The following is a 56,710-nucleotide window of genomic DNA, read 5'->3' on the forward strand; positions in this document are numbered from 1 at the left end:
CTATGTAGCCGATCAGCAATTCGCCCACGGTCGATACACTGATGCCGTCCAGCGCATGGCGAGTCAGATGAGACATTCCTTCGGAATGTGAGGCCGCCTCAGTTGGCGGCCTCTTTTCCTTCACGGGTTGCCTTGTCTCGATAGTCTTCTAGTTTCTGGATCGCATTCGCCGCCAGCACGCCGCGGCGCGCAAGGCGGAGGTTCAAATCCTCTCGCTCCGACCATTTCACTCAATACATTCTGTGGCGGACCGGGTCGCGCGGTACAAAGTCGCCCCGTTGCCAATTGTCTGCCAATTTCTTCGTCCGCCGTTCCTGGCGCTCTGCGTCGCTCGATTGTTAGGGTTCATCACCCCGCCGCCTACCATCGGTGATGAGATCGCCCGGTTAGCAGCGCAAATGCAAAGGCGGCGTTGTTTCAAGCAATCACAATCGCTGCAAGATCGTTTGGCTAACGAAGCGATACGTCTGCGTGCGCACGCCGCGGCTCAATGACGCACAGCGCCTCGTCGACGATCCAGCAAAGCGCCTCGGCGATCTCGGGCGGGCCTGCTCGTCACGGCGAGCAGGGTTGCGGCATTCAGCAAATTATCGTGGAAATTGAAGTCGTTGGCGCCAACCGCGTCCGCGTCCTCGCAGGCTTGTGCGAGTTGCGCGGAATCCAGTGGAAGGCCGGTCGCGCGGTGGTCGTCAGGTTGGGGTAGCCCGTGTGGGCATCTCCGTTGGCGCCCTTTCTCAATACTATCAAATCGCATTCCGGCTGGAGCACTCGTCATCGAGGCGACTTTGGCGCTCGCCGCTTAGCCCATTAAGGCGCCAGAGCGTTCCCGATTGCGAGGTTCGCGAAGCCGGAAGCACAACGCCGCCTCGAAGAGAGCCAGTATTCAGGGAAAGTACACATGCCCGCATTCTACGGAGATAGCACCGACAACAGCGTCACCTCTGCAAGCAATTTTGACGCGCTCTATGGCGGCCAGGGCAACGACACACTGGCAAGTAGCATTGCCGGTTACGACTATTGGGACGGCGGCCAGGGCGACGATTTCCTGACGGCGCAATGGAGCAGTCTGGCCTACGGCGAGATGTATGGCGGCGCCGGCAATGACTGGATTCAGGGTGGCAACACCGTCAACACGTCGTTCGAGTATGGCGGCAACGGCGACGACTATATTCAGGATGGCGGCACGCTGACGACGCAGTTCCACTACATCGACGGTGGTGTCGGGCGCGACGCTCTGTTTGGCTCGGCCGGCAGCGATACGATCTATGGCGGCGAGGGCAACGACAGCGGAGCGAACATCCTGGTGGCCTCCGGCACTTCCGTAACGCCGGGCCTCTATGGCAATGGCGGCAACGACATCCTGGTGGGCGGCAACGGCGATGACCTGCTCTTCGGCGGCGACGGCAATGATGTGCTGTTCGGAGGCAGTGGCAACGACACGTCGTACGGCGGCAACGGCAACGACACGCTGGTGGGAGATGACGGCGTCGATCTGCTCGAAGGCGACGCCGGCGACGACTGGATCTATATGAGCGTCGGCGACGGCGGCTCCGCCTACGGCGGAGCAGGCAACGACGTCATCGTCGCCAATGGCCGGGCGGTCGAGATCGGCGACGACGGCAACGATGTCATGTACGGCCAGGCCGGCAACGATTATTTCTATGGCGGCAATGGCGACGACGTCATGTATGGCGGTGACGGCGTCGACGTTCTCATCGGCGGTGCCGGCAACGACTATTTCGACGGCGGCACCGGCGTGAACTACTATTTCGGCGGCGGCGGCAACAATACATTCGTCTCCCGGAGAGCGCCGGGTGTGCAGGTGGTCCAGGACTGGAACACTGCCACGGATACCGTGCAGTTCACTGGCAGCGGCTTCAGTTCGTTCGCCGATGTGCTGGCACACTCCTACCAGAACGGCGCGTACTTCGTTATTCAGGTCGACGGTGCCACCGCGGTCTGGCTGAACGGTGCGACCGCAGGCACGGTCACCGCGGCGGACTTCAGCATTCTGTCGTAGTTGCGTTCGGTCGAACGAAGCGACGCTTTCGGGCGGGCGGTCTGCTGATGAGCACCCGTTCCGCAGACGGTATGCAGGCTTGTTCGCGCGGCCGCATCTTTGTGCAGCCCGTTCAAGCGTCCAGCCCATCGCGTGGCCCGTTTCATGCTTTCCGTCAATCAAATGGAGGGCTGACAGTGATCGCTGAACACTTCCTGGTCTGGGCTGCGCTGCTGGGTGTTGCGGCTTTTCTGGCCTTCCAGTCGACCGGGCGAGGCCATGGATAGGTCACCCCGCTGAGCAGCGAGGCTGTTGCCGGACCCGGTCGGGTGCCTGGAGCGTTTTCGAGCGAAGTGCCTACCGGTTCGCGTAAAGAAAACGCGTCAAAACAGGAATCCAGAGCCCCGTTCCGATTCCATCGGAACGGAAAAGGCTCTGGTCGAATCGTGGGGCCGTGATCCTAGAGCGTTTTCGAGCGAAGTGGGCACCGGTTCGCGTGGAGAAAACGCGTCAAAACAGGGCGCGCCGCGCCGGTCGCTTCAGGTATCTGAATCCATCGCGACGATCAGACACGCCTTTTCCAGGCGGTTGTTGAGCATCGCAAGCTTGGCCGTGAATTCGGCCAGTTCGGGCTCGCTGAACTCCTCGAATACGGTCCTCTTGAACGCCTTGTGCCGGCTGGCGAGGCCCGCCAGATGCTTCCTCGTCTTGTCGGTCAGCGACAGCCGGACCACGCGCGCATCGGCCAGGGAGGGGGTGCGACGCAGCAGCTCCTTTTGCTCGAGCAGCTTGGATTGCGTGGTCACGAACGACGGATCGACGTGCAGCAGCTTCGACACCACGTTGATCGGCACGCCGTCATCCTTGTCGAGATCCGAGATCGCGATCAGAATCATCCATTGCGGACCGCTGACGCCAAGCGCCTTGCCCCAGATCTGGCGGACGCGTTCGAGGTGCGAATTGATCGAGGAAATCTCGAGCGTGAAGCGCTTGATGATGTCGAGATGCTCGACGGCGCGCAGGCGCGTGGTATCCTTCCTGGTCACTGACACAGCTTCCCCTTCCCTGGCGCCGGCTTCAGCTTTGCGCTGATTTGATTCTTCTTTTCCCGCGTCGGCGGGAGGTTTTTTCCAGTAAGTCGCTCAGGAAGGCAAGTGAACGTAAAGTAATTATGAAGCCGGTGTGACGTTGGGAATTTTTCAGGTGCGACAAGTTTTCCCATGTGGGCAAGGGCTTACGGGCAGCGTTGCCGGCGAGACACAGTGTGGCCGCAATCGCATTCCTGACTTTATAAACTATTTTGATTGGCGAACTCGCCAAGGCATATTGAACCCGGCGGTAGGGGAATCTCGATCGTCCCGTTGCGGTGATCGTTCAAGTCCGTCGCACTCCACAGATTGATCTGCGGGTGCGGGGTTTGGGGAAAGCGGTCTTGGACAATGCGGGAGGATCACGGGGCGCTCGCAGCTCCGGACTCTACGCATATGAGCAACTTGGAGGTTTAATATGAATTTGAAGAGCCTTATCCTGGGCTCGACGGCTGCGCTGGTCGCGGTCGGCGGGGCACAGGCGGCCGATCTTCCCGTAAAGGCCAAAGCGGTCGAGTACGTGAAGATCTGCTCTCTTTATGGTCCGGGCTTCTACTACATCCCCGGCACCGACACTTGCATCAAGCTGGGCGGCTACCTGCGCGCTGACGTTGTGGTGAACGGCAACAGCGTCTACGGCCCGAACTACAACGGCGCGAGCGGCTCCAACAACCGCTTCACGAACGGCTACACTTGGCGTTCGCGTGAAGACTTCAACATCGACACGCGCACCGCGACCGAGTACGGCGTGGTCCGCACCTACTTCGACGCGGTGTTCACCTGGACCTCCGACACCTACACCGGCCAGGGCAACGGCTCGACCGTCTACTCGGCGATCGGCTCGGCTTCTGCGCCGAACAACGCTGGTTCGGGCAACGTGGCTGCCGGTGCGGTTGGCGTCTACTACGCCTTCATCCAGTTCGCCGGCTTCACCATGGGTAAGGCGGTCTCGCAGTTCGCTGCTCCCTGGACCGCTTATCCGGGCAACAACTACGACGGTCTCGTCGGTGGCGTGAACACCACCAACGGCATCAACCAGTTCACCTACACCGCTCAGTTCGGCAACGGCGTGCAACTCGCGCTGTCGGCGCAGGACCAGGTGGCGTACAATCAGGCTGGCGTGAACAACCTCGGCGCCGGTGGTGCTTACGGCACCAGCGACTACGCCGGCACGATCGCGCCGGACTTCGTCGCTGCGCTGAAGGTCGATCAGGCTTGGGGTATCTTCCAGGCGTCGGTCGCTGCGCACGACAACCACGCGGCCTACTACGGCGGCACCGAGTTGACCGGTCATCCCGACGACAAGTGGGGTTGGGCTGGTGCCTTGGCCCTGTCGATCAAGAACATCCCGACCGGAGCTGGCGACACCATCAACATCCAGGGCGTCTATACGGACGGTGCGACCCGTTACAACATCCAGGACCTGGCCAGTCAGGCCGGCTCGATCGCCATCTATAGCGGTTCGAGCTTGCCCGGCGTCTACGGCAGCGTTGGCTTCGGGACGGCACCCGACACGGTGTTCGGCCCCGGCGGAGCGCAGCAGTCCATCAAGACTTGGGGCATGCGTGGTGCGTATACCCACAACTGGGATCCGTACTGGAACACCGCCATCTACGGCGCCTATGCCGCTATCTCGTACAACGACACGTCCAAGGCGCTCATCTGCGGCGTTGGCGGCGTGGGCGGCACCTTCCGTGCGGCGTTCGCTGGCGGCGCTGGCGTGACCAACTGCAACCCCGATTACAACATCGCTCAGATCGGTGTGATCACCCGTTGGACCCCGGTCAAGAACCTGACCTTCTCGGCCGACGTGACCTACTCGCACCTCGACCAGAAGTATTCTGGCGTGATCACCACCTCGGCTACCGGCGTCGGCAAGCCGGTCGCGACCTACGAGCTGAAGGATCAGGACACTGTCCAGATGCTCCTCCGCGCTCAGCGCAACTGGTAATACCGGTTGATCTGATCACGATCCAACAGAACCCCGGCAGGCAACTGCCGGGGTTTTTCTTTGGCAAGAATCGATTGCTGATCGATTGCGGAAGCAGAGCTGCGTCATCTCGGTCCACGCGAACGACGAGGACGAGCCATGCGATTCATTGGCCGCAAACTTATTTACTTACCTGATCTACTAAACTATATCTGCAGTGGCCAACAACACATTGAATGATGGCTCTTAGCTCGCTGCTAAGCCTCCCAAACCTCCGGCAATGCCCTGCCGGAGGTTTTTGATTTAAGGCTGGACCGCTGCTGCCCGATCGTGAGGCGCGCTGCCATTGCCGGCTGCCAACCGCACACAGGTTCACATCGTCTCGCCGATTCGACGCCGTCAAGATTTGACGGAATCGATCCGCAGTGCATTCTCGCCATTCATGGGACTCTTCAAGAACAGCCGCCTCGCGCGCATGAGCAGCGGCCACTATTGCTTGATACGGGATCTCGGGCTGGTGAAGGGCGGCAAAGGGTTGCGGCACCATGAGGTGGTCATCGACTTCTCGTGGCGCGGCCTCCTCAAGCTGGTCCTGAGCGCCGGCAGCGCGGTGCTGCGGCGGCGCGCGCCTGTGCACATCGAGACCGCCGAATAGCGCGCTTTTTGATCGATGGATATTGTTCGCAACACGGAATGATTTCGTTGCACGGCGCCGGCCGCCTGGCAGGCGCCGTTGCTGGGCGATAATTCGGTGATGTAGAGTGCCTCAGCCAAAGCGGCTGGGACTGCGATCCGCGCTCCCGCCAAAACGAACAAGAAGCAGGGAAGGAACGGATCTCGCATGAAGGATTTTGCTGGAAAGATTGCCGTCATCACGGGTGGCGGCACGGGCATGGGACGCGAACTCGCGCGGCAGCTCGTTGCCGAGGGATGCAATGTCGCGATGTGCGACGTTTCGGCCGAGGCGATGGCCGAGACCAAGCGGCTTTGCGAGGTCGAGAAGCTGCCGCAGGGCCTGCGCATCACCACCCACATCGCCGACGTGTCGATCGAGGATCACTACAAGCGCTTCCGCGATGAGCTGATCGAGCAGCAGGCCACCGACAAGATCCACCTGCTGTTCAACAACGCCGGCATCGGTGGTGGCGGCAGCCTGTTCACCAATACGCGTGAACAGTGGGAGCGCACCTTCAACATCTGCTGGGGCGGCGTCTACCTCGGCGTCCGCACCTTCCTGCCGCTCTTGGTGAAGGCCGACGAGGCGCACATCGTCAACACCTCGAGTGTCAACGGCTTCTGGGCCTCGGTCGGCCTGGGCGTGTCGCACACCGCCTACAGCGCGGCCAAGTTCGCGGTGAAGGGATTCACCGAGGCGATGATCAACGATCTGCGTCTCAACGCGCCGCATGTGAAGTGCTCGGTGGTGATGCCCGGCCATATCGGCACCTCGATCGTGTCGAACTCGCGCAAGGTGCAGAATGGCTCCGACCAGCTGAACGCCGACGAGCTCAAGCAGGCCCGCCAGCGGCTGCAAGGGCAGGGCATCGACGTCGCCAAAATGTCGGATGCCGACATCCAGCAGATCGCACTCGACCGCGCCCGCATCTTCCACGACGAGGCGCCGACCTCGGCCGCCGCGGCGGCCAAGATCATCCTCGACGGCGTCAAGGCCGAGCGCTGGCGCATCCTGGTCGGCGACGATGCGCATACGCTCGACGAGCGGGTGCGCAACACGCCCGAGCAGGCCTACACGCCGGAGTTCTATCAGAACCTGGTCGCGGCGACCGGCTGGAAGGTCGGCTGATCAACGCATCGCGCGCTGGCGCGATCCGGCCTGATAGGCGAGGCGGTAATGCCCTGAGCAATAGGGCATGCCGCCGAGCGGGGTGTTGCCGCAGAAGCAGAAATCATCGGCGCCCGGCGTGCTGATTGGCCAGCGGCAGCGCTGCTCGCTCAATTCGAACAGCGAGCAGTTGTTGGCGCTGACAACAGGCGCATCGTCGGCTTCCCGTTCGTAGACTGCCTGTAGCAACTGCAACTGCTGCTTCGCCGTCGCCCGTTGCGCGGCATGCGCGCTGGATCTCTTCCGCCGCCGGGCCCGGCGCTCGTCAGGTGTCGTGCGCGTGAGGTTCAGCCGCGACAGCTTGCCGATCACCGCATTGCGGCTGACGCCGATATTGACGGCGATGTCGCGGCAGGAGAGGCCGGCTTCGAAGTAGATCTTGAGTTGGTCGACGCGCTCCGGCGTCCAGGTTGGTTCGATGGCAATCATCTGACGGTTCCACGTTCTGTGTTGAACCGCCGCGCTGGCACACCCCCGCGTCAGGGCGTGCGGCCGTTGTCGCGGATTGCAAGCAACCCGTCCTTGATGGCGAGCCGAATGCCTTCCTCGATCAATGTCCGTGCAACGCCCGGGACGCTCGTGCCGTGGGTGCCCTGTCGCACCAGCTTCTCGAGATAACCAATGGTCGAGAGCGCCAGAGTGACCGGGACGCGGTCGGTTTCGGCCTTTTCTGTAGCCATGAGAAAACGCTTAACCCTGAACGCCTGTACTGAAAAGTATCTATTTAGAGTCTATTTAGGAGTAGGGCAGTTCGTCAAGCCGTCAGCTGCGAGAGCGGCCAGCCGCGCCCACGCACGCAGGAGGCAACTCCGGCGTGATGTTCGGGTCAGAATATTCAGGTAAATGAAGGCGTTAGGATCGCATCTCGACCTTGACCGGGAACTTCTTCAGAAGCCGCTCCGCCGTTTCGGCCTTGTCAGGTGGCGCGTTCACGCTCAGGTACAGCCCGCGGGATGGATCGGTGATGGCGTCGACACTGACCTCGCCAGACAACCCTTCCTGCGCCAGCAGCTCGCGCGCCGCCTCGCCGGCGGCGATCTCGCGCAGCTTCGGCTTGAAGATCTTGCCGACCGGCGTGACCGGCATTTCCGCAATCACCGACACTGCGCGCGGGCGCGCCGGCGGCTCCGGGATGTTGTCCTGCACGAAGGCAGCCAGCGCCAGCGGATCGATATGGACGCCGGGCTGCGCCGAGACGAACAGCATCGGCACTTCGCCGGCATAGCTGTCGGGACGTCCGACCGCGGCCGCCAGCGCCACGCCCGGGAAAGCCAGCGCTGCATCCTCGATCGCGCGCGGGTCGATGTTGTGGCCGCCGCGGATGATGACGTCCTTGGCGCGGCCCAGGATGTAGACGAAGCCGTCGGCATCGATCCGGCAGATGTCGCCGGTGCGCAGCCAGCCGTCGCGGAACGCCTCTTCGGTCTGCTTCTTGTCGACGTAACCGGCAAACACCTGCGGGCCCCTGGTCAGGAGCTCGCCGACCGGTGACGGCCACGGCCCGGTGTGCAGCTTGCCGCCGTCGAGGATCGCAAGCTCGACCAGCGGATTGCGGGTGCCGACGCTTTCGGCGCGCGGCTTCACGCCGTGGACGTCATGCGTGATGGCGCCGGCGAGTTCGGTCATGCCGTAGAGCTGCTGGATGCAGAGACCGCCCCAGGCCTCGAGATAGCGCCGCTCGATCTCCAGCGGTAGGATCGAGGCGCCGACGGCGGTGACGCGCAGGCTCGATATATCGCTGTCGCTGACCGGGATGTCGGCGATCGCGCCGAGCGTTGTCGGCACGCCGCCGGCGATATTGACACGGTAGGTCTCGACGATGCTCCAGAAATTCCTGACCAGTGCCGGATCACGCGCGCCGGCGGGTCCGGGAATGAACATGGTCGTCCCGGCCGCAAGTGCATTGGCCGAGGTGCAGAACAGGCCGCCGACATGGAACAGCGGCATCGTAATCATCGCGCGTTCGCCGCGATGGAAGTCGAGCGCCATGCGCGAGGAGACCACGGAGGCGACCATCGCACGGTTGGTGAGCCGCGCCACCTTGGGATGCCCGGTGGTGCCGCCGGTGGGCAGCATCACAGCAACGCGGTCAGCCTCGCCAATATCCTTCGACTTGCCGTAGTCGTCGCGCCAGGCTGGATCAGGCTGTAAAACCTCGCCGTCGAAGGCGATGCGGCCGTCGAGCGGCACGATCACGACGCGCTGCAACGACGGCACCTCGCGCTGCAGGCCCTCGATCTTCTCATAGAGCCCGCCCGGCGTGCCCGGCGGCGGCGCCAGCAACAGCTTGGCCTTGACGGCATTGAGCTGCGCGACGATCGCCTCGCGCGTGAACAGCAGGTTGAGCGGTTCGGCGATCGCGCAGGCAGCGGCGCCAAAGATTGCGACCATCGTCGCCGGGCAGGCCGGCAGCAGGATCGCAACCGCGTCGTCCTTGCCGATGCCACGGCCGCGGAAGTAGTTTTCAGCCGCTTTCACGCAGCCCATCAGCTGATCGTTCGAGATCACGACCGGATTGGGATCGAGCGGCGAACGCAGATAGATCGCGGCTTCGGCGTCCGGCGCGCCCTGCGGGCCGCGGGCAATGAGGTCCAGGATGCGCGGGCAGGCGGCGAGCGCCTCCTGCATCTCCTTGTCGCGCAGAGCCTCGTCGGCCGGCGAAAGCCTGTCCTTTAGCATGTCCGTCCCCGTCCATTCTTGTTCGTTGGGACGGGGATTGTATCGAGCCGCGCTCGCGGAACAAGTGCGGCCTATCGACCGCCTGTCAGCCGTGGACCACCGATTTGGCGATCATGCAGTGAATGCCCTTGGAGCCGTTGACCGTCTGCGTCACCCGCAGGTCGGCGGCCAGGCTGCACAGCGTATAGGCGTCCTCGCGGGACAGATTGCGCTTCTCGCCGAGCAGCACGATCATGTCGCGCAGCGCCCGCACCACGCACTGGTCGAGGTCGGGATCCATCGCCATGGTCATGTAATGGTCAGCGGTCTCGGCGCGCGGGTAGGCGAGCTTGAGATCCTTGCGCAGGGTCAGGCGGAAGCGGCCGGTGAGCGCGGTCTCGATCGCGGTGACGCAGACCTCGCCGTCGCCCTGCACGCCATGGCCGTCACCGCAGGAGAACAGTGCGCCGGGCACGAACACCGGCAGATAGAGCTTGGCGCCGGCGCCGAGCTCCTTGTTATCGAGATTGCCGCCCATCGCGCGCGGTATCAGCGAGGAGATGCGGCCCCAGGCCGGCGGCGGCGAGACGCCCATCACCCCGAAGAACGGCTTCAGCGGCAGATCGAGCCCCCAGGGCATGCGGCCGACCATGCGCGCGCGATCGAGCGGGATGTTGAGGATGCGCGTCTCGTGGAAATCGTCGGGCAGGGTGCCGGACAGCGGCTTGATCAGATTGTAACCCCAGTCCTGGCGCAGCTGGACGTCGAGAATATCGACCTCGAGCACATCGCCGGGCTCGGCGCCGGCAACCGCGATCGGGCCGGTCAGAATGTGCCCGGGCACCATCCGCTCATTCTTCGCATGGATGTCGTCGAGCTCCGGCGGCACGACAAACTTGCCGCGGTCGGGCACCACGTCGGGGCCGCCGCTGACGGTTTCGATCGTGACTTCGTCGCCGCTCGCGATCGTCAGGACCGGTTTCAGCTTGGCTTCAAAGAAGCCCCAATGGCAGGTTTCGGGACTGGACTTCAGATGATGATGGGTCATGTGACTTCTTTTTATTGCGTTCCCGGCAGCGTATGACGCTGTAGCAGAACTTCGCAGAGGCTTCCCTTGTTTTTTGTGCTCTCCAAGACGCTCGGCATCATGCTGCTGCCGATCAATTTCCTGATAGGTATCGGCGTGATCGGCGCCGTGCTGCTGCTGACGCGGTTTGCGCGTCTCGGCCGCAGGCTGATGGTGGGCGCGCTGCTGCTGCTCGCAATCTGCGGCTTCTCGCCGCTCGGCAATGTCCTGATCGCCACGCTGGAGCAGCGCTTCCCGCCATGGGACGCCTCGCGCGGTGCGCCCGACGGCATCATTGTGCTTGGCGGATCGATCGATGCCGATCTGTCGGTTGCGCATGGCACGCCGGTGGTGCGTAGCGCAGCCGATCGCGTCATCGCGGCGGCAGCGCTCGCGCGCAGATACCCGAATGCGCGCCTCGTGTTCACCGGCGGCAGCGCGAATTTGATCTCGAACGATGCGCGCGAAGCCGACTATGCCGCCGAACTGTTCGAGAGCCTCGGCATTCCCAGATCGCGATTGATCATCGAGCGCCGCTCGCGCAACACGGTGGAGAACGCCGAGTTCTCCAAAGCGCTGGTCGATCCGAAGCCTGGCGAGCGCTGGCTGCTCGTGACATCAGCCTATCACATGCCGCGTTCGGTCGGCCTGTTCCGCAAGGCGGGATTCAGCGTCGAGGCCTATCCGGTCGACTGGCGCGCCGGCAATGTCATGAGCTTCGCAACGTTTGCGATCGACGGCCTGTCGCGCACCGACGTCGCCACGCGGGAGTGGATCGGGCTCGTGGCCTATCATCTGGCGGGCAAGAGCGATGATTGGCTGCCGGGACCGGCGGCGCGTTAGGCCTGTCGTCCATCAGTCAATCCGGCTAACATGGCCACAACAGGCAACGCCAAGCCGCCGATCACGGGAGTTTTCGCCATGCAACAGCAGGCACCGCCGGAACAGTTCGACCTCGGGGCAATCGTCGCCGATCTCAACAACCTGCTGCGGGTGAAGACCACGGTCATCGGCATCAAGATGTTCGCGCGCGTCGAGGAGATGGAGGCTATCCCGAAGATCCGGCGTCCGTCGGCGGTCCACACCACCGACCAGATCGTCAGCATGGCCTCGCGGCTCGGCTGGACGGTCGGCATCACCGGCGACGATCTCGTTGGCGCGCAATGCCGCGCGGTGATCGGGCTCGCGCCACAGGACGAGAAGTGGCTTGCCGGCGAAAGCTATGTCGGCGTCTGGCACGGCACCGCCGAAGACGCGCGCAAGCGCCAGGAGGCGCTCGACGTGGTGCCTTACGGCCAGTACCAGGCGATGGCGGTGAGCCCGCTGACCAGCGGCCGGCTCAATCCGCCCGACATCTGCCTCGTCTATGCGACGCCCGGGCAGATGATCATCCTGATCAACGGGTTGCAGTACACCGGCTACAAGAAGTTCGAATGGGGCGTGGTCGGCGAAACCGCTTGCGCGGATTCGTGGGGCCGGGCGCTGAAGACCGGCGAGCCGAGCCTGTCGCTGCCGTGCTTCGCCGAGCGCCGTTATGGCGGCGTGCCCGACGAGGAGATGCTGATGGCGCTGCCGCCGGCCTATCTGGTCAAGGCGATCGCCGGCATGAAGCAACTCGCCAAGAACGGCCTGCGCTACCCGATCGCGCCCTATGGCATCCAGGCCGACGTGCGCGCCGGCATGGGTGTGTCCTACGCCAAGAAATAGCGGCAAGAAGTAGTCGATTGCGTCGTCGCGCCCGCAATGACAAAAGGGCGCCCAATCGCAGGGAGCCAGATCCATGTCCTCGAAACTCGACATCGTCGTCTATGGCGCAACCGGCTTCACCGGCCAGCTGGTCGCCGAATATCTCGCCGCGCATTATCGCGACGGCAGCCTGAAATGGGCGATGGCCGGGCGCAGCAAGGACAAGCTCGCTTCGGTTCGCGACGCGATCGGCGCGCCTGCCGACACGCCGCTTATCGTGGCCGATGCCAGCGACGCCGCGTCGTTGAAGGCGATGCTGGCGCAAACCAAATCGGTGATTTCGACGGTCGGTCCGTATCAGCTCTACGGCAATGAGCTGATCGCGGCCTGCGTGGAAAGCGGCACCGACTATTTCGATCTGTGCGGCGAGCCGGTCTGGATGCGGCAGATGATCGACAAATACGACGCCGCGGCAAAGGCCAGCGGCGCGCGCATCGTGTTCTCCTGCGGCTTCGATTCGGTGCCGTTCGAGCTCGGCACCTTCTTTGTCCAGGACGAGGCAAGGCGCGTGTTCGGCGCGGCCGCACAGCGCGTCAAGGGCCGGGTGCGCGACATGCGCGGCACGCTGTCCGGCGGCACCGCCGCGAGCGCCAAGGCGACCTTCGATGCGGTCGCCAAGGACCTCAGTTTGGTCGCGATCCTCAACAATCCCTTCGCGCTGACGCCGGGCTTCGAAGGCCCGAAGCAGCCGCGCGGCAGCAAGCCTGCCTATGAGGACGATCTGCACTCATGGACCGCGCCGTTCATGATGGCGCTGATCAACACGCGCAACGTCCACCGCTCCAACATGCTGATGGGCTTTCCCTACGGCCAGGACTTCATCTACGACGAGATGGTCCTGACCGGTCCGGGCGAAAAGGGCGAGGCGAACGCCAAGAAGGTGATGGCGCTGAATTCGGAGAAGACCGGGCCGAGCGCGCCGAAGCCGGGCGAGGGACCGTCAAAGGAAGAGCGCGAGAACGGCCGTTACGATCTGCTCTATCTCGCGGTCGCGCCCGACGGCCGCACGGTCCGCGCCGGCATCAAGGGCGATCGCGATCCCGGCTACGGCTCGACCTCGAAGATGATCTCGGAATGCGCGATCTGCCTGTTGCGCGATACGCCTGATGTCGCCCCCGGCTTCTGGACCCCGGGAGCCGCGATGCAGCACAAGCTCATCAAGCGCCTGGTCGATCGCGCCGGGCTGACGTTTGAGGTCGAGAAGTAGTTCGCGTAGCCTTGTTCAGTGTCATCGCCCGGCTCGACCGGGCGATCCAGGTATTCCAGAGACGATGGTACTCGAACGGATAAGCCGCGGCGTACTGGATGCCCCGCTTTCGCGGGGCATGACAGTTGCGAGCTAAGCCGCGCGTGGATTGTACGCGTACATAAAATCCATGCCTTTGGACGACACCGGCAGGATCAGCTTCAGCATGTGATCGCGCAGCCAGGCGCCGGTCGGGCTGAACTCACGCTTGTTGTTGCCGTTGCGGCGGGCGATCGCCACGATCTTCTCGGCGCGCGGGCGCCGTTCGTGCTCGAAGGCCTGGAAGGTCAGGCCGAGCTCCTGGCCGTCGCGCATCAGCACTGCGAGCCGCAGCGCATCTTCCAGCGCGAGCGACGCACCCTGGCCGGCATGCGGGCTGGTGGCGTGCGCGGCGTCGCCGATCAACAGCGTGCGCTTGCGCGACCAGGTCGGCAGCGTTGCGACGTCGAGCGTGTCGGTCACCGCGATATTCTCCGCAGCCTCGATGATCTCGGGGATCGGTGCGTGCCAGCCGGCGTGGAAATCGCGCAGATGCTGCCTGATGGCATCCTGGTTTTGCAGCCGGTAGGCCGCCGCGGTCATGCCATGCGACGGCTGCGTGCTCCACCACATCGCTCCGGTGTCCGGATCGGGGCTGCACAGCCCGTAGCCGAAGAAGCCGCTTTGCCCGAACGTGCTCGCCACCTTCTGGCCGATCGGCAGGCGCTCGATCATGGCGCGCGGCACGAAGCCGCCGAAGCCGATCAGCCCGGTGTCGAACGGCGTCGGCCCGTCGGGGATCACGTGACGCCGCACCGCCGAATGCACGCCGTCGGCGCCGATTACGAAATCGCCCTCGGCGGTGGTGCCGTCGGCGAAATAGGCGATCACGCGCTGGTCGCCGCGATCCTCGATCTTGACCAGCCGCTTCTCGAAGAACACCGAGACGTTCGAGGCCCAGGCCTTGTCGATCAAGGTCTCGTTCAGGGTCGCGCGACACATGTTCACCGCGGGCTGGCCGAAGCGCTGCTGCATGTTCTGGTTGAGCGAGCCGAGCTTCTTGCCGCCCTGCGAATAGAAGTCGAAGGACTCGGCGATCGAGCCGTTGCGGATCAATTCGTCGGCGAGGCCGAGCTCCGCCAGCACATGCATTCCGTTCGGTGCGATCTGCAGCCCGCCGCCGATCCCGGTGGAGTAGGGCCATGCTTCATAGAGCTCGGCCTCGATGCCGGCGCGGGTCAGGAACATCGCGGTCACCGGGCCTGCGATGCCGGCGCCGATGATGAGTGCCTTGCGGGGACGTCGGGTCATCGTGTCTTGCTCCATGCATCCGTGTCGGCTAGGAAGGGTTAGCAGCTAATCATCTTAGCTGCTAAGATATTTATCGACTAAGGTATGAGGTGAGCCTTGTCAAGCGCGAAATCGCGCGGCGCCTTGCTGCAGGAGCTGGAAGAGGCGCTGCGACGGTCGTCGGCGCAGGGCGTGCTGTACGGTCAAACCGTTGCCAACGTGGCGGGAATTTCCGGTTCCGACCTCGAATGCATCGACATCGTCCTCCTGGAAGGACGCGTGACGGCGGGTCGCCTTGCCGAGGTCACCGGGCTGACCACGGGAGCGATCACCGGCGTGGTCGACCGGCTGGAGAAGGCCGGCTATGTGCGCCGCGAGCGTGACGAGAGCGATCGGCGCAAGGTGTTCATCTCGGTCGTGCCTGAGGCGGTCGAGAAGATCGGGCAGTATTACGTGCCGCTGCAGCAGGCAATGCAGAAGGTCTTCAGCGGCTATAGCGAGGACGAATTGCGCCTGCTGCTGCGCTTCACCAATGATGGTTACAAGGGCGTATTGGGGGCAACCGGCGCACTGAAAGTCGTGATCGATACGCCGCCGGAGCAGCGCGCCAATCTCAAGATGCTGCCGAAGTCTTGCCGGTGACCTGCGCCGCCGTCGCGCGGTAGCGCTCGGCCGCCGCGTACATGCCCCACATCGTGCCCAGCATCATCCAGAAGTGCCGCCAGTGGTCGGTATCGATGATGAAGCTCTCGCCGACGAAGCCGAGAAACCCGGCGAAGATGGCGAGATAGTCCCGCTGCCACGGCACCCGCATGTAGATGTAGCGGAAGCCGATGAACGCGCTGACGAACACCAGCGCCGGATAGCAGATGCCCGAGATCCAGCCGCCCGACATGAAGGCGTTGAGATAGGAATTGTGGGTGTCCTCGGGGAAGTAGGTGTGGAATTGCAGCGGCCCGATGCCGAACGGCAGCTCGAGCGCCATCTGGGCGCCGAGGATGTGACGGCCGAACCGGCCGAAGCGGCCTTCGTCATAGCTCTGGTCGAAGCTCGCGCGCTGCTTGAACATGTCGGCGACCGAGCCGATCGAGAGCAGCACCGCGATCAGCGCCACCGCCAGGACCGCGGCGATCAGGGTCATCACGATGATGCGCGAGCGCTGTGCCTGCGTGCGGCTGGTGAACACCATCATCGCCAGCATGAAGGCCGCGGTGATGACGAGGCCGCCCCAGGCGGCGCGGGAGAACGACAGCAGGATCGCCAGCGAGATGATGCCGAAGGCGATGGCGTTGCGGAACGCCTTGCCGAAGCGGTCGGAGACGACGCTCTGCAGCGTGAACAGCGCCGGCAGGATCAGGAACGCGCCGAGCACGTTCGGATCCTTGAAGGTGCCGCGGGCGCGGTCGTACAGCGTCAGCAGATCGTAGCCGCCGGGCACCAGACGGAAATAGCCGGCGATGCCGGCGAGCGAGGCGATCATCGCGCCGACGATCAATCCCCGGCGCAACATGTCGAGGCGGGCTTCGGTGTCCTCCGACATCACCATCGCGAAGAAGATGACGGTGACGGCCATGTACCAGGAGGTGAGGACCCAGTTCACCACCTCCGGCTTGTCGAGGAACGGCACCGCGCCGATGCTGTAGCCGACATTGAGCACGATCAGTGTGAACAGCAGCGGCATGAACACGAGCCGCATGCGCAGGCCCGTGGCGAAGAACACCACGCAGGCGGTCAGCGTGACGAGTTCATACGGGCTCGGCTCGATGAATACGATGGCACCGGATGCACCGGCCAGCCACACCAGCGCTCGCTGTAGCGCCAGCACGCCCGCTGGCGCCGTGGTCAGCGAATGGGACGTCCCGGCTGTCGCCGCATAGGCCATCGGATACTCACGCAACGCAACAGATACACAAACAAGCGCTCGTCATTGCGAGGAGCGTCAGCGACGAAGCAATCCACCTATCCCCGAGCTGCGATATAGATTGCTTCGCTACGCTCGCAATGACGGCAGTTAGTCTCGATCTCAGTACGCGTTCTCGTTCTTGGTCAGCAACGAGAGCGGCGTCTTGAGCAGGATGTAGAGGTCGAACAGCACCGACCAGTTCTCGATGTAATAGAGATCGTACTCGACGCGCTTCTGGATCTTCTCGTCGGTGTCGACCTCGCCGCGCCAGCCGTTGATCTGCGCCCAGCCGGTGATGCCGGGCTTGACGCGGTGGCGCGCGAAGTAACCGTCGACGGCCTCGTCGAACAGCTGGTTCTGCAGCTTGCTCTGCACGGCGTGCGGGCGCGGACCGACCAGGGAGAGGTTGCCCTTCAGCACCACGTTGAACAGCTGCGGCAATTCGTCGAGCGAGCTCTTGCGGATGAAGCGGCCGACCCGGGTGACGCGCGGATCGTTCTTGGTCACGACCTTGGAGGCGGTCGGATCGGCCTGGTGGTGGTAGAGCGAACGGAATTTGTAGACGTCGATCCGCTCATTGTTGAAGCCGAAGCGCTTCTGGCGGAACAGCACCGGGCCGGGGCTGTCGAGCTTCACCGCGAGCGCCACCAGTCCCAGCACCGGCAGCGCGGCGAGCAAAGCGAGGCCGCCGACCACGCGGTCGAACAGCCATTTCAGCACCAGATCCCAGTCGGTGATCGGCGCCTCGAAGACGTCGAGCGTCGGCACGTTGCCGACATAGGAGTAGGAGCGGGGGCGGAAGCGCAGCTTGTTGGTATGGGCCGACAGCCGGATGTCGACCGGCAGCACCCAGAGCTTCTTCAGCATCTCCAGGATGCGGGTCTCCGCCGAGATCGGCAGCGCGAACAGCACGAGGTCGACGCGGGTGCGGCGGGCGAACTCGACGATGTCGTCGACCTTGCCGAGCTTCGGTGAGCCGGCGCAGGTATCCATGGCACGGGAGTCATTGCGGTCGTCGAACACGCCAAGCACGTGGATGTCGGAATCATCGTCGGCGTTCAGCGCCTCGATCAGGTGCTCGCCGTTCTGGTCGGCGCCGACAATGATGGTGCGGCGGTCGAGCCGCCCGTCATGCGCCCAGGCGCGCACCATCGATCGCAGCAGCACCCGCTCGGCGATCAGCACCACGAGGCCGACGCAGAAGAACGACGACAGCCAGACGCGCGATACCTCGCCGCCGAGCTTGGCCAGGAAGGAGACGCCGATGAACAGCAGGAACACGAAGGCCCATGACGAGATCATCCGCGTCATCTGGCGGAGCTGGCCGCGGAAGATCTGCACCTGGTAGATGTCGGCGGCCTGGAAGCAGACCACGGCCGCGGCTGACATGCCGAGGATCGAGGCGATGTATCCCCAATGGATGCCGCCGGCGAGCGGGCGGACATAGGCGAAATAGAGCCCGACGCCGACCAGGCTGAGCAGCACGAAATCGGCGACGCGGACTACGCCCGCGATCACCACCGGCGAATAGGCGCCGCGAACTTTTTGATTGGTAACGGCGAGTGCGGCCGGCGACAGGCGCCGGCGGCGTTCGACCTGCGGCTTGGCAGCCGTTGCAGACGCAGCGGCATCCAGCATCGAGCGTGCGTTAAACGGTTCCACGAGTCCACGTCCATTCCTGCGCATGCAGATGGGCATCCGCGCGCCGCAGCGAAATTCCCCTGGACGTGACTTAAGGGGACAAATCGGAAGAAACGGTTACGTGTGCAAGAAGTGGTTAACGTTTGGCAAATGCGTCGCGGTAGCCGGCCAGCACGCCCTCGACCATCGCGCTCTGCGAGAAATGTTCGGATATCCGCTCACGCAGTTTTTGCGCGCGCGCCGCGGTCGCCGTGGGATTGTCGAGAGCGGCCTTGATGGCGTCGGCCATCGCGGCGGCATTGCTGGGCGTGAACAGGGCGTCGCTGAGGGTGTCGAAGATCTCCGGGATGCCGCCGACATTGGCGGCGATCATCGGAACACCGGCCGCGCTCGCCTCGATCACCACGTAAGGCATCGAATCGCCGCGTGAGGGAACCACCAGCAGGCTGCCCTTGGAGAAACCGAAGCGCGCCTTGACGTGGCCGATGAAGCGGACGGCATCGCCAAGCGACAGCCGCTTCACCTGCTCCTTGAGCCGCTCGAACTCCTCGCCGTCGCCGCCGAGCGTCAGCGTCACCGGCTTGCCGTCGGCGCGCAGCTTCGCCACCGCGTCGATCAGGAGATCGGCGCCCTTGATGCGCCGGAACTCGCCGACATAGGCCACATCGGTGGCGTCGTCGGCCCTGGGCACCGGCTCGAATTCCTCTGATGTGACGCCGTTGAAGACGCAGCGCACGAGGCCCGCCGGCTTGCCTACGGTCCGCTGATAGGTGTCGCGGGCGAACGCGCTCTCGAACAGGAACAGGTCGGTGCTGTTCATCAGTGTGCGCTCGAGCTGGCTGTAGAAGCGGCCTTTCCAGGTGTCGAGCGGGTAATGCAGTGAGCCGCCATGCGGCGTGTAGACCCGGATCACCTTGTCCGACCGCCGCCGCAGCCGGACATAGGCGCCGGCCTTGGCGCCATGGCCGTGCACGACATCGGGCTTCAGCTTGCGGATCAGGCCGGCGATGTGCGCCCAGACCATGAAATCGGCGAAGCGCGGTTCGCGGCGTATCGCCACCCGGTGGACGCCGAGCTTGAGGCGTGGCTCGATCTCGGCCAGCACCGCGTCGGCACGCGCGCCGCCGGTCAGACTGTCGGCGACGATGCCGACATGATGGCCGCGTTCGATCTGGCCGTTGGCGACATCGAGGATGTGACGAATGATGCCGCCGACCGGGGCGCGGACGACATGCAGGATGCGCAGCGGCTGTTCCTGATTCTGTGCCATCGATCAGAACCAGCGTTCGCCGACGAACACGGTGTCACCGGGGCCGAGCGGCGTGCCCAGCGGCACGACGAAACGGCCCGCGCCCGATGCATCGGTGTGGGTGAGGGTGACCTGGTCGCGCCTGGCGCGCGGCGAGAAGCCGCCGGCGATCGCGACCGCGCTCTCCACCGTCATGTTGGGCACATAGGGATATTGGCCGGGGGCTGCGACTTCACCGAGGATGAAGAACGGCCGATAGGACTCGATCTCGACCGCCACCGAAGGCTCGCGGATGAAGCCGTTGCGCAGCCGCGCGGTGATCTCGGCGGCGAGCCCCGCAGGCGTCCGGCCGCGCGCCGGCACCGAACCGATCAGCGGCATGGTGATCGCGCCAGCCGCGCCGATCGCATAGGAGTTGGTCAGGCCTTCCTGGCCATAGACCACGACGCGGAGCTTGTCGCCGGGGCCGAGATTATAGCCGCCTTGCGGCGGCGCGGGCTCGGCATAGGCCACGGGAGTAGCGAAGGGCGGCTGGGCATAGGCCATCGAATCGAGGCCGGGGTCGCCGGCGACCGGCGACGTCCGGCCCATGCAGCCCGACAGCGCGAGCGCAGCAATCAGACAAACAAGGGGAGCGCGCAAATCGCGCATGTCAGGAATCCCGAGAAAATACCGGCCCCCGATTAACGGCACGCATGGTTAACAAAGAATGACGGTGTGGTGGCGGCGGCCATATCCGTCAACCGCGCCGATTAACCCAGCAGCAACCTTAATGGACTGTAATCGCGGCCATTGAGGTGGAATCGCGGCGTCCGCGGGAGTTCGTTATGCGTTTTGCATTCTGGCGTAGAGGCAAGGAAAAGGCCGTCGTGCAACGGGCGTTGCCGAAGTCCGCGCCCGTTGCCGACGAGGTCGGCGTCAAGCCGGCCCCGCCGAAACCTGCTCCCGACAAGCCGGCGGCTCCGTCCGAGGCCGCCGATCTCGATCTGCATGTGCTCGGCCGCGCGCTGGCGCGCAAGCGCGGCTGGATCATCGTGCCGACCATCCTCGCGTTCGCGCTGTCGCTTGCCGCCGTCAATATCGTGACTCCGCGCTACAAGTCGGAAGCGCGAATCCTGATCGACAATCGCGAGAACGCCTTCCTGCGCCCGAACGGCGAGCGCGACCTGGAGCGCAGCTCGCTCGACGCCGAGGCCGTGACGAGCCAGGTGCAGCTGCTGCTGTCGCGCGATCTCGCGCGCGACATCATCAAGAAGAACAAGCTCGCCGAGCGTCCGGAGTTCGATCCGGTGCTGCGGGGCTTTTCCCCGCTGAAATCGCTGCTGGCGCTGTTCGGCATCGGCCGTGACCCGTTCAGCCTGACGCCGGAAGAGCGGGTGCTCGATTCCTATTACGAGCGCTTCCAGGCCTACGCGGTCGACAAGTCGCGCGTCATGGTGATCGAATTCCAGTCGGAGGATCCCGAGCTTGCGGCGCGCGTCGCCAACTCGATCGCGGACGGCTATCTCGTGCTGCAGCAGGCAGCGCGGCAGGACCAGGCCAAGTCCGCCAGCACCTGGCTGCTTGGCGAGATCGACAAGCTGCGCAGCAAGGTCGCGGAAGCGGATTCGCGGGTCGAGGAATTCCGCTCCAAGTCGAGCCTGTTCGTCGGCACCAACAACATCCCGCTGTCGAACCAGCAGATGGGTGAATTGAACACGCAGCTCAACAATGCCCGCGCGCTGAAGGCCGATGCCGAGACCAAGGCGCGGTTGATTCGCGAGATGCTGCAGGGCGGCAAGCCGATCGAGGCTTCGGAAGTGCTCAATTCCGAGCTGATCCGCCGGCTGGCCGAACAGCGCGGCACGCTGCGCGCACAACTCGCCGAGCAGTCGTCGACGCTGCTCGACAACCATCCGCGCATCAAGGAATTGAAGGCGCAGATCGCCGACCTCGACCGGCAATTACGCGAGGAGGCCGGCAAGATATCGCGCTCGCTGGACAACGATGCCCGCGTCGCCGATGCCCGCGTCCAGGCGCAGCAGGCGGGCCTGGACCAGTCGAAGAAGCAGGCGTCGTCGAGCAACAGCCAGGACGTGCAGCTGCGCGGGCTGGAACGTGAAGCCAAGGCGCAGCGTGACCTGCTGGAAGCCTATCTCGCCAAATATCGCGAGGCGACCTCACGCGAGAATATCGAGGCCGCGCCGACCGACGGCCGCATCATCTCGCGCGCCACGGTCTCGAACACGCCGGCCTATCCGAAGAAGCTGCCGATCGTGCTGATCGCGACGCTGGCGACGCTGTTGCTGTCATCAGGCATCATCATCACCGGCGAGCTGCTGCGCATCTCGGCGCCCGGTGCGGTTGGCCGTGCCTTCGCGCCGGCAGCCGCGGTAATCAGGCGCCGCGAGCCGATCATGGAGACCGTGACCGCGGACGAGCCGGCACTGACGCTGCCGGCTGAACCCGAGTTCGAATCGCCGCTCGCACCCCAGCTGCCACAGGAGCCTGAACTGCCTCTGGCACCCACGGCCGCTTACGAACCTGCCCTCAGCGCGCCGCAGCCTGCGCCCGCAGAGATCGTCGACGAGATCGACGAACTGGCCGAACGCCTTGTCGCGGCCGGTCCCGCCGCCCACAAGGTCACGGTGCTCGGCCCGGCCGCCGGCGAGAGCGTCACGATGACCGCGCTGACGCTGGCGCGTCTGATGGCGCGTCAGGCCAAGGTCGTGGTGGTCGATCTGGTCGCATCCTCGCCGGTGCTGACGGCGGCGACCGTCGACCCCACAGCACCCGGCCTTGCCGAACTGATGCAGGGCGAGGCGACGTTTGCGCAGATAATCACCAAGGACCGGCAGTCGCGGGTTCAGATCGTCAGCGCCGGACGTCCGGGCTTCGATCGCAGCCATCTGCAGTCGCCGCGGCTGGGGCTTGCGATCGACGCGCTGCTGCGGGTCTATGACCACGTGCTGCTCGACGCCGGCACGGCCGTCGACCTGCCGGCCGAACTGCTGACCGCGAAAGCGCAGGCGGTCGTCGTGCCCGACGCCGCCATGGCGCAGGATGCGCGCCGGTCCATGGTCGCTCAGCTCAAGGCCGTCGGCTTCTCCGAAGTGACGATGCTGAGCAAGCCCTGCGCGCCGTCGGAAGCGGTCGTTGCTGGCCCGCGGGTGGTGGCGGCCTGACCGCCACCGTCAGTGTGCCATCATCGGCTCGCGCATCGAACGTTCGAGCACCGGATCGATCCGCAGCCGGATCGTCACCAGCGCGCCGATCAGTCCGACGACCGCGAGCAGCAGCAGGCCTGCGGTAAACCCGCCGGTCAGGTCCTTCAGATAGCCCATGGCGAACGGGCCGGCGAAGCCTGAGAGATTGCCGAGCGAGTTGATCGCGGCAATGCCCGCCGCCGCCGAGGCGCCATTCAGGATGCTGGCCGGCATCGGCCAGAACATCGGCGGCACCGACGAAACGCCGATCTGCGCGATGCAGAGCAGGCCGATGATCAGCACCGGACTAGAGACCAGTCCGGCGAGGCCGATGCCGACGGCGGCGAGCGTCAATGCGCCGGCGACATGGTATCGCCGCTCGCCGGTCTTGTCGGAATGGCGGCCGAGCAGCACCATGCCGATCGCGCCGAACACGAAGGGCAGGGCGGCGATCAGGCCGGTTTGGGTGTCGGTGACGCCGAACGCCTTGATGATAGTCGGCAGGAAGAACGCGACGCCGTAGCTTGCGGCGTTGAGGCAGAAATACACCAGCGCGCAGGCCAGCACCCGCGAATCGGTGAGCGACTGCAGCACCGAGATGTGCTCCACCGCCTCCTTCTTCTGCCGTTCCATCTCGAGCGTGTTCTGGACCCACTTGATCTCGTCGGGCTGCAGCCAAGTCGCCTGGCGCGGGAAGTCGGGCAGCATGACCAGAACGGCGAAGCCGACCAGCACCGACGGCAGCGCTTCCAGGATGAACAGCCACTGCCACCCGCCCAGACCGGCACCCGACACATTGAGCAGCAGACCCGAGATCGGTGCGCCGATGATGCTCGAGATCGGGATCGCCAGCATGAACAGGCTGATGACGCGCGCCCGATAGACCGTCGGGAACCAGAGCGTCAGATAGAAGATGATGCCGGGGAAGAAGCCGGCCTCGCAGGCGCCGAGCAGCAGGCGCAGGAAGTAGAAGATCCACTCGCTCGACAGGCCGCTCGCCGCGGACATCTGTGGGATGAAGGCGAATGCCGCCGAGACGATGCCCCAGCTGATCATGATGCGGGCGATCCAGCGCCGCGCGCCGAACCGCTCCAGAAGGATGTTCGAGGGTACCTCGAAGAAGAAGTAGCCGATGAAGAACAGTCCCGCGCCGAGCCCGTAGGCGGCCTCGCTCAGCCCGAGCGCGGTGTTCATGTGCAGCTTGGCGAAGCCGACATTGACGCGATCGAGGTAGGCCACGAAGTAACACAGGATGAGGAACGGAATCAGCCGCCGCATCATTTTCCCGATCGCGCGCTTCTCGACATCGTCGGTCATCGTTCCCATCCCTTCTGGTTTTTCGATACGGCGCACGGTGGCCGCGCTGTCCGGGCGGCACCTTGTGCGGCCGCAGCGGTCCGTCGCCTTGCTCTTGTAAGTCTTCTTGCAAGTATTGCATTCATTGTTGTGTAATCGACCGCCGCGTGACTAATGGCATTTGGGAATGGAGCCACGGCGAAACTGTCATGATGCACCGCGGTATGAACGCGGGAACTCTGGAGCGTTTTCCAGCGAAAGGCTGTCCCGGACTTGATCCGGGATGGACACCGGTTCGCGTCAGGAAAACGCGTCAAAATAGGATCTAGAGCCCTGTCCGTCCCGATTTGATCGGAACGGACAAGGCTCTGGCCGGGCAGGATGGTGGCGAGCGGTGATCAATAATCTGAAATTGCGCCAGTTGCGCCTGCTGGTGGCGCTCGACAGCGAGCGCAAGCTGCAGCTGGCCGCCGAGCGCCTCAACATCACCCAGTCGGCGGCATCCAAGATGCTGGCCGAGATCGAGGCGGTGGCGCGGGTTCCCTTGTTCGAGCGGACCGCGCGCGGCGTCGAGCCCACGGCCTACGGCTCGATCCTGATCCGCGGCGGCCGGAGCGTGCTGGCCGACCTTGACCGGGTCACCGATGAGTTTGCCGGTTACAGGTCGGGCGAGCTCGGTACGGTCTCGGTCGGAACGGTCGCCAAGCCCAGCATCGACCTCGTCGTCGACGTCATGCAGTATCTCGGCGAGAAATTGCACCGGGTGAACATTTCGCTCGATGTCAGCACCAGCCCGCCGCTGGTTGCGCGGCTTCTCGCGCTAGAGTTGGATTTCGTCGTTGCGCGCATTCCCGCGGGCGTCGATTCCGGGCAGTTCGACTATCACGAGATCGGCGCCGAACAGGCCGGCCTGCTGGTTCGCGCCGAGCATCCGCTGGCCGCGCTCGACAGCGTCAATCTGGAAGATACGGTCGACCTGCAATGGATCTCCCAGCCCCGGGAATCCTTCATGCGTCAGGCGCTCGAGCGGCTGTTCAATAGCCGGGGCATTGCGCCGCCGCAGCGCATGATCAACACGGAATCCTTCTCGGCATCGATCGGAATTGCTGCAGGGATCGATGCGATCGTGCCGTTGCCGTTGCTGATCTTCGATTTGCTCGATCCGCAGCGCTTCAAGATGCTGCGCATCCGCGACCAGCTGATGCTGGAGAGCTACGGGCTGATCAAGCTGCGCAGGCGCGCGCTGTCACCGGCCGCGATGCTGGTGTTCGATGCGATGATGCGGCTTGGCGTCGAGAGCGGCCGGCAGGCGTCGTCCGCCTGACGTCGGCCGCAGCCGTCCTCAGCGGAACATGCTGCGCAGGTTCTGGGCGATCTCAAACAGCGCCGGATTGTGCTTCACCGCGCGCTTGGCGCGGTTGATGGCCGACAATGCGCTGGCCGCCGGCTTGCCGCGCAGGCTGAGCGGAATGAAGCTGTCGACGATCGCTTCGTCGTCCTTGCAGAACAGCCGCTTGTACTCGTCCGAGCCGATGCCGAGATCGAAGGCGCGGTAGTCCTGGCCGGCATGGCGATCGATGATGTCGCGCATCAGGATCAGACCGGGGCTGAACTTGGCATTGGCCGACATCGTGTAGGTGTTGAACATCATCGAGAAGCGATGGCCGTCGGACACGCCGGCGAAGATCGCGATCACTTCCTCGTCGCATTCCAGCGCGTGGATGTCGATCGCATAACCCTTGCCGTCGCCGCGCGGCGCCAGGCAGGCGGTGCGGATGAACTGCTCGATACCCGGCTCGGCGAACACGTTCGGCAGCTTCTGCTCGGCCATGCGCTGCGGCTTGACGCGGAAGAACCAGTCGAGCAGGCGGCAGACGTCGGCGCTGTCGGCCGCGACGTGATAGCGGTAGCCGGGCAATGGCTGCAGCTTGCGCTCCTTGCCCTTGAGGCGGCGACGGAACGAGTTGCTGATCAGTGTCGCGGGTGCGGCGCCGGGCTCGATCACCAGCAGCGGGCAGTCGTTGACCGAGGGTTGATGCGGCAGCAGCGCCAGCGGATTCGGCAGTTCCTGCCAGCGTAGCGGCTGCTGGCACAGCACCAGCGCATCGGCGCGGGACCGTTCGGCGATCGAGCCGATCAGGGCCGTGACGTCGGCCTCGGTCGCGTTGGCGGCGAAATCCTTCTCGCACAGCGCCATGTTGAAGGTCGCGTGCTTGCCGCCCATGAAGCTCGCGCAATTCGCGCCCAGGCGCTGCTCGATGGCGAGCGGCAACAGCAGCAGCGGCCGGCGTTCGCTGTCATGGGCGACGACGATGAAGGGCCGCAGGCCTTCGCGCTCGCCGACCTGACGCTGCCAGTTGGCGAGGAAATCGAAGCGCTGATAGGGCGTGTAGGAGTGTTGCGATGTCTCGAGACTGCGCCAGGTCGCCTCGGCCGCCGTGAGATCATGAAAGATATCGACGCCGGCGACGCGGATTGCGTTCGGCCATGTTTGCGTCCCTGCAGTCTGGCCTTGAATTGCCGCCGCCATGGTCATCTCGGAACCCAAAATTTTTTAAGGTATTAATTTACAGTTCTCGGCTGGGGCCGACCTTCGCAGGGAAATGTCAACAAAGAGTAATAACAATGCCTCAGCGGGGTTCTTGGCGGGGCGTGGGTACCGCCGGACAGAGGCGGGGATCTTGGCGCCGGATAACGGGATTTTGCGACGGGCCCGGATGGAGCTCGCGTATTTCAGCGGCGCCTTCCGCCTGCGCGAGCGCGAGGCCGGCGGCGCAGGAGTGATCCTGCGCTTCGCGCGCGTCCGCCCCGCGCGCCGGGCCCGGTTCCAACCACTGAGGTCGCAGGAGATCACGCCGGTCTTCCTCGATCGCACGATCCGTGCGCTGAAGCGTTGGCGCTACGACATCGTCGGGATCGAGGAGGCCTGCCGGCGCGCGGTGACCTTGCCGGAGCGCCGGCGCTTTGCCTGCCTGACTTTCGACGGCGCCAGCAAGGACATCGTCACGCATGCCTATCCCGTGCTCGCCCGGCACGGCGTGCCCTTCACGCTCTATCTGCCGACCGCTTTTCCCGATGGCGTGGGCGTCGCGTGGTGGTTGGCGCTCGAGGACATCATCGCGCGCGAAAGCCGCATCAGCCTTGTCATCGACGGCAGGGAACGGCGCTTCGGGGTCTCGACGCTGTCCGACAAGTATGAGCTGTTCGACTTTCTGTCCGGCTGGCTGCGCAAGCTGCCGCCGTCGGATTTGTCGTATGCGGTGAATGATCTCGGCCGGCGCTATGCGGCCGACGCGGCGCAATTGTCACGCAGCGCCTCGCTCGACTGGCAGGATATGGCGAAGCTTGCGGCCGATCCGAACGTGACGTTCGGCAGCGCCACGGTGAACTATTCCGTTCTGTCGAATCTCCGGGATGCCGATGCGCAGCGCGAGATGGCGATGGGAAAGGCGGTGGCCGAGAGCGCGCTGCGGCGGCCGGTCCCGCATTTCGCGTATCCGTTCGGGGACCGCGACGCGTTCCGCCGTCCGCATGTGGTGATGGCCGAGGAGGCCGGCTTTGCCAGCGCGGCGTCGACCATATCAGGTGTCGTCGAGGCGCAGGGCCGCACCAACCTCCATGCGCTGCCGCGGATCGCTTGGGACGGCCGCGTGCGCTCGCTGCGGATCATGCGGGTGCTGCTGTCGGGCATGATGTTTCCGCCGGTGCAGCCGACGCGGCATGCCCGCGACCAGAGCGCGATCTAGGCGCGGTCGGGCCGCGACATCCAGGAGACGATCGGCATCGCCGGCAGCACCCAGCCAAGCCCCGCGACGACGTAGAAGATCGCCTGCAGCAGCCCCGAATTGGCGAGCCACGGGGTCTGGGCGATCGTCATGCCAAGCAGCGACCACACCACCACCAGAATGAGCAGGGCGATGGTTCCGAGCAATTTGCGGGTGCGTATGGCCATGGCGGATATGTATGACTCGTGATTCAGAGCGTTTTCGAGCGAAGTGGACACCGGTTCGCGTCAAGAAAACGCGTCAAAACAACATTCCAGAGCTTCGCTCCGATGTATCGGAACGAGGCTTCGGGCGGCGCTTGCGCCGCTGATAGGGCGGACTATAAGGGGCGCGAAAATCCAATCAAGTCAGGGCGAAATGGCCGGTATTTCCGCAAAGACATCGCAGCTCCGCGCCGTCAGGATTTGGCTGCTCGCGGTTGCCGCCCTGATCGTGCTGATGGTGCTGGTCGGCGGTGCCACGCGGCTCACCGAGTCCGGCCTGTCGATCGTCGAGTGGAAGCCGGTGACCGGCGCGCTGCCGCCGCTGACCGAGGCGCAGTGGACGCAGGCCTTCGAGGGCTACAAGACCATCCCGCAATACCGCGAGCTCAACGCCGGGATGACGCTCGATCAGTTCAAGACGATTTTCTGGTGGGAGTGGAGCCACCGGCTGCTCGGCCGGGTGATCGGCGCCGCCTATCTGCTGCCGTTCCTGTATTTCCTGTGGCGCGGCGCGGTGAGCGGCGAGCTCGGCCGGCGGCTGTGGATCATCTTCGGCCTCGGCGCGCTGCAGGGCGGCGTCGGCTGGTGGATGGTCGCGTCCGGGCTCTCGGAGCGCCTCGAGGTGTCGCAATATCGGCTGGCGACGCACCTGGTGCTGGCGCTGCTGATCTTCACGGCGATCGTCTGGACGCTGCGGCGGCTGACCGATCGTCCGTCCGTGATCGCGCCGCTCAGGCTGAAGATCACAAGTGCGGTGCTGCTGGTGCTGACCTTCGTGCAGCTCTATTTCGGCGCGCTGGTCGCGGGCCTGCGCGCGGGCAGGGTCTACAACACTTGGCCCGAGATCGACGGCGGCTTGATTCCGTCGGCTGACCGTCTCTGGTTCGAGACGCCGTGGTGGCGCAACCTGTTCGACAACACGCTGACGGTGCAATTCGAGCATCGCATGACCGCCTATCTGCTGTTCGCGCTGGCGATCGCACATGCGATCGATGCCGTGCGCGCGCGTGCCGGTGGTGCGGTGATCGCGGGTGCCTGGTGGCTGGTTGCGGCGATCACGCTGCAGGCGACGCTCGGCATCCTGACGCTGCTGCATCAGGTGCCGATCGATCTGGCGCTGACGCATCAGGCGGTTGCGATCGTCGTGCTGACGCTCGCGGTGCTGCAGGCCGAGCGCTTCGCGGTGCGCCGCACCGAGCGGGACCAGCCGACCCTTGTTCCGGTCGGCCAGGCCGGTTGATCCTTCAACCTCTCTGATCCATCAAGAGAGGTAGTCGAGCCCGATATCGAGCGCAGCCGAGCTGTGGGTCACCCAGCCGACTGAGATCAGGTCGACGCCGGTGGCAGCAATCGCTGCGGCGGTCGCTGCGGTGATCCGGCCGGAGGCTTCGGTGATCGCCTTGCCACGCGCCATCTCGACCGCCTGGCTCAGTTGCTCCATCGTCATGTTGTCGAGCAGGACCGCGTCGACGCCGAGCGCCAGCGCTTCCTCGAGCTGCGACAGCGTGTCGACCTCGACCTCGATCTTGACGAGATGACCGGCATTGGCCTTGGCGCGCTCGATCGCGGTGCGGATGCCGCCGGCGAGCGCAATGTGGTTGTCCTTGATCAACACCGCATCATCGAGCCCGAAGCGGTGATTGCCGCCGCCGCCGGCGCGCACCGCATATTTCTCGAGCGCACGCAGTCCCGGCGTGGTCTTGCGGGTGCAGACGATCTGCGCGCGCGTGCCTGCGACCGCTTTGACCAGCGTCGCCGTTGCGGTCGCGACGCCGCTCAGATGGCAGAGGAAGTTGAGCGCGGTTCGCTCCGCGGTGAGCAGGCTGCGGGCGGGGCCGTCGATGACCGCGATGACCTGGTCGGGTTCGACCGCGCTGCCGTCAGGCCGCTCGGCGCGCAGCGTGATGGAAGGCGACACCGTCTGGAATGCGGTGCGCGCGACGTCGAGCCCCGCGATCACGCCGGGCTGCCGCGCCCGCATCACGAGGCGCGCCTGCTGGCCGGCCGGTACGATCGAATCCGCGGTGATATCGCCGGCACGGCCGAGGTCCTCGCGCAGCGCGGTCTGCACGATCGGCTCGTACATCAGCGGCAACAGGGGATTGAGGGTCATGAACTGGCACTCCTGGCTGGCAGCTGGGACTCGACGATGTCGCGCGCGGCGGCGAGCGCCTCGTCACGGGTGAGGGACGACGGGACGGCCGACAAAGCGGCATGCGGGAAATCGGTGCGGAAATGGCCGCCACGGCTTTCCTCGCGCCTGACGGCGGCGACCGCGATCATTAGCCCGACCAGCGCCGCGTCGGATGCCGCACTCTGACCGCAGGCGAGCGGAGTGAGGCCGCGAATCGCGCGTGCGATGCCGTCGTGGTCGCGCAGCACGCCGAGCCCCTGGGAGAGGATCGGCCGCACGGCGGAGGGATCGGAGGCAGGCGGCAACGCCTCGTCGCGCAGCATCGCGCGCGGACCTGCACTCACGCCTTCGATGCTTTCGGCGACCCAGCGTGCGCAGACGATCGCTTCCATCAGCGAGTTGCTGGCGAGCCGGTTGGCGCCGTGCAGCCCAGTGCGCGCGGCCTCGCCGCAGGCCCACAGGCCCTCCACCGTGCTGCGGCCATAACCGTCCACCGCGACGCCACCCATGTGATAATGCACCGCCGGCCGGATCGGGATCGGATCGCAGGCCGGATCGATGCCGGCCATCTTGCAGAACGCGCTGATCACGGGATAGCGCTGGGCAAAGTCCGCGCCCGGATGCTGGCGCGCATCGAGGAAGGTGCGATGTCCCGCCGCACGGTGATGCCAGACCGCGCGCGCGACGATGTCGCGTGGCGCAAGCTCGGCGCCGGGCTGATCGGCCATGAAGCGCTGCCCGGTTTCATCGATCAGCACTGCGCCGTCGCCGCGGATCGCCTCGGTCAACAGCGGCATCGGCCGCGACGGTCCGTCGAAGGCGGTCGGATGAAACTGGACGAATTCGATGTCCGAGAGTGTTGCGCCGGCATACGCCGCGAGCGCGAGCCCCTGGCCGAAGCATCCGCCCGGATTGGTGCTGTCGGCAAACAGCCCGCCGATGCCGCCGGTCGCGATCACCACGCGATTGGTGACGATCGTCAGCGCGCCGCTTGCGTTGGCTGCAAGCACGCCCCTGACCGCATTGTCCTCGACCAGCAACCGGCGCGCCTCGACGCCCTCCAGCAGCGTGATCGATGGCGTCCGGCGGACCGCTGATATCAGCGCGCGCATGATCTCGCGGCCGGTGCCGTCACCGGTGGCGTGCACGATGCGGTTGCGGCCGTGTGCGGCCTCGAGCCCGAGGCGCCAGCTGCCGTCGGCGCGCCGGTCGAAGGCGACGCCGAGCTCGGCCAAATGCTCCATGGCCGCAGGCGCGGCGTGAACGATCCGGGATGCTACGGCCGCATCGCAGAGGCCGGCACCGGCCGCGAGCGTATCGGCGAGATGCAGGGCAGGGGTGTCATCCTCGCCGACTGGTGCGGCGAGGCCGCCCTGCGCCCACATGCTGGAGGCTTCGGCGCCGAGCGGCGATTTCGACAGCAGCACGACCGGCTCGGGCGCGAGCTGAAGCGCAGTCATGAGCCCCGCGGCGCCGCCGCCGATGATGACCGGGCGGCCGTCGAGATCGGAAATGTCGGTGCTCATATCGCCAGCATCCTTTCGACGCTCCTGCGCGCGCGATCGGCGATCGCTGGATCGATCGTGACCTCGTGCTGGTTGGTCTCCAGCGCGTGGCGGATGTTCTTCAGCGTGATCCGCTTCATGTGCGGGCAGAGATTGCAGGGGCGGACGAAGTCGACATCCGGATTGAGGGCAGCGATGTTGTCGCTCATCGAGCACTCCGTCAGCAGCACGACGCGTGGCGGCCGCTTGGTCTCGACGAACAACTGCATCGCAGCCGTCGAACCGGAAAAGTCCGCTTCGGCGACCACTTCGGGCGGGCATTCCGGATGCGCCAGGATGGTGACGTCGGGATGATTTTCGCGCAGCTGGCGCACGTCATCGGCGGTGAACAGCTCGTGCACCTCGCAATGGCCCTTCCAGGCGATGATCTTCTTGCTGGTCTGTTTCGCGATGTTCTGCGCCAGATATTCATCCGGCAGCATGATGACGCGCTCGGCGCCAAGCGATTCCACCACCTTCAGCGCATTGCCTGATGTGCAGCAGATGTCGGACTCCGCCTTCACCGCAGTCGACGTGTTGACATAGGCGACGACCGGCGCGTCCGGGTAGCGCGCGCGCATCAGCCGCACGTCAGCCGGCGTGATGGAATCCGCCAGCGAGCAGCCGGCCTTCAGGTCGGGGATCAGCACGGTCTTGGCCGGATTGAGCAGCTTTGCCGTCTCGGCCATGAAGTGCACGCCGGCGAGCACGATGACATCGGCGTCGACCTTGGTCGCCTCGCGCGCGAGCAGGAGGCTGTCGCCGACGATATCGGCGACGCCGTGGAAGATTTCCGGTGTCTGGTAATTGTGCGCGAGCACCACCGCATTGCGGCGGCGTTTCAGCGCGAGGATCGTATCGACGTCCTCGGCGAAAGTGGCCCATTCGAACGGCGGGATGACGCGTTTGACGCGCTCATAGAGCGGCGCGGTGCGGGTGAGCAGATCGGTATCGAGTGTAACCATTTATACTCTCCGTGAGCATAAGATGGCTTATACTTATCCTGAGCATAAGGTCTGTCAAGTGCGCGAAAGCGGCAACTTGGTGCCGGCGACCGCCCGTTCAGCCAGCACGGCATGGCGGAAGCGGAACAGCTTGGCCGGCCGTCCGACGGTATCGGCGGCCATTGCGCCAGTCTCTTCAACGAGTTCCTGCTGCTCGATGAGCCGACGGAAGTTCTGCTTGTGGACCAGCCGGCCTGCGAGCGCCTCAACACTGCGTTGCAGTTGCAGCAGGGTAAACTCGGCCGGCATCAGCTCGAATACCACTGGGCGGTATTTGATCTTGGCGCGCAGCCGCGCGATCCCGGTCGCGAGAATGCGGCGATGATCCGCCGTCATCGGTTTTCCTGGTATGACCAATGCCTCGCGGGCTTGCGTACGGCCGGCCTCCGGGATCAGTCCGGCCTCGTACAGCAGTTCGTAGCGCTGCAGCACGAGTTCTTCGTTCCAGTCGCGGTCATCGAGGCCGAAGGTGATGGCGCAGCGCTGCCAGCGCTCACGCTGCAGCGTCGGTGACGGCGCTGCTTTCGCCCACGCTTTCAGTTTCGGCGCAATCAGTTTGCCAACGAAGGCCGGCGCGCCGGCGCGATGGTCCTCCCAGGGGAAATAGTCGTACCAGCCGGACCAATGCGCCTCGAAACCTTCGCCGACCTTGTCCTCGCGGGTCAGGCCGAGATAGCTGATCGAAACGCTATGCGGCGACCTGGCGTCGCCGGACCGGCCGCGGTCGGCGAAGGTGTAGAGCTGCTCGACATAGCCGAGCGGGTGGCCGGTCTGGGCCTCCACCCAGGCCCGCAACGCGGTCTGCAGCGAGCGGTGGGTGAACTCGAACGGGCCGCTCGGCAGCGCGGCGCCGCCGGCGATGGTCACGATCTTCGGCGTGCCGTCGGTGACGGCGACCAGCACCGCGACGAGATCGGCGGTGATCGCGTTCCCCGAACCCGGCGCGCTGGTTTTCTGCGGCGATCTAGCCACGCGATCGTTCCGCGCTAGCAGTAGCCGTAGACGCCGCAGGCGTAGGGCAGGCGGTCCCAGTAGGTCACATAGGCGCCGCCGTAATAGGGGCCGAAATAGTTGTAGGAATGCCAGTTGCCGTAATAGCCGGGCAGTGACGACGATCCCGGCAGCAGCGGTTCACCCACCACGTACGGGATGTACGGCTCGGCGTTCAGCGGGATCACCTCGGGCTCGACCACCACGAGCTGGCGTCCGCGCCGCACATAGGTCGGCGGCGTGATGGTGGTGCGGTAGGCGTAGTTCCGGCGCGGCAGGCCAGCCGGCAATTGGCGCGCGGCCTTGACGGTTGTGCTCTTGGCGACGACAGGGCCGTCGGCGGCGTCAGCAGGCGAGGTCGCAAACAGCGCGATCGCGAGCGGCAATATCCAGCGCAGCATCAATGGTCTCCCGAATCATCCGGAGCCTATCACTGCCACTTTATGCCGGATTGAGCGTTAACGAGAGACCCGTCGTTTTGGGCAAGGTTACCGGAGCGATGCCACGCACCGCTCCGGAACAAGGGCGGGATCAGCCGCGCAGGGCCTGGTCGAGGTCGGCGATCAGGTCTTCCTTGTCCTCGATGCCGATCGAGAGCCGCACCACGTCGGGCGCCGCGCCCGACTTCACCTTGGCGGCGTCGTCGAGCTGGCTGTGGGTGGTGGAGGCCGGGTGGATCACCAGCGAGCGGGTGTCCCCCACATTGGCGAGATGCGAGAACAGCTTCAGGTTCGACACCAGATTGACGCCGGCGTCATAGCCGCCCTTGAGGCTGAAGGTGAACACCGCGCCGGCGCCCTTCGGCGCGTATTTGCGCTGCAGGGCGTTGTACCTGTCGCCGGGCAGGCCGGCGTAGTTCACCGCCGACACGGCCGGGTGGGTGGAGAGGAATTCCGCCACCGCCTTGGCGTTGTCGCAGTGCTTCTGCATGCGCAGCGGCAGCGTCTCGATGCCGGTGAGGATCATGAAGGCGTTGAACGGCGACAGCGCGGGGCCGAGGTCGCGCAGGCCAAGCACCCGGCAGGCGATCGCGAAGGCGAAATTGCCAAAGGTCTCCTGGATCCGGATGCCGTGATATTCCGGGCGCGGCTCGCTCAGCATCGGATATTTGTTGTCCTTCGACCAGTCGAAGGTGCCGGCGTCGACGATGATGCCGCCGAGCGAGTTGCCGTGACCGCCGAGGAATTTCGTCAGCGAGTGTACGACGATGTCGGCGCCGTGATCGATCGGCTTGATCAGATAGGGCGAGGCCAGCGTGTTGTCGACGATCAGCGGCACGCCGGCCTTGCGCGCAACGGCGGCGATCGCCTCGATATCGGTGATGCTGCCGGCGGGGTTGGCGATCGACTCGATGAATATCGCCTTGGTATGCGGCGTCACCGCGCGCTCGAAGCTTTCGATCTCGTCGGGATCGGCCCAGGCCACGTTCCAGCCGAACGCCTTGAAGGCGTGGGTGAACTGGTTGATCGAGCCGCCATAGAGCTTGCGCGCCGCAATGATCTCGTCGCCGGGCCGGAGCAGCTGCTGCAGCACGACGAGTTGCGCGGCGTGGCCGGAGGCGACCGCGAGCGCCGCGGTGCCGCCCTCGAGCGCTGCGACGCGTTCCTCGAGCACCGCGTTGGTCGGGTTGCCGATGCGGGTATAGATGTTGCCGAACGCCTGCAGGCCGAACAGCGAGGCGGCGTGATCAGCGTCGTTGAAGACGAATGACGTGGTCTGGTAGATCGGCGTCGCCCGCGCGCCGGTGGTCGGATCAGGCTGTGCGCCGGCATGCACGGCGAGGGTGGAAAATCCCGGAACGCGATCGGTCATTCTTTGTGTCCTGTTCTGGCCTGATCGAAAACGCGCGGCATGCTGATGGCGGCGGCGCCCGCCGTCAAGCGAGTTGGGTACGCCGCCAGTTGTGGGAGGGGCATCCCACGCTATACCGGGCAAGCGGAAGGAATATTCCGTTGCGATGTCAGCTCGTCTCGGTCTTGTTCTTCGCCGCGCGGTCGGATGCCGCGGTCTGGCCGCCGCCAAAACTCGTGCGGTTGAGCGACAGCCGCATGCCCTGCGTCGGAATCGGCGCGCGCTTGGAACTGAGCGTGCGCGAGTTGACGCCCATCCAGGAGATCTCAGACGACAGCCGGCCATATTCGATCTTCGGGCAGCGATTCATCACCACCTTGAGGCCCGCGGCTTCCGCCTTCTCGGCCGCGGCATCGTCGTGTGCGCCAAGCTGCATCCAGATCACCTTCGGCGGCGGCGACAATTTCAGCGCCTCGTCGACGACGGGCATGATGTGGCTCGAATTGCGGAAGATGTCGATCATGTCGATCGGGCGACCGATGTCCGCAAGCGAAGCGACGAACGGCTTGCCCATCAGCGACTTGCCGACATGGCCGGGATTGACCGGGATCATGTCGTAGCCGCGCTGCGCCAGATATTTGAAGGCAAAATAGCTCGGCCGCACGTTGACCGGCGAGGCGCCGACCATCGCGATCGACTTCACGCTGTTCAGGATGCTGCGGATGTAGTTGTCGTCGTAGGCGTCGTGATTCATTTCGGTCTTACTTATCCTGCCACTTCGGATCGCGCTTCTCGATGAAGGCGCCGATGCCTTCCTCGGCGTCGCGCGCCATCATGTTCTCGGTCATCACCTCGGCGGCGAAGCGATAGGCGTCGGCAAGGCTCATCTCGGCCTGGCGATAGAACGCCTCCTTGCCGAGCTTGACGGTGTAGGCCGATTTCAGCGCGACCTTCTCGGCCAGCGCGATCGCGGCGTCGCGCTCGGTACCTGCTGATACCACGCGGTTGATCAGGCCGATGCTCTGCGCCGTTGCCGCCGAGATCGGCTCGCCGGTGAGCAGCATCTCCATCGCCTGCTTGCGCGGCACGTTGCGCGACAGCGCCACCATCGGCGTCGAGCAGAACAGCCCGATGTCGACGCCCGGGGTCGCAAACGTCGCGGCCTCGGATGCAATTGCAAGGTCGCAGCTGGCGACGAGCTGGCAGCCGGCCGCCGTCGCGACGCCCTGCACGGCGGCGACAACCGGCTTCGGCAGGTGCACGATGGCCTGCATCATCGCGCTACATGCGTTCATGATCTCGGCGAAATAGGCGCGGCCGCGATCGGCATCGCTGCGGCGCGCGGTCAGTTCCTTCATGTCGTGGCCGGCGGAGTAGGCCGGGCCGTTGGCTGCGAGCACGACGCCGCGGACGGCTTTGTCGTCGCGGATACCATTCAGCGCAGCGTGTACCTCGCGGATCAGGCCTTCGGAGAGGCTGTTGCGCGCCGCGGGGCGATTGAGCGTCAGTAGCGCGATACTGCCGACGGTCTCGCGCAGCAGGATCGGCTGATGTTGCTGCGCTTCGGCGCGGGCGGCTTGGGCGGACATGGTGAAATTCCACTTTGGTCTCTATGACAACTTAATGTAACAGGCAGGCTGAAGCGAGGGCAGGGACGGCATGGCGATTGCGAAAATGAGCGTGGCTGAGCTGGAGGAGTTCCTGCGCAAGGAATTTCCGCAGGCGTTCACCCACGACGACATCAGGATCGAAAGCGCCGACGGCGAGACGGCCCTGCTGCGCCAGCGCTTCAGCGAGCGGATGCTGCGGCCCGGCGGCACGGTGTCCGGCCCGACCCTGATGGGGCTGGCGGATTTTGCGATGTATGTGGTGCTGCTGTCGGCGATCGGGCCGATCGGCCTTGCCGTCACCACCAACCTCAACATCAACTTCCTGCGCAAGGGCCAGCCGGGCCAGGATGTGCTCGCGGTCGCCAAGCTGCTCAAGCTCGGCAAGCGGCTTGCGGTCGGCGAGGTGAACCTGCTGTCCGGCACCTCGCCGGATCCGATCGCCCATGTCACGGCGACCTATTCCATTCCAATTCAATAGCCTTTTTCGCGGTATTATTGCACCATATTTACAAGCTATTGTTTTCGCTGATGTAATTATGCCGCGTCGGCGTTGACGTGCGGCCGAGGCTTCTCTAGAAAGCCGCCCAGTTCGGCGCATTCGGCGCCGATTTGCTTTTCACGGATTTCACACATGAGCACGTTCTCGGCCAAGCCCGCCGAAGTGACGAAGAAGTGGGTCGTGATCGACGCCAAGGGTCTGGTCGTCGGTCGTCTCGCCACGCTCGTCGCGATGCGCCTGCGCGGCAAACACCTGCCCACCTACACCCCGCATGTCGATTGCGGCGACAATGTCATCATCGTCAACGCCGCGCATGTGGTGCTGACCGGCCGCAAGCGCGACCAGAAGACCTACTACAAGCACACCGGCTTCATCGGTGGCATCAAGGAGCGCACCGCGAAGCAGATCCTCGAGGGTCGCTTCCCCGAGCGCGTCGTCGAGAAGGCGATCGAGCGCATGATCCCGCGCGGTCCGCTCGGCCGCATGCAGATGAGCAATCTGCGCGTCTATCCGGGTGCCGAGCATCCGCATGAAGCGCAGAGCCCCGAGAAGGTCGATATCGCTTCCCTGAATCGCAAGAACACGAGGGCCGCATAAATGTCCGAAACGTTGCAGTCCCTCGACCAGCTCTCGCAGGTCAAGCCGGCCGCGCCCGACGCGCCGAAGTATGTCAAGAAGGTCGACAAGTTCAACCGCGCCTACGCCACCGGCAAGCGCAAGGACGCCGTCGCCCGCGTCTGGATCAAGCCGGGTGCCGGCAAGATCTCGGTCAACACCCGCGACATCGAAATCTACTTCGCCCGTCCGGTGCTGCGCATGATGATCCAGCAGCCGCTGGTCGCTGCCGCCCGTAACGGTCAGTACGACGTGATCTGCACCGTCGCCGGCGGCGGTCTGTCCGGCCAGGCCGGTGCTGTCCGCCACGGCATCTCGAAGGCGCTGACCAATTTCGAGCCTGAGCTGCGCGGCGTCCTCAAGAAGGGCGGCTTCCTGACCCGCGACAGCCGCACGGTCGAGCGCAAGAAGTACGGCAAGGCGAAGGCCCGCAAGTCCTTCCAGTTCTCGAAGCGCTAATTCGAGTCCTAAAATTCGCGGCAAATGCCGTGAGCATCGAGTTGCAGAGGGCGCCGAGAGGCGCCCTTTTTGCTGTGTCCAACGAAGCCAGCTTCGACGCGAATTAGCGCAGTTTTTCATGAAAACTTGCGTGTGCGTGCAAACGAAATTGGAACTCGGGCCTTCTAGCGTGCGGGCTCGCACTGGCGCTGCATCACCTTTTATTTGCGCCTGCGAACGTTGCATCACACCGGGCTGGGGTGAGTTATGTCGTTCGATCCATCGACACTTTATTTGTTCGCCACCATGGTTGCGGGCATGCTCGGCGCCATGCTGTGGCTGTTCGGCAGGCAGGAGAACATTCCCGCGCTGAAATGGTGGGGCACCGCCTATCTGCTCGGCGCGGCCTCGGTCGCACTCTGGACGGTCGGCAGTTCGACGCTCGACGCCATGGTCCTGATGGGGCTGAATGCGATCGGCTTCGCGGCCTGCGGCATGGTCTGGAATGCCGCGCGGATCTTCCACGGCCGCAAGGCCAACCTGCCGGGCCTCGTGCTCGGCCCGATCGCGTGGATCAGTGCCGCGATGACGGTGGAGGATCACGCGCTGCGCCTGACGATCGGCGCCGGGATCGTCGCGATCTACGCGGCGCTGACCGCCTCCGAGCTCTGGAGCGAGCGCCGCCGCGTGCTGAAGCGGCGCTGGCTTGCGATCGTGATCCCGGTCGCGCACGGCTGCGTGCTGATGCTGCCGATCCTGGTCGGCGACCTGCTGCGATTCAACGGCCAGAACTACGTCAGCAGCTTCTGGGTCACGCTGTTCTCGATCGAGCTCGTGCTGTACGCGATCGGCACGGTGTTCGTGATCTTCATGATGGTGTCGGACCGCGCGGTGGCCGTGCACAAGACCGCCGCGTCGGTCGATCCGTTGAGTGGCATGCTCAACCGCCGCGGCTTCACCGAGGCCTGCACGCGGGTGATCGAGCGCGAGGCCAATGCCGGCCGCCCGGTCACGGTGATGATTTTCGACATCGATCATTTCAAGTCGATCAACGACCGCTTCGGCCATCCCGCCGGCGACGAGATCCTGAAACTGTTCTCCGCCGTCGTGGTCAACAGTCTCAGGATCAGCGACCTGTCGGGCCGGATCGGCGGCGAGGAATTCGCGGCGCTGCTGCCGTGTTCGCTGGAGGAGGGCGTGCTGGTCGCCGAGCGCGTGCGCGAGGCCTTCGAGAACAGCAACATCGCCTGCGAGGAAGGTCCGGTCGATACCACGGTCAGCATCGGCGTGGCCGGCGGCCCCGCCGGCACCGAGCTCGAGGTGCTGCTGGCCTCGGCCGACACCGCGCTCTACCAGGCCAAGCGCGGCGGCCGCAACCGCGTCGAGGCGGCGGAGGAGTTGCCGCTGTCGCTGGAGAACTGGCGGCGCAAGACCGCGGGCCTGCCGGCGGCGGCGCGGCAGAAACCGGCGACGGTGCGGACATGAGCGCGGTAACGACCGATTAACCATTCGATCCCATGCTTTCGGGCATGGAGTCGATCCGCACCCGCAATCCGCAGTCAGCCCTGATGTCGCTCGAAGCCGACGCGGTTTCGGCGCGCAGCGGCTTCGCCTGCCTGTTCTCGAACTCCGATGAATACGAGACCGCGCTGATCGCCGAACGGCGCGCGCAGGGCCGATACCAACAGCCCAGAAGCCGCTGGCCGGTCGTGATGCTCCTCGGCGCGATGCTGATGGTTGTCGGTACCGTATTGCTGTTCAACTGAACCGCCGCAGGATCGACAGAGGAGGCGCCCCTCGCGGGCGCCTTTTGCTTTTTTACCGGCTGGGCTAGAGACGGGGCCTTTCCCACGGGAAACCAATAAAGGGAGGCCACAGCCCAATGATCACCGAAATCGCACAGATCGACGTCAAGCCCGGCAGCGAGAAGGATTTTGAGGCCGCGGTGGCCAAGGCGCGCCCGCTGTTGCTGCGCGCCAAGGGCGGCAAGGGGTTTGAACTGCACCGCTCGATCGAGAAGCCGTCGCGCTACCGGCTGGTGGCGAAGTGGGAGACGCTCGAGAACCACACCGTCGATTTCCGCGGCTCCGAGGATTTCACCGCCTGGCGCGCGCTGGTCGGCCCTTATTTCGCGGCGGCGCCCGAGGTCGAGCACACCGAGACGGTGCTGACCTCCTGAGGCGGGTTTACGCGACCTGCGCAGGCGCCTGATCCTCCGCCTTGAAATGGTCGATCATCACCTTGGCGATCGCCATCAGCGGCAGCGCCAAGGCCAGCCCCCAGATGCCGAACACGACGCCGAGCAGGATCTGGAACGCGAACAGCGTCGCCGGCGGGATGTCGAGCGCCTGCCGCTGCACGATCGGCGTGATCACGTAACTCTCCAGCGCGTGCACGCCGAGGAACAGGATGAACGCGCTGAGCGCGGCGATCCATCCCGAGGCGAGGCTTGCCAGCACCACGATCAGTCCGGCAATGATCGCGCCGACGGTTGGAATGAAGGCCAGCAATCCGGCCTGGATGCCGAGAATGAACGAGCTCGGAATGCCGATGATCGCAAGCCCGATCCAGGTGACGAGGAACACCGCCGCCATTGTGATGATCTGCGCGATCAGCCAGCGTTCCAGCGTCTCGCCGATGCGGTCGACGATGATGGTGGCCTGCGCGCGGTATTTGGCCGGCGCGATGAACAACAGCCCGGCGCGGTAGATGCTGGGCTGGGCCGCGAAGGCGAGTCCTAGAAACAGCACGATGAAGAAATTGCCGACGACGCTGACGGTGCCGAGCAGCACCTTCAGCGTCTGGCTGATGATGGCGCCGCCGCTTGAGGCAAGCGCGCCGGCCCCGGGGATGCCGTGCGACTGCGACGCCGCGGGCGCCGTTGTCGTCGTCGCCACGCCGGTGCCGTCGGGTTTCGCTTCGCCTGCCGCATTGGTGAAATCGAGATAGCTGGTGTCGACGCCATGCTGCTCGAGGAATTCCTTGACGCTGCCGAGCTGCGATTTGATCGTGTTGCTCAACACGGTTGCCTGCTGCGCGATCGTGGTGCCGCCGAGGAACACGATGCCGGACAATAGTCCGGCCATCGCCAGGCAGACGATCGCAAGCCGCAACGCGTGAGGCAGCCCGGTCAGCCGGCCGAGCAGGGCGGCCATCGCGTTCAGGCCGACGCCGAGCAGCATGCCGGCGAACAGCAGGAACAAGGTCGCGGCGAAATGCCAGGCGAACATCAGCAGCGCGGCGAACAGCACGGCGCCGATGCCTCCGACGGCGATCGCCCACGCCATGTCGTTGCGGGCCTGCAGGCGATTGTCAGCCGGGTCTGTCACGGGTGATTCCCCCTTTGCGACGGTGTCCTAAGCAGTCATTGGCGAAAATCCCGCCGGGATCAAGCTGGGCGGATCGTGCTGGTTTGCCGCTGACGCTGCGGCGCCGGGGCGCAACTGACCGCATTTGGGGCCCCGGGGGGCGCTCGTCTGTGCAGAGCTGCAAGCCCCCCTCTGCAGATATAGACAGTTGATCCGGCGGGAACTCGAAGGCATGATCGTCTCCGCAACGTCGCAAACTTAGAAGAATCATTGCGCGAGACTTCGATAATGAGACGGCCCGTGGTCGGCGTGATCGGAAACGCCCATCGCATCGAAAATCGTTTCACAGTCCAGATGGTCGGGGAGCGCAACCTTCGCGCGGTTGCCGATGTGTCGGGTGCGGTGCCGTTGATGTTCGCAGGCAGCCCCGACATTACCGACGTCGGCGCCTTGCTCGACGTGGTCGACGGCGTCGTGCTGACCGGGGCCCGCGCCAACGTCCATCCGACGCGCTTCAACACCGAACCTTGTGCCGCGCACGAACCCTATGACCTCCACCGCGATGACGTCGCGCTCGCGCTGTCGGAGGCCTGTGTGGCGCGCGGCGTGCCGATCTTCGGCATCTGCCGCGGCCTGCAGGAGATGAACGTCGCGTTCGGCGGCTCGCTGCATCCGGAGATCCGGGAGATTCCGGGCCGCATGAACCACCGGATGCCGCGGCTGGACAACGGCGAAATCCACCCCGATCCCACCGTGGTGTTCGCCGACCGCCACGATGTCGCACTGACGCCGGGGGGCGCCTTCGCAAAGATCCTTGGCCGCGAGACCATCCGGGTCAATTCGCTGCACGGCCAGGGCATCCTCGAGCCGGGCAGGCGGGTCGTGATCGAGGGCATTGCCGAGGACGGCACCATCGAGGCGATCCGCATCGCGGATGCCGCGGGCTTTGCGCTCGGCGTGCAGTGGCACGCCGAATACGATCCGCAGCGCAATCCGATCAACCGCGCGCTGTTCGAAGCCTTCGGCGACGCGCTGCGCGAGCGGCGGCGGGCGGCGTAGGGCGATTTCACCGCGATCCAGGGCAAATTCGATGTCATCACCCGCGAAAGCGGGTGATCCAGTATTCCAGAGACGCTGGTGCCTGAGCCGAGAGGCCGCGGCGTACTGGATCGCCCGGTCGAGCCGGGCGATGACAGGTGAGGATGGGCATACAGCTTCGCATTCTCGCGACATGATTTGCCCGAGCTTTGTTCTTCGTTCCGCCCTCTCTTGAAGAGGGTGCAGGGAAAGCCGGGTGCCGATCGCACCCATGGGCCCCGAGCAATGGGTAGAGAGCTCGGGGGTAGGACCACAGGTGTAACCGGAGCAACCCGGCTTTCCCTGCGCGATGGGTTACGGCTTACTTCGTGCTCTCCCCGGCGAGACTGGGCTTGTTTGTCACCGCCTTCGCGAAAACGCTTTCGCGCCTTGCGAGGGGACACCGGCCGCTAGGGCGTCAGGACCACACGACTTCACCGTCCGCATCACGTGCTCTCGTCAGTCACACGCTCAGCGTCCACCGCATCCCACACCGCGTTCGTGACGACCGCGAAGCGCCCCTCGATCGGGTGAGACGAACAGTTCATACCCTGAGTTGGGTATTCCGGGAAACAGAAATATTTTGGCTGCGCGGGATTGACAGGTTTTGCTGAGTTGCCCGTCGGGTTGTTTTGTCGCAGCCCGATCCCGCGGGGACGGTTATTGGACACTTGTCAAGTTGAGGTAACCCGGGAGGGCATCTCCCTTGCCGCCTTTTGCCGATACAATGAAATTGCGTTCCAGATCGGAGCGCTGTGATTGGGACGGCTTCGGCGCCCGCCGCCCTAGCCCCGGAAGACGCGCCGGCGGCCGTCCCGATTGCGATGTTCGCGAGCCCCGATAGCACAACGCCGCCCGCTTAAAATCCATGCGGTCGGCGTCGGCCCTAGCCCCAGGAAGGAACTGCAAAATCCTGGCTCTTGAAGTCTATATCCATCGTGGCAACGGGTAATTGGCAAAATCGGGTTACCACAGACGGATGCTCGGAGGGGCTGCTTGCCCCAAGCGAACAAGTCCCAGGACCTTCACGTCGGTTACCTTCACGTCGGTCCCACTCTCCAATTGACCAAAGAGTTGAGCCACGGCTCGGGGAGTACATCGCCCTGTCTCAACCACGAGTCGACCGTCGACATGGTGGCTTGGAGAGTGGGCAATCGCTTTTACGATCGCTGGCCAAATCTTAAAATCGCCTGCTGTCACTGCCCACGCGGTTGCTGCGTTCAAACACACCAAGGTCTCTGGATTCATTTGAGCGACGTTGATCGGCGCGAGCACCCTTTGACTTCGTTCATCGCAGCTGACGCCGGCGGGCGTGTGCCCGCGTCGAGCGCGTAGTCGAGTGACCGCGGACGGATGGCGCGCTCCTGGAATGCGAGCATTCCAACTTGGCCATGGTGCCGCACGGAGCCGCTTCTTCTCCGTACTAATACGGATACGAAAGTGGCGGATCGCCGGCCCGGACTCGGCTAAGCAACTAGGCGCTAGCCACCGGATATTGCCCCGGCGCCGACAATCCTTTCCGGATACTGTTTTTCCTTTTCCATTTTCCGGTGCAGCCGACACGATGAGTTGGTCGTGATGAATTTGTCGGGCCGTCTGGCGATGGGGATGATGCTTCCCGTCGTCGCGCTCCTGCTTGCGCTGGGCTTCATCCATGGCGTCACCTGGCCCGGCATTCTGCTCGCCGGCGGCGCGATTATGGTGGTGTTGATGACGGCTGAGATGATTGCGAGGTCGCTGTCCGGAACGCCTGCCCAGCTGGTGCGGGCGGCGGAGGCGTCGTCGCGCGGCGAGCAGGCTCCGATACGCTCAGCCGACAGCGACGAGACCGCCGAACTCGCCGCCACGCTTGCCGAACTGTCGGCGCAATTGGGCAGCAGGCAGCACCTGCTGGAGAAGACCGTCGAGAGCATCCGCGATCCGGTGGTGGTCGCCGATGAGCACGGGATGGTCGTGATCGCCAACGCCGCGGCGCGGCGGCTGTACAGTGTCGAACCCGGTTTTGACACCCTGACCGGCGTTCGCACCTTCCAGAACTATTATCCCGACGGCACGACCGTGATGCCGATCGCGGACACGCCGATGGCGCGTTCGCTGCGCGGCGACGACGTCGACGATTTCGAGCTGATCGTAAGGCCCCAGGCGCCGGATCCGGAGGTCTGCCTCGTCGCCAATGCGCGGCCGCTGCGCGACGATGCCGGCAATCTGCGCGGCGCGGTCGCCGTGCTGCACGATGTCACCGCGCAACGGCGGGCGCACCAGGCCCTGGTCGAGGGCGAGCAGATGGCGCAGGCCATCATCAGGACCGCGCTCGATGCCTTCGTCCAGACCGACCAGGACGGCATCATTCTCGACTGGAGCCCGCAGGCCGAGGCGCTGACCGGCTGGACGCGGTCCGAGGCGGTCGGTTACCGCGTGGTCGAACTGGTGTTTCCGGAGGAGCTTCGCCTTGCGCACCGGCAGCGGATCACCCGCTTCCTGCAGGAGACCGCGGCCGGCGGCATGGGCATGCGCTATGAAACCGCGTCCGTGCACCGCGACGGCCACCGGTTCTATGTCGAGGTGTCGCTCAATGCGCTGCGCCGCGGCGATGGCTGGATCATCAATTCCTTTGTCAGGGACGTCACCCAGCGCCGGATCGCCGAGGAGCAGTTGATCCAGGCGCAAAAGACGGAATCGCTCGGGCGGCTGACCGGCGGCATTGCGCACGACTTCAACAACATGCTGACGGTGATCACCGGCACGATCGAGATCCTGGCCGACGGGGTCAAGGACAACCCGCAGCTTGCCGCGATCGCCAAGCTGATCAGCGATGCCGCCGATCGCGGCGCGCAGCTCACCTCGAGCCTGCTGGCATTCGCGCGCAAGCAGCCGTTGCAGCCGGCCGAGACCGACGTCAGCGACCTGATCGGCGAAGTGGTGCGGCTGCTGTCGCAGACGCTGGGTTCGCAGACCGAGATCAGGACGGAGCTCGGCCGCGACGCTTGGCTCGCCTTTGTCGACCGCGGTCAGCTCGGTGCGGCGCTGGTCAATCTCGCCATCAATGCGCGCGATGCGATGCCCGATGGCGGCGCGCTGACCTTTGCGACCCGCAACATCCAGCTCGGGATTCCCGAGGCGGTGGCGCACGGCGTCGAGCGCGCCGGCGACCATCTCGTGATCGAGGTGATCGATACCGGGGTCGGGATTTCGCCGTCGCATCTGGAGAAGATCTTCGATCCGTTCTTCTCCACCAAGGAGGTCGGGCAGGGCACCGGGCTCGGGCTCAGCATGGTGTTCGGCTTCGTCAAGCAGAGCGGCGGCGGGATCGAGGTCAGGAGCGAGCGGGGGCGCGGCACCAACTTCAGGATCTATCTGCCGAAGGCCGACGGCATCGCGCAGCGCGCGGCCGAGGAGGACGATCTGCCGGTCAAGGGCGGCAACGAGACGATCCTGTGTGTCGAGGACGACCCCACGATCCGCGACTACGTCACGGGCCAGCTCGAAAGCCTCGGTTACAAGGTGCTGGTCGCGGCGAATGCCGACGCCGCGCTCGCGATCGTCAACCGCGGCACCGCGTTCGATCTGTTATTCACCGACATCGTGATGCCCGGCAGCATGAACGGCCGGCAATTGGCTGATACGCTGATGGCCGGGCGTCCGGCACTGCGGGTGTTGTTCACCTCGGGCTACAGCGATGGCGTGCTGCCGGCCCAGCAGGGCCGGAGCGGCCATGGCATTCCGCTGCTGACAAAACCCTATCGGCGCAGCGAGCTGGCGCGGATGCTGCGGCGCTGCCTCGACCTTCAGGTCGACTTCCAGGGCGATCCGGTTCCGCAGCCTTACTCCGTGCAGCCCGATCTTGAACGCTTCCTGCGCGAGAATCCGCCGGACAAGAAATAGGGTGTGGACCCGTCAGCGTTGCCGTAGCCTGAGTGAGGCAAGTTGGACGAGAGGGCAGCGCGGTGCAGGCAAGCGGCAAGGTTGCGATCTTCGATGGCCACAATGACGCCGTTCAACACCTCGCCGAATACCGGGAAGGCGGGCGCGATTTTCTGATGCGCTCGGAGGAAGGCCATCTCGACCTGCCGCGTGCGCGCGAAGGCGGCATGATCGGTGGTCTGTTCGCGATGTTCGCCGGGGCGGAACATCCGCGGGAGGGCGGTGTCACGCGAACGGCTGACGGATACGAGGTCCGTCTCGCGGACCCGCTCGATCCGGCTTACGCGCGCCGCACCATCAATGCGCAATTGAGTGCGCTGGAGACCATGGTGGCCCGCGCCGGCGGAAACATCCGATGGGCGCGAACCGTGGATGAGATCGAGGCGGCACGCGAAGACGCCGCATTCGCGATTGTATTGCATCTGGAGGGCCCTGAAGCTATCAGCGCCGATCTGGACGGGCTGGAGCAGCTCTACGCTCGTGGCCTGCGCTCGCTTGGGCCGGTCTGGAGCCGGCCCAATATCTTCGGCCATGGCGTGCCGTTTGCCTTTCCGCGCTCTCCCGACACCGGTCCCGGTTTGACGGACGCGGGGAAATCGCTTGTGAAGGCCTGCAACCAGCTCGGCATCATGGTCGACGTGTCTCACCTCAACGAGCGCGGCTTCTGGGACGTCGCTGCAATCAGCACCGCGCCCATCGTGGCGACCCACGCCTGCGCGCATGCGATCTGCCGTGCGACGCGCAACCTGACCGACCGGCAGCTCGACGCGGTCAAGGCGTCAGGAGGCCTCGTAGGTTTCAATTTCAGTGTGTCCGAAGTGCGCCCGGACGCGCAGCGTGATCCGGACATCCCGATCGAGACGGTGGTCGATCACCTCGGCTACCTGGTTGAACGAATGGGTGACGACCACGTTGCGCTGGGGTCCGACTTCGATGGCGCGCTCATGCCCCTCCCGGTCAAGGATGCCAGTCATCTGCCGAACCTGATCCAGGCCCTGCGCGCGCACGGCTTCGATGACGCCACGTTGCGCAAGATCGCCTTCGACAATTGGATGCGGGTGTTCCGCCAAAGCTGGCGATGAAAACCGCTGCACATTTCCATCGATCATGATCTATCATCGCTGCACAACAACGGCGCGGCCGGTCAACGGCCCGATCTCAGGGAGCATGGAATGCAGGACCGCAAATGGTCGAGACGCGATTGGCTCAAGGCGACGGCGGCAACCGCGGCCGGAGTGGTGTTCGCCGAACCCTTAAGGGCGGCCGCGCCGCCGGCCGAGGCGGTGACGCCGGAGCTGATCGCAGCCGCCAAGAAGGAAGGCAAGATCTCGTTCTACAGCGCGCTTGAGCTCAACACGGCCGAGCGTCTCGCGCGCGACTTCGAGCAGAAATATCCAGGCATCAGCGTCCGCGTCGAGCGCTCCGGCGCCGAGCGGATCTTCCAGCGCATCGCGCAAGAGCAGGGCAGCGGCATCAATGCCGTCGACGTCGCCAACTCGACCGACCCTGCCCATTATCTCGACTGGAAGAAGAACGACTGGCTCGCCGCCTATGTGCCCGAAGAGGTCGCAAAGCATTTTCCCACCGACCAGATCGATCCCGACGGCACGTCAGCGACATCCTGCGCCTGGTTCGAGGTGATCGGCTACAACACCGAGCAGGTGAAGCGCGAGGAAGCGCCGAAGAGCTACGCCGACCTGCTCGATCCGAAATGGCGCGGCAAGATCGTCAAGGGCCACCCGGGCTACTCGGGCGCGATCATGACCGCGACCTTCGTCTTGGCGCGCGATCTCGGCTGGCCCTATCTGGAGAAGCTCGCGCAGCAGCGGGTGATGCAGGTGCAGTCGGCGGCCGATCCGCCGAAGAAGATCCTGCTCGGCGAGCGCGCCGTCATGGCCGACGGCAACGACTATAATCTTGTTCTGGCCAAGGATCAGGGCAAGCCGGTCGAGGTGATCTATCCGACTGAGGGCGCGCCGCTCATCATCGTGCCGAGCGGCATCTTCAAGAACGCGCCGAACCCGAATGCGGCGCGGCTGTTCCAGAGCTATGTCTTCAGCGCCGAGACCCAGCAGCTGCTGGCCGACGAGTTCGCGCACCGCTCGTTCCACGGCAAGGTGAAGGAAAAGGCCGGCCACGTGCCGCTCGGCAAGCTCAAGATGCTCAAGGCCGATCCGGCCCAGGTGCAGGCGCAGAGCGAGGAGATCAAGGCGAAGTATGCAAGGCTGTTCCGGGTGTAGTCCGATCGCAGGTCCGTAGATTCCATGGGGCGGTGAGCGTGGCCTTTCCGATAGGTTTGGGTTTCCACACTCGAACCATCAGAGAAGTCAGATGCAAGCATCGACCGCAGGCACGCCCACCGCCAGTCATTGTGGCACAATTTTCGTTGCGATCGAACTCAGTCAAAAGACATGGCTTGTGACGCTGCACAGCCCGGACCGGGATCGGATGGGGAGGGCGAAGCGAAACCCATCGCCCCTGCGCAAGGCGTGAGATGGTGGATATCGCTTCGCTTCACCCCTCCTACTGATCGCGCTAACCTCCTACTTCCGCGCTGAGAATGGGCCCGAACAGCTCCCATCTCTCGCCCTTGAATCGTCTGAGCTGCATCTGCTTGAGCGGAGCGAAGTCGATCGGACTGGTGTTCATCGTGATGCCCGGCAGCAGGTTGTTGGTCCTGAAGTCCTTCAGGTTCGCGGCCTGCTTCATCACGTTCTCGCGCGTGAGATCGTCGCCGCACTGCTTGAGCACCTGAGCCAGCGTCTGCGCCACATTGTAACCCGTCACCACTAGGCTATCGGCCCGATTGCCCTCGGGGAAGTATTTGGAGAGGTATTCGTCGAACGCCTTCATGCCGGGGTCATCCTTCCATTGTGGATCGAGCGGATCCATCAGATAGGCCACCGAAATGATCCCCTGCGCGTTCTCGACGCCGGCAGGCTGGATCACGGCGCCGATCGAGGAACCGACCGAATTGAGGATGTGTAACGGCTTCCAGCCGATCTCCGCCGCCTTCTTGATGGCCTGCGCCGCGAATTTCGGCGTGGCAATGTCGACGAATACATCGGCATTCAGTGATTTCATCTTGACGATGTGTGTGTCGATGGTCGGCTCGGCCACCTCGTAGGTATCCTCGGCAACGATCATCGACGCCGCCTTGTCGCCGAGGCCATCCTTCAGGCCTTTCAGGTAGTCCTTGCCGTAGTCGTCGTTCTGGTAGAGCACGGCGATCCTGCCGCCCGGCTTTTCTTTCAGGATGTGCTTGGCGTAGATTCGTCCCTCGCTCTGATAGCTGGGCTGCCAGCCGATGGTCCACGGGAAGTTCTGCGGATCATTCCACTTGGTCGCACCGGTCTGGATGAATAGCTGCGGCACCTTCTTCCCGTTCATGTACTTCTGAATGGCGCTGTTGGATGCTGTGCCGAGTGCGGCGAAGATCAGCAGGACCTCGTCGCCTTCGACCAGCTTGCGCGCCTGCTCGACGGCTTTCGGCGGACTGTAGCCGTCGTCATAGGATATGAAGGTGATCTTGCGGCCATTGATCCCACCCTCGGCGTTGACCTTGCGGAAATAGGCCGCCTGAGCCCGGCCGCTGGTGCCATAGGCGGATGCCGGTCCGCTGTAGGGCATGATGTTGCCGATCTTGATTTCCGTGTCGGTTGCGCCGGTGTCGTATTTCTTCTGGGCAAATGCGCTGCCTGCACCGGCAGCGAGGATGATGATGGCGGTCGAAAGCGCCGCCATTCGTCGTGCGACGAAAGACATCTCGTTTCTCCCCATGCATAAATGAATGTGTCTGTTTTTATCGGAAGCCGCTTTCGGGTCCTTGCAGCTAGTGAACACCCGGCCCCGATTATTGTCGATCCCGAAGCACCAGCCGGTGTGCCGGTTCGCGTCACCTCATAGGGTTCGTCAGTGTTGCTGACCGTAGTCTTCCGGGATTGCTACGATTGTGCCGCGCGCATCGATCGCTGTGCGCGATAGGCCTGGGGCGAGGTCAGCGTGAGCTTGCGGAAGGCTTTGCGAAAGCTGCTCTCGTCTTCATAGCCGGTGGTGCGGGCGATGGTCTTGATCGGTTGCGTCGTCGTCTCCAGGAGCGTGCGGGCGTGCTCGACGCGGCGGCGCATGATGAAGGCCTGCGGCGGCTCGTGGGTCAGCTCGCGGAAGCGGCGGTTCAGCGTGCGTTCGCTGAGGCCCAGCGCATGCGCGAGGCGGCGCACCGTGATCGGCGCGTTGCCGGTGCGGCGCACCAGCATGTCCGCCTTCATCAGCATCGGGTCCTGCGCGAGCATGTAGCCGAGCGGCATGAAGATCGCTTGCGTGCGCTGCGCGGTGTCGATCACGGCATAGTCGGCGCAGACCTTTGCGACCTCCGGGCCTTCGACGATCTCGATCAGCCGCAGCAGCAGATCGACCCACGACATCGGGCCGGCGGCGCAGACGATGCGGTCGGCCTGGGTGAGGACGGCGTCGCTGGCGAGATCGACCCTGGGATGGCGGCGGCGGAGCTCGCTCTGCAGCCACCAGGTGATGGTGGCGCGGCGGCCGTCGAGCAGGCCGGCATTGGCGAGCAGCAGCACGCCGCTGCAGAACGCGCCGATCAACTTGCCGCCGGCATGTTGCTGGCGCAGCCAGGCGCCGGCACGGTCATATTGCGGTTGCAGGCGCTCGGCGGTCAGGTGATCGACCAGGCTGCCCGGCACGATGATCGCGTCGCAGGCCGTCCGCCTGCTGACGGCGCCGTCGACCGCGAGCAGCTTGCCGCCGCCCGCGCGCACCGCCTTGCCGTCGAGCGAGAGCGTCTGCCAGGCGAAGCGCGCCTTGCTGCCGCGCAGCTCCATCACATGGTTGGCGAGGGTGAGGATGTCGGCGATGCCGGCGACCGCCGACTGCATGCAGCCTTCCAGGGCGAGGATCGCGAGTTTCATGGGACCTCCACAGCCGGCATCCTAGCCGATCGGCGCGAACGATGGTGGCGGATATTGCCCGATCTCTGTCCGATCGGCCACTGCCTGAATGGTGCTGCGTCGGTCCATCTTGGTTGCGTCGTCACCACCTCAGCAATGGAGAGAGACCATGCCTTACGTCACCATTTCCACCGTCCGCGGCATCTTCGATGTCGCGCAGAAGAAAGTGCTGCTCGAGCGCGTCACCGACCTGATGGTCGAGGTCGAGGGGCAGGGCAACCCTGACTTCCGCCGCAACGTCTGGGTCAAGATCGAGGAAGGCGAGCCGGCGAGCTGGTCGCTCGGCGGCATGATCCCGACGCCGGACATGATCGCGGGCAGCTTCGGCGCGCTCGACGCCGGCGGGCGGCGGGTCGCGAAGGTGAAGGCGTAACCGACGCAGCAACAACAAACTTCGTTGGATGGGTAGAGCGAAGCGAAACCCATCGCGCTGGTGCAAGCCTTGGGATGATGGATTTCGCTGCGCTCTACCCATCCTACAGATCGCCAAAACAAAAGGCGCTTCCGACGGAAGCGCCTTTTGCATTCGTGAGAAGCCGTAAAGCTTACAGCGAGTAGTACATCTCGAACTCGACTGGGTGCGGGGTCATTTCGAAACGGGCGACCTCGGTCATCTTCAGCTCGATATAGGCGTCGATGAAGTCGTCGTCGAACACGCCGCCGTTCTTGAGGAAGGCGCGGTCCTTGTCGAGGTTCTCGAGCGCCTCGCGGAGCGAGCCGCACACGGTCGGGATCTGCTTCAGCTCTTCCTTGGGCAGATCGTAGAGGTCCTTGTCCATCGCCGGACCCGGATCGATCTTGTTCTTGATGCCGTCGAGGCCGGCCATCAGCATCGCGGCGAAGCCGAGATAGGGATTGGCCATCGGGTCGGGGAAACGCACCTCGACGCGCTTGGCCTTCGGGTTAGCGGTGTAGGGGATGCGGCAGGACGCCGAGCGGTTGCGCGCCGAGTAGGCGAGCAGCACCGGAGCCTCATAGCCCGGGACCAGACGCTTGTAGGAGTTGGTCGACGGATTGGTGAAGGCGTTGATCGCCTTGGCATGCTTGATGATGCCGCCGATGTAGTGCAGGCAGGTCTCCGACAGGTCGGCGTACTTGTTGCCGGCGAACACCGGCTTGCCGTCCTTCCAGATCGACTGGTGGACGTGCATGCCCGAGCCGTTGTCGCCATAGACCGGCTTCGGCATGAAGGTGGCGGTCTTGCCGTAGATGTGGGCGACCTGGTGGATGCAGTACTTGTAGATCTGCATCTGGTCGGCCATCAGCGTCAGCGTGTCGAACTTCATGCCGAGCTCGTGCTGGGCCGAAGCGACTTCGTGGTGGTGCTTCTCGACCTTGACGCCCATCTTGCTCATCGCGCCGAGCATTTCGGAGCGCATGTCCTGCACCGAATCCTGCGGCGGCACCGGGAAGTAGCCGGCCTTGGTGCGGATACGGTGGCCGAGGTTGCCGCCCTCATATTCGGTGGCCGAGTTGATCGGCAGCTCGGAGGAATCGAGGCGGAAGCCGGTGTTGTAGGGCTCGGCCGAATAGCGCACGTCGTCGAACACGAAGAACTCGGCCTCGGGGCCGACGAACACGGTGTCGCCGACGCCCTGCGACTTCACCATCGCCTCCGCCTTCTTGGCGATGCCACGCGGGTCGCGGTTGTAGGGCTCGCCGGTGGTCGGCTCGAGCACGTCGCAAACGATGACCATGGTGGTCTCGGCGAAGAACGGGTCGATCGTCGCGGTGAGCGGGTCGGGCATCAGGCACATGTCGGATTCATTGATCGCCTTCCAGCCGGCGATCGAGGAGCCGTCGAACATCTGGCCTTCGGCAAAGGTGTCCTCTTCGATCATGCCGACGTCGAAGGTCACGTGCTGCCATTTGCCGCGCGGATCGGTGAAGCGCAGGTCGACGTATTTGACGTCGTTGTCCTTGATCGATTTCAGGACGTCTTTGGCGGTCTTCATGAATACCCCTTTTGGATTTGCGGGCCGGTTTCCAGCGGTGAGCGACGTTATTCTCGCTTTTGGCGAGTTCGTGTGACTGCCCAAACGAAATCAGGCTGCCGAAGCAGCCTTTATTTCTCTTTGCGTCAGAAATTCCCGGATAGCACCGGGCTCAAATAGCGTCCAGCCCGGATTCGCCGGTCCGGATGCGGATCGCCTCCTCGATGTTGGAGACGAAGATCTTGCCGTCGCCGATGCGTCCGGTCTGGGCTGCGCGGCGGATCGCGTCGATCGCCTTCTCGACCAGATCGTCGCCGATCACGATCTCGATCTTCACCTTGGGCAGGAAGTCGACGATGTATTCCGCACCGCGATAGAGTTCGGCATGGCCCTTCTGGCGGCCAAATCCCTTGGCCTCGGTCACGGTGATGCCTTGCAGTCCGACTTCCTGGAGCGCTTCTTTCACCTCGTCGAGCTTGAAGGGCTTGATGATGGCTTCAATCTTCTTCACTGAGCGCCTCCCGGGCATTGCAGATTGCAGGGTCGAGTTCGATGCGCGTGGGGCGCAGTCTAGGTTGGTCTTGAGCCTTCCGGCGCCGGGCCGGAAACACGCGCAATGGTCGCATAGAGCGGCACTGCGCGCGGCTTCCTCAAAAGCAGGGTCTATGCCAAGTTGTGAAGACCCCCGATTTCGGAATGTTATCAGCCTTTTAACAGGCAACCGGCTGATATCGAACCACATGGGCTATGATATCCAAGCCTAACAAATAGGCAAATAGATCAATCCATATGCAGTTGGCCAGCAGAAACCCCGCGAACGTTACAGGAATTGCCTCTCGAAAAGGCGAAGCGATTGAGGATGCGGCATGGACGTTCTGACCACGACGGAGATGGAGCGTGCCGACCGGCTGACCATCGCGGCCGGCACGCCGGGCTTCTCGCTGATGATGAGCGCAGGCCAGGCGGTCGCTGAAGCCGCGATGGAGCTGGTCGAGGAGGGGCCGATCGTCGTGGTCGCCGGCCGCGGCAATAATGGCGGCGACGGCTTTGTCGCCGCCGCCGAGCTCGCCGCGCGCGGCCGCGAGGTCTCGGTGATCCTGCTCTGCGAACGCGACAGCCTGCACGGCGACGCGGCGCTCGCCGCCAAGGGCTGGAAATATCCGGTGCTGCCGTTCAACCCGCAGGCGCTCGGCAAGCCGGCCTTGATTATCGATGCGCTGTTCGGCGCCGGCCTCAACCGCCCGGTGAAGGGCGATCCGCTGGAGATGATCACGGCCATCAACGCCAACGGTACGCCGGTGTTGGCGGTGGACCTGCCGAGCGGCATCAACGGTACATCAGGCGCTGTCATGGGTGCGGCCGTGCAGGCCACCGAGACCGTCACCTTTTTCCGCAAGAAGCCGGCGCATCTGTTGCTGCCGGGCCGGATGTATTGCGGCCGGGTCCGCGTCGCCGATATCGGCATCGATCCGCAGGTGCTCGACGAGATCAAGCCGCTGACCGCGGAGAACCTGCCGCAGGTCTGGCGCTGGTCGTTTCCGGTGCCGCGGATCGACGGCCACAAATACGCAAGGGGGCATGCCGTCGTGGTCTCCGGCGATCTCGCCTCGACCGGGGCGGCGCGGCTCGCCGCGCGCGCGGCGCTGCGCGCCGGCGCCGGCCTCGTGACGCTGGCCTCGCCGCGCGATGCGCTCGCCGTCAACGCGGCGGCGCTGACCGCGGTGATGGTGCGCGCGGTCGACAACCCGATCCAGTTCGCCGAGTTGCTCGACGACAAGCGCCTCAACGCCTGCGTGATCGGACCTGGCGCCGGCGTCAGCGCGCGCACCCGCGACTTCGTCCACACCGCGCTGTCGGCACAGCGGCATCTGGTGCTCGATGCCGATGCGCTGACGAGCTTTGCCGGCACGCCGGACCGGCTGTTCGAGGCGATCAAGGCCGCCGACGACCTTGGGGTGGTGCTCACCCCGCATGACGGCGAGTTTCCGCGGCTGTTCAGCGACATCTCCAACAAGCATCCCGGCCGCTCCAAGCTCGAGCGCGTGCGCGCGGCGGCCGAGCGTTCCGGCGCGGTGGTGCTGCTGAAAGGCGCCGATACGGTGATCGCCTCTCCCGACGGCCGCGCCACCATCGCCGCCAACGCGCCGCCGTGGCTCGCCACCGCCGGTGCCGGCGACGTGCTCGCCGGCATCATCGCGGGCTTCCTGGCGCAGGGCGTCGCGGCCTTCGAGGCGGCGAGCATCGGCGTGTGGTTGCACGGCGAGGGCGCCAGCGAGGCGGGGCCCGGCCTGATCGCGGAGGATCTCACCGAGGTGCTGCCGGCCGTGTTCCGCCGCCTCTATGACGAGTTCGGGATTGAGTATTAGGCAACTCGCGCTTGCCGACATGGACGCCGCCGCGCGCGTGCATCGCGCGGCGTTCGATCACGCGCTGCCGTGGCTCGCCGGCCTGCATACGCCCGACGAGGACCGCTGGTTCTACCGCGAACGGATGTTTGCGGCGTGCACGCTGTGGGGCGCCTTCGACGGCACGGCAATGAGCGGCGTGATCGCGTTCCGCGACGACTGGATCGAGCAGCTCTACGTGCTGCCTGCCGTGCGGGGAAGCGGCATCGGCGGTGCGCTGCTGGAGATCGCGAGGCAGGGCGCGGACCGCCTGCAACTCTGGACCTTCCAGCGCAATGCGCGGGCGCGGCGCTTCTACGAGGCGCGCGGCTTTGCGCCGGTCGAGCAGACCGACGGCTGCCGCAACGAGGAGAAGGAGCCGGACGT

52 protein-coding genes and 1 tRNA gene (1 of these 53 cut by a window edge) are annotated in these 56,710 nt (G+C 64.7%); 27 read left to right on the forward strand and 26 right to left on the reverse strand.

Annotation, left to right across the window (positions count from 1 at the left end; all coding sequences use genetic code 11):
• The first annotated feature begins 81 nt into the window (after positions 1-81).
• From K359_RS61720 to K359_RS53460, 3 genes are all read left to right on the forward strand, one after another.
• A tRNA-OTHER gene (locus K359_RS61720) sits at positions 82-224 on the forward strand.
• A 266-nt stretch (positions 225-490) separates the two neighbouring features.
• Entirely contained in the window at positions 491-703 is a 213-nt protein-coding gene (locus K359_RS0131095; protein ID WP_029082816.1) for a hypothetical protein, read from the forward strand.
• Between the two features lie 195 nt (positions 704-898).
• Entirely contained in the window at positions 899-2,020 is a 1,122-nt protein-coding gene (locus K359_RS53460) for a calcium-binding protein (RefSeq protein WP_035977442.1), read from the forward strand.
• 518 nt (positions 2,021-2,538) lie between these two features.
• On the opposite strand, the gene K359_RS0131105 is transcribed toward K359_RS53460, so the two are convergent.
• The gene (locus tag K359_RS0131105; protein WP_029082817.1) at positions 2,539-3,051 is read right to left on the reverse strand and encodes a MarR family winged helix-turn-helix transcriptional regulator; all 513 of its coding nucleotides are present in this window, start codon (positions 3,049-3,051) and stop codon (positions 2,539-2,541) included.
• Positions 3,052-3,505: 454 nt separating this feature from the next.
• Here K359_RS0131105 and K359_RS0131110 point away from each other — a divergent pair, with 454 nt between their 5' ends.
• From K359_RS0131110 to K359_RS0131120, 3 genes are all read left to right on the forward strand, one after another.
• Positions 3,506-5,038 carry a porin gene (locus tag K359_RS0131110; protein ID WP_029082818.1) on the forward strand — a complete coding sequence of 511 codons (1,533 nt, stop codon included), beginning with the start codon at positions 3,506-3,508 and terminating at the stop codon, positions 5,036-5,038.
• Between the two features lie 454 nt (positions 5,039-5,492).
• Complete coding sequence (locus K359_RS64725; RefSeq protein WP_051346515.1) at positions 5,493-5,672, forward strand: hypothetical protein; 180 nt, start codon at positions 5,493-5,495, stop codon at positions 5,670-5,672.
• 186 nt (positions 5,673-5,858) lie between these two features.
• Complete coding sequence (locus K359_RS0131120) at positions 5,859-6,821, forward strand: SDR family oxidoreductase (RefSeq protein WP_029082819.1); 963 nt, start codon at positions 5,859-5,861, stop codon at positions 6,819-6,821.
• Here K359_RS0131120 and K359_RS0131125 read toward each other — a convergent pair whose 3' ends face one another.
• From K359_RS0131125 to K359_RS0131140, 4 genes are all read right to left on the reverse strand, one after another.
• Positions 6,822-7,289, reverse strand: a complete 468-nt coding sequence (locus tag K359_RS0131125; RefSeq protein ID WP_029082820.1) for a GcrA family cell cycle regulator — start codon at positions 7,287-7,289, stop codon at positions 6,822-6,824.
• Between the two features lie 50 nt (positions 7,290-7,339).
• Entirely contained in the window at positions 7,340-7,540 is a 201-nt protein-coding gene (locus tag K359_RS0131130) for a hypothetical protein (protein ID WP_016844973.1), read from the reverse strand.
• Between the two features lie 172 nt (positions 7,541-7,712).
• Positions 7,713-9,539, reverse strand: coding sequence for an AMP-binding protein (locus K359_RS0131135; protein WP_029082821.1), 1,827 nt, complete (start codon positions 9,537-9,539; stop codon positions 7,713-7,715).
• 85 nt (positions 9,540-9,624) lie between these two features.
• On the reverse strand, positions 9,625-10,566 hold the full coding sequence (locus K359_RS0131140) for an acetamidase/formamidase family protein (protein WP_029082822.1): 942 nt from the start codon (positions 10,564-10,566) through the stop codon (positions 9,625-9,627).
• A 66-nt stretch (positions 10,567-10,632) separates the two neighbouring features.
• On the opposite strand from K359_RS0131140, the gene K359_RS0131145 reads away from it, so the two are divergent.
• From K359_RS0131145 to K359_RS0131155, 3 genes are all read left to right on the forward strand, one after another.
• Entirely contained in the window at positions 10,633-11,427 is a 795-nt protein-coding gene (locus tag K359_RS0131145) for a YdcF family protein (protein WP_029082823.1), read from the forward strand.
• 78 nt (positions 11,428-11,505) lie between these two features.
• Positions 11,506-12,291, forward strand: coding sequence for a DUF169 domain-containing protein (locus K359_RS0131150; RefSeq protein ID WP_029082824.1), 786 nt, complete (start codon positions 11,506-11,508; stop codon positions 12,289-12,291).
• A gap of 73 nt (positions 12,292-12,364) precedes the next feature.
• Positions 12,365-13,537, forward strand: coding sequence for a trans-acting enoyl reductase family protein (locus tag K359_RS0131155; RefSeq protein ID WP_029082825.1), 1,173 nt, complete (start codon positions 12,365-12,367; stop codon positions 13,535-13,537).
• Between the two features lie 132 nt (positions 13,538-13,669).
• On the opposite strand, the gene K359_RS0131160 is transcribed toward K359_RS0131155, so the two are convergent.
• Positions 13,670-14,866: an NAD(P)/FAD-dependent oxidoreductase gene (locus tag K359_RS0131160; protein WP_029082826.1), complete on the reverse strand. Its 1,197-nt coding sequence runs from the start codon at positions 14,864-14,866 to the stop codon at positions 13,670-13,672.
• 96 nt (positions 14,867-14,962) lie between these two features.
• Here K359_RS0131160 and K359_RS0131165 point away from each other — a divergent pair, with 96 nt between their 5' ends.
• A complete protein-coding gene (locus tag K359_RS0131165) occupies positions 14,963-15,487 on the forward strand; it encodes a MarR family winged helix-turn-helix transcriptional regulator (protein ID WP_029082827.1) in 525 nt (174 codons plus the stop codon).
• On the opposite strand, the gene K359_RS0131170 is transcribed toward K359_RS0131165, so the two are convergent.
• The 4 genes from K359_RS0131170 to K359_RS0131185 all read right to left on the reverse strand — a co-directional run bounded on the left by K359_RS0131170 (position 15,459) and on the right by K359_RS0131185 (position 20,289).
• A complete protein-coding gene (locus K359_RS0131170; RefSeq protein ID WP_035977446.1) occupies positions 15,459-16,727 on the reverse strand; it encodes an O-antigen ligase in 1,269 nt (422 codons plus the stop codon). The two genes, K359_RS0131165 and K359_RS0131170, sit on opposite strands and share 29 nt — an antisense overlap.
• Before the next feature lie 141 nt (positions 16,728-16,868).
• Positions 16,869-18,410 carry an undecaprenyl-phosphate glucose phosphotransferase gene (locus tag K359_RS0131175; RefSeq protein ID WP_029082829.1) on the reverse strand — a complete coding sequence of 514 codons (1,542 nt, stop codon included), beginning with the start codon at positions 18,408-18,410 and terminating at the stop codon, positions 16,869-16,871.
• A gap of 115 nt (positions 18,411-18,525) precedes the next feature.
• A complete protein-coding gene (locus tag K359_RS0131180) occupies positions 18,526-19,659 on the reverse strand; it encodes a glycosyltransferase family 4 protein (RefSeq protein ID WP_029082830.1) in 1,134 nt (377 codons plus the stop codon).
• Positions 19,660-19,662: 3 nt separating this feature from the next.
• Complete coding sequence (locus K359_RS0131185) at positions 19,663-20,289, reverse strand: polysaccharide biosynthesis/export family protein (RefSeq protein WP_051346504.1); 627 nt, start codon at positions 20,287-20,289, stop codon at positions 19,663-19,665.
• Between the two features lie 176 nt (positions 20,290-20,465).
• Between K359_RS0131185 and K359_RS0131190 the strand changes: the two genes are divergently transcribed.
• A complete protein-coding gene (locus tag K359_RS0131190; protein ID WP_029082832.1) occupies positions 20,466-22,802 on the forward strand; it encodes an exopolysaccharide transport family protein in 2,337 nt (778 codons plus the stop codon).
• 9 nt (positions 22,803-22,811) lie between these two features.
• On the opposite strand, the gene K359_RS0131195 is transcribed toward K359_RS0131190, so the two are convergent.
• The gene (locus tag K359_RS0131195) at positions 22,812-24,149 is read right to left on the reverse strand and encodes an MFS transporter (RefSeq protein WP_029082833.1); all 1,338 of its coding nucleotides are present in this window, start codon (positions 24,147-24,149) and stop codon (positions 22,812-22,814) included.
• Between the two features lie 364 nt (positions 24,150-24,513).
• Between K359_RS0131195 and K359_RS0131200 the strand changes: the two genes are divergently transcribed.
• Positions 24,514-25,443: a LysR family transcriptional regulator gene (locus K359_RS0131200; RefSeq protein ID WP_029082834.1), complete on the forward strand. Its 930-nt coding sequence runs from the start codon at positions 24,514-24,516 to the stop codon at positions 25,441-25,443.
• Positions 25,444-25,461: 18 nt separating this feature from the next.
• Here K359_RS0131200 and K359_RS0131205 read toward each other — a convergent pair whose 3' ends face one another.
• Positions 25,462-26,655, reverse strand: a complete 1,194-nt coding sequence (locus K359_RS0131205) for a GNAT family N-acetyltransferase (protein ID WP_029082835.1) — start codon at positions 26,653-26,655, stop codon at positions 25,462-25,464.
• Positions 26,656-26,836: 181 nt separating this feature from the next.
• On the opposite strand from K359_RS0131205, the gene K359_RS0131210 reads away from it, so the two are divergent.
• On the forward strand, positions 26,837-27,865 hold the full coding sequence (locus tag K359_RS0131210; protein WP_035977448.1) for a polysaccharide deacetylase family protein: 1,029 nt from the start codon (positions 26,837-26,839) through the stop codon (positions 27,863-27,865).
• Here the strand turns inward: K359_RS0131210 and K359_RS0131215 are convergent.
• Entirely contained in the window at positions 27,862-28,071 is a 210-nt protein-coding gene (locus K359_RS0131215; RefSeq protein ID WP_029082837.1) for a DUF2842 domain-containing protein, read from the reverse strand. The genes K359_RS0131210 and K359_RS0131215 overlap by 4 nt on opposite strands.
• A gap of 190 nt (positions 28,072-28,261) precedes the next feature.
• Between K359_RS0131215 and K359_RS0131220 the strand changes: the two genes are divergently transcribed.
• Complete coding sequence (locus K359_RS0131220) at positions 28,262-29,347, forward strand: COX15/CtaA family protein (protein WP_029082838.1); 1,086 nt, start codon at positions 28,262-28,264, stop codon at positions 29,345-29,347.
• Between the two features lie 21 nt (positions 29,348-29,368).
• Here the strand turns inward: K359_RS0131220 and nadC are convergent, their stop codons facing one another.
• The 8 genes from nadC to K359_RS0131260 all read right to left on the reverse strand — a co-directional run bounded on the left by nadC (position 29,369) and on the right by K359_RS0131260 (position 37,159).
• Positions 29,369-30,220, reverse strand: a complete 852-nt coding sequence (gene nadC, locus K359_RS0131225) for a carboxylating nicotinate-nucleotide diphosphorylase (RefSeq protein ID WP_029082839.1) — start codon at positions 30,218-30,220, stop codon at positions 29,369-29,371.
• The gene (locus K359_RS0131230; RefSeq protein ID WP_029082840.1) at positions 30,217-31,767 is read right to left on the reverse strand and encodes an L-aspartate oxidase; all 1,551 of its coding nucleotides are present in this window, start codon (positions 31,765-31,767) and stop codon (positions 30,217-30,219) included. Before K359_RS0131230 ends, nadC begins: the two co-directional genes overlap by 4 nt.
• Positions 31,764-32,750, reverse strand: a complete 987-nt coding sequence (nadA, locus tag K359_RS0131235) for a quinolinate synthase NadA (protein WP_035977449.1) — start codon at positions 32,748-32,750, stop codon at positions 31,764-31,766. Before nadA ends, K359_RS0131230 begins: the two co-directional genes overlap by 4 nt.
• A 54-nt stretch (positions 32,751-32,804) precedes the next feature.
• Positions 32,805-33,761 carry a membrane protein gene (locus tag K359_RS0131240; protein WP_029082842.1) on the reverse strand — a complete coding sequence of 319 codons (957 nt, stop codon included), beginning with the start codon at positions 33,759-33,761 and terminating at the stop codon, positions 32,805-32,807.
• 14 nt (positions 33,762-33,775) lie between these two features.
• A complete protein-coding gene (locus tag K359_RS0131245; protein ID WP_029082843.1) occupies positions 33,776-34,180 on the reverse strand; it encodes a hypothetical protein in 405 nt (134 codons plus the stop codon).
• Between the two features lie 130 nt (positions 34,181-34,310).
• Positions 34,311-35,591 (reverse strand): O-acetylhomoserine aminocarboxypropyltransferase, encoded by a 1,281-nt coding sequence (locus tag K359_RS0131250; RefSeq protein WP_029082844.1) that lies wholly within the window; start codon positions 35,589-35,591, stop codon positions 34,311-34,313.
• 148 nt (positions 35,592-35,739) lie between these two features.
• Positions 35,740-36,324, reverse strand: coding sequence for a CoA-binding protein (locus K359_RS0131255; RefSeq protein WP_029082845.1), 585 nt, complete (start codon positions 36,322-36,324; stop codon positions 35,740-35,742).
• 7 nt (positions 36,325-36,331) lie between these two features.
• Positions 36,332-37,159 (reverse strand): enoyl-CoA hydratase, encoded by an 828-nt coding sequence (locus tag K359_RS0131260; protein WP_029082846.1) that lies wholly within the window; start codon positions 37,157-37,159, stop codon positions 36,332-36,334.
• Between the two features lie 70 nt (positions 37,160-37,229).
• Here K359_RS0131260 and K359_RS0131265 point away from each other — a divergent pair, with 70 nt between their 5' ends.
• From K359_RS0131265 to K359_RS0131290, 6 genes are all read left to right on the forward strand, one after another.
• A complete protein-coding gene (locus K359_RS0131265) occupies positions 37,230-37,658 on the forward strand; it encodes a PaaI family thioesterase (protein WP_029082847.1) in 429 nt (142 codons plus the stop codon).
• 153 nt (positions 37,659-37,811) lie between these two features.
• A complete protein-coding gene (rplM, locus tag K359_RS0131270; RefSeq protein WP_029082848.1) occupies positions 37,812-38,276 on the forward strand; it encodes a 50S ribosomal protein L13 in 465 nt (154 codons plus the stop codon).
• On the forward strand, positions 38,277-38,753 hold the full coding sequence (rpsI, locus tag K359_RS0131275; protein ID WP_029082849.1) for a 30S ribosomal protein S9: 477 nt from the start codon (positions 38,277-38,279) through the stop codon (positions 38,751-38,753).
• A gap of 246 nt (positions 38,754-38,999) precedes the next feature.
• On the forward strand, positions 39,000-40,217 hold the full coding sequence (locus K359_RS0131280) for a GGDEF domain-containing protein (RefSeq protein WP_029082850.1): 1,218 nt from the start codon (positions 39,000-39,002) through the stop codon (positions 40,215-40,217).
• 44 nt (positions 40,218-40,261) lie between these two features.
• Positions 40,262-40,498 carry a hypothetical protein gene (locus K359_RS0131285; protein WP_029082851.1) on the forward strand — a complete coding sequence of 79 codons (237 nt, stop codon included), beginning with the start codon at positions 40,262-40,264 and terminating at the stop codon, positions 40,496-40,498.
• 116 nt (positions 40,499-40,614) lie between these two features.
• Positions 40,615-40,911, forward strand: coding sequence for an antibiotic biosynthesis monooxygenase (locus K359_RS0131290; RefSeq protein ID WP_029082852.1), 297 nt, complete (start codon positions 40,615-40,617; stop codon positions 40,909-40,911).
• A 7-nt stretch (positions 40,912-40,918) separates the two neighbouring features.
• On the opposite strand, the gene K359_RS0131295 is transcribed toward K359_RS0131290, so the two are convergent.
• Positions 40,919-42,061, reverse strand: coding sequence for an AI-2E family transporter (locus K359_RS0131295; protein ID WP_029082853.1), 1,143 nt, complete (start codon positions 42,059-42,061; stop codon positions 40,919-40,921).
• A 267-nt stretch (positions 42,062-42,328) separates the two neighbouring features.
• On the opposite strand from K359_RS0131295, the gene K359_RS0131300 reads away from it, so the two are divergent.
• From K359_RS0131300 to K359_RS0131315, 4 genes are all read left to right on the forward strand, one after another.
• Positions 42,329-43,099 (forward strand): gamma-glutamyl-gamma-aminobutyrate hydrolase family protein, encoded by a 771-nt coding sequence (locus K359_RS0131300; RefSeq protein WP_029082854.1) that lies wholly within the window; start codon positions 42,329-42,331, stop codon positions 43,097-43,099.
• A 1,596-nt stretch (positions 43,100-44,695) separates the two neighbouring features.
• Entirely contained in the window at positions 44,696-46,999 is a 2,304-nt protein-coding gene (locus tag K359_RS53470) for a PAS domain S-box protein (protein WP_051346505.1), read from the forward strand.
• 62 nt (positions 47,000-47,061) lie between these two features.
• Positions 47,062-48,120, forward strand: coding sequence for a dipeptidase (locus K359_RS0131310; protein WP_029082855.1), 1,059 nt, complete (start codon positions 47,062-47,064; stop codon positions 48,118-48,120).
• Positions 48,121-48,210: 90 nt separating this feature from the next.
• Positions 48,211-49,278 carry an ABC transporter substrate-binding protein gene (locus K359_RS0131315; protein ID WP_029082856.1) on the forward strand — a complete coding sequence of 356 codons (1,068 nt, stop codon included), beginning with the start codon at positions 48,211-48,213 and terminating at the stop codon, positions 49,276-49,278.
• A 295-nt stretch (positions 49,279-49,573) separates the two neighbouring features.
• Here the strand turns inward: K359_RS0131315 and K359_RS0131320 are convergent, their stop codons facing one another.
• Positions 49,574-50,803 (reverse strand): ABC transporter substrate-binding protein, encoded by a 1,230-nt coding sequence (locus K359_RS0131320; RefSeq protein ID WP_029082857.1) that lies wholly within the window; start codon positions 50,801-50,803, stop codon positions 49,574-49,576.
• Between the two features lie 179 nt (positions 50,804-50,982).
• Positions 50,983-51,966 carry a GlxA family transcriptional regulator gene (locus K359_RS0131325; protein ID WP_029082858.1) on the reverse strand — a complete coding sequence of 328 codons (984 nt, stop codon included), beginning with the start codon at positions 51,964-51,966 and terminating at the stop codon, positions 50,983-50,985.
• A gap of 148 nt (positions 51,967-52,114) precedes the next feature.
• Here K359_RS0131325 and K359_RS0131330 point away from each other — a divergent pair, with 148 nt between their 5' ends.
• Positions 52,115-52,378 carry a tautomerase family protein gene (locus K359_RS0131330; protein ID WP_029082859.1) on the forward strand — a complete coding sequence of 88 codons (264 nt, stop codon included), beginning with the start codon at positions 52,115-52,117 and terminating at the stop codon, positions 52,376-52,378.
• 172 nt (positions 52,379-52,550) lie between these two features.
• Here K359_RS0131330 and glnA read toward each other — a convergent pair whose 3' ends face one another.
• Both glnA and K359_RS0131340 read right to left on the reverse strand, forming a co-directional pair.
• Positions 52,551-53,960, reverse strand: a complete 1,410-nt coding sequence (gene glnA, locus K359_RS0131335; protein ID WP_029082860.1) for a type I glutamate--ammonia ligase — start codon at positions 53,958-53,960, stop codon at positions 52,551-52,553.
• 151 nt (positions 53,961-54,111) lie between these two features.
• Positions 54,112-54,450: a P-II family nitrogen regulator gene (locus K359_RS0131340; protein ID WP_011441447.1), complete on the reverse strand. Its 339-nt coding sequence runs from the start codon at positions 54,448-54,450 to the stop codon at positions 54,112-54,114.
• A 355-nt stretch (positions 54,451-54,805) separates the two neighbouring features.
• Here K359_RS0131340 and K359_RS0131345 point away from each other — a divergent pair, with 355 nt between their 5' ends.
• Together K359_RS0131345 and K359_RS0131350 are read left to right on the forward strand one after the other, a co-directional pair.
• The gene (locus K359_RS0131345) at positions 54,806-56,305 is read left to right on the forward strand and encodes a bifunctional ADP-dependent NAD(P)H-hydrate dehydratase/NAD(P)H-hydrate epimerase (protein ID WP_029082861.1); all 1,500 of its coding nucleotides are present in this window, start codon (positions 54,806-54,808) and stop codon (positions 56,303-56,305) included.
• Positions 56,280-56,710, forward strand: the 5' portion of a protein-coding gene (locus K359_RS0131350; RefSeq protein ID WP_035977452.1) for an N-acetyltransferase. It continues 37 nt past the right edge of the window; 431 of the gene's 468 nt are visible here — the first part of the coding sequence; the start codon lies at positions 56,280-56,282; the stop codon falls past the right edge of the window. The genes K359_RS0131345 and K359_RS0131350 overlap by 26 nt, the downstream gene beginning before the upstream one ends.

The organism is Bradyrhizobium sp. th-b2 (genome assembly GCF_000426785.1).
Classification (GTDB): domain Bacteria; phylum Pseudomonadota; class Alphaproteobacteria; order Rhizobiales; family Xanthobacteraceae; genus Bradyrhizobium; species Bradyrhizobium septentrionale.

Excerpts from the sequence above, each read along its gene's own strand:
- K359_RS0131095 (WP_029082816.1), top strand. The coding sequence starts at position 491 with ATGACGCACAGCGCCTCGTCGACGATCCAGCAAAGCGCCTCGGCGATC.
- K359_RS53460 (WP_035977442.1), top strand. The coding sequence starts at position 899 with ATGCCCGCATTCTACGGAGATAGCACCGACAACAGCGTCACCTCTGCA.
- K359_RS0131110 (WP_029082818.1), top strand. The coding sequence starts at position 3,506 with ATGAATTTGAAGAGCCTTATCCTGGGCTCGACGGCTGCGCTGGTCGCG.
- K359_RS64725 (WP_051346515.1), top strand. The coding sequence starts at position 5,493 with ATGAGCAGCGGCCACTATTGCTTGATACGGGATCTCGGGCTGGTGAAG.
- K359_RS0131120 (WP_029082819.1), top strand. The coding sequence starts at position 5,859 with ATGAAGGATTTTGCTGGAAAGATTGCCGTCATCACGGGTGGCGGCACG.
- K359_RS0131125 (WP_029082820.1), bottom strand. The coding sequence starts at position 7,289 with ATGATTGCCATCGAACCAACCTGGACGCCGGAGCGCGTCGACCAACTC.
- K359_RS0131130 (WP_016844973.1), bottom strand. The coding sequence starts at position 7,540 with ATGGCTACAGAAAAGGCCGAAACCGACCGCGTCCCGGTCACTCTGGCG.
- K359_RS0131135 (WP_029082821.1), bottom strand. The coding sequence starts at position 9,539 with ATGCTAAAGGACAGGCTTTCGCCGGCCGACGAGGCTCTGCGCGACAAG.
- K359_RS0131140 (WP_029082822.1), bottom strand. The coding sequence starts at position 10,566 with ATGACCCATCATCATCTGAAGTCCAGTCCCGAAACCTGCCATTGGGGC.
- K359_RS0131150 (WP_029082824.1), top strand. The coding sequence starts at position 11,506 with ATGCAACAGCAGGCACCGCCGGAACAGTTCGACCTCGGGGCAATCGTC.
- K359_RS0131155 (WP_029082825.1), top strand. The coding sequence starts at position 12,365 with ATGTCCTCGAAACTCGACATCGTCGTCTATGGCGCAACCGGCTTCACC.
- K359_RS0131160 (WP_029082826.1), bottom strand. The coding sequence starts at position 14,866 with ATGACCCGACGTCCCCGCAAGGCACTCATCATCGGCGCCGGCATCGCA.
- K359_RS0131170 (WP_035977446.1), bottom strand. The coding sequence starts at position 16,727 with ATGGCCTATGCGGCGACAGCCGGGACGTCCCATTCGCTGACCACGGCG.
- K359_RS0131180 (WP_029082830.1), bottom strand. The coding sequence starts at position 19,659 with ATGGCACAGAATCAGGAACAGCCGCTGCGCATCCTGCATGTCGTCCGC.
- K359_RS0131185 (WP_051346504.1), bottom strand. The coding sequence starts at position 20,289 with ATGCGCGATTTGCGCGCTCCCCTTGTTTGTCTGATTGCTGCGCTCGCG.
- K359_RS0131190 (WP_029082832.1), top strand. The coding sequence starts at position 20,466 with ATGCGTTTTGCATTCTGGCGTAGAGGCAAGGAAAAGGCCGTCGTGCAA.
- K359_RS0131195 (WP_029082833.1), bottom strand. The coding sequence starts at position 24,149 with ATGGGAACGATGACCGACGATGTCGAGAAGCGCGCGATCGGGAAAATG.
- K359_RS0131205 (WP_029082835.1), bottom strand. The coding sequence starts at position 26,655 with ATGACCATGGCGGCGGCAATTCAAGGCCAGACTGCAGGGACGCAAACA.
- K359_RS0131210 (WP_035977448.1), top strand. The coding sequence starts at position 26,837 with ATGGAGCTCGCGTATTTCAGCGGCGCCTTCCGCCTGCGCGAGCGCGAG.
- K359_RS0131215 (WP_029082837.1), bottom strand. The coding sequence starts at position 28,071 with ATGGCCATACGCACCCGCAAATTGCTCGGAACCATCGCCCTGCTCATT.
- K359_RS0131220 (WP_029082838.1), top strand. The coding sequence starts at position 28,262 with ATGGCCGGTATTTCCGCAAAGACATCGCAGCTCCGCGCCGTCAGGATT.
- nadC (WP_029082839.1), bottom strand. The coding sequence starts at position 30,220 with ATGACCCTCAATCCCCTGTTGCCGCTGATGTACGAGCCGATCGTGCAG.
- K359_RS0131230 (WP_029082840.1), bottom strand. The coding sequence starts at position 31,767 with ATGAGCACCGACATTTCCGATCTCGACGGCCGCCCGGTCATCATCGGC.
- nadA (WP_035977449.1), bottom strand. The coding sequence starts at position 32,750 with ATGGTTACACTCGATACCGATCTGCTCACCCGCACCGCGCCGCTCTAT.
- K359_RS0131245 (WP_029082843.1), bottom strand. The coding sequence starts at position 34,180 with ATGCTGCGCTGGATATTGCCGCTCGCGATCGCGCTGTTTGCGACCTCG.
- K359_RS0131250 (WP_029082844.1), bottom strand. The coding sequence starts at position 35,591 with ATGACCGATCGCGTTCCGGGATTTTCCACCCTCGCCGTGCATGCCGGC.
- K359_RS0131255 (WP_029082845.1), bottom strand. The coding sequence starts at position 36,324 with ATGAATCACGACGCCTACGACGACAACTACATCCGCAGCATCCTGAAC.
- K359_RS0131260 (WP_029082846.1), bottom strand. The coding sequence starts at position 37,159 with ATGTCCGCCCAAGCCGCCCGCGCCGAAGCGCAGCAACATCAGCCGATC.
- K359_RS0131265 (WP_029082847.1), top strand. The coding sequence starts at position 37,230 with ATGGCGATTGCGAAAATGAGCGTGGCTGAGCTGGAGGAGTTCCTGCGC.
- rplM (WP_029082848.1), top strand. The coding sequence starts at position 37,812 with ATGAGCACGTTCTCGGCCAAGCCCGCCGAAGTGACGAAGAAGTGGGTC.
- rpsI (WP_029082849.1), top strand. The coding sequence starts at position 38,277 with ATGTCCGAAACGTTGCAGTCCCTCGACCAGCTCTCGCAGGTCAAGCCG.
- K359_RS0131280 (WP_029082850.1), top strand. The coding sequence starts at position 39,000 with ATGTCGTTCGATCCATCGACACTTTATTTGTTCGCCACCATGGTTGCG.
- K359_RS0131285 (WP_029082851.1), top strand. The coding sequence starts at position 40,262 with ATGGAGTCGATCCGCACCCGCAATCCGCAGTCAGCCCTGATGTCGCTC.
- K359_RS0131290 (WP_029082852.1), top strand. The coding sequence starts at position 40,615 with ATGATCACCGAAATCGCACAGATCGACGTCAAGCCCGGCAGCGAGAAG.
- K359_RS0131300 (WP_029082854.1), top strand. The coding sequence starts at position 42,329 with ATGAGACGGCCCGTGGTCGGCGTGATCGGAAACGCCCATCGCATCGAA.
- K359_RS53470 (WP_051346505.1), top strand. The coding sequence starts at position 44,696 with ATGAATTTGTCGGGCCGTCTGGCGATGGGGATGATGCTTCCCGTCGTC.
- K359_RS0131315 (WP_029082856.1), top strand. The coding sequence starts at position 48,211 with ATGCAGGACCGCAAATGGTCGAGACGCGATTGGCTCAAGGCGACGGCG.
- K359_RS0131320 (WP_029082857.1), bottom strand. The coding sequence starts at position 50,803 with ATGTCTTTCGTCGCACGACGAATGGCGGCGCTTTCGACCGCCATCATC.
- K359_RS0131325 (WP_029082858.1), bottom strand. The coding sequence starts at position 51,966 with ATGAAACTCGCGATCCTCGCCCTGGAAGGCTGCATGCAGTCGGCGGTC.
- K359_RS0131330 (WP_029082859.1), top strand. The coding sequence starts at position 52,115 with ATGCCTTACGTCACCATTTCCACCGTCCGCGGCATCTTCGATGTCGCG.
- glnA (WP_029082860.1), bottom strand. The coding sequence starts at position 53,960 with ATGAAGACCGCCAAAGACGTCCTGAAATCGATCAAGGACAACGACGTC.
- K359_RS0131345 (WP_029082861.1), top strand. The coding sequence starts at position 54,806 with ATGGACGTTCTGACCACGACGGAGATGGAGCGTGCCGACCGGCTGACC.